The 56,049-nt window shown below is 58.2% G+C and carries 52 protein-coding genes, 5 tRNA genes and 1 pseudogene (1 of these 58 only partly in view); 31 read left to right on the top strand and 27 right to left on the bottom strand.

The genetic code is table 11. From position 1 onward, the window contains the following. Together paaA and pcaF are read right to left on the bottom strand one after the other, a co-directional pair. A protein-coding gene (gene paaA, locus Q0903_RS08335; RefSeq protein WP_299030796.1) for a 1,2-phenylacetyl-CoA epoxidase subunit PaaA crosses the window boundary here: on the bottom strand, positions 1 to 861 show its 5' portion. It extends 132 nt beyond the left edge of the window; only the first 861 of its 993 coding nucleotides appear in the window; the start codon lies at positions 859 to 861; its stop codon lies beyond the left edge, outside the window. A 34-nt stretch (positions 862 to 895) separates the two neighbouring features. Next, the gene (pcaF, locus tag Q0903_RS08330) at positions 896 to 2,101 is read right to left on the bottom strand and encodes a 3-oxoadipyl-CoA thiolase (RefSeq protein WP_299414574.1); all 1,206 of its coding nucleotides are present in this window, start codon (positions 2,099 to 2,101) and stop codon (positions 896 to 898) included. A gap of 330 nt (positions 2,102 to 2,431) precedes the next feature. Between pcaF and lon the strand changes: the two genes are divergently transcribed. Continuing rightward, positions 2,432 to 4,843 carry an endopeptidase La gene (gene lon / locus Q0903_RS08325; RefSeq protein ID WP_299414572.1) on the top strand — a complete coding sequence of 804 codons (2,412 nt, stop codon included), beginning with the start codon at positions 2,432 to 2,434 and terminating at the stop codon, positions 4,841 to 4,843. An 89-nt stretch (positions 4,844 to 4,932) separates the two neighbouring features. Here lon and Q0903_RS08320 read toward each other — a convergent pair whose 3' ends face one another. Then, positions 4,933 to 5,115, bottom strand: coding sequence for a hypothetical protein (locus tag Q0903_RS08320; protein WP_299030799.1), 183 nt, complete (start codon positions 5,113 to 5,115; stop codon positions 4,933 to 4,935). A 132-nt stretch (positions 5,116 to 5,247) separates the two neighbouring features. On the opposite strand from Q0903_RS08320, the gene Q0903_RS08315 reads away from it, so the two are divergent. The 7 genes from Q0903_RS08315 (at position 5,248) to Q0903_RS08285 (ending at position 8,193) form a co-directional block, all read left to right on the top strand. After that, positions 5,248 to 5,691 (top strand): HU family DNA-binding protein, encoded by a 444-nt coding sequence (locus Q0903_RS08315; RefSeq protein ID WP_299414570.1) that lies wholly within the window; start codon positions 5,248 to 5,250, stop codon positions 5,689 to 5,691. 66 nt (positions 5,692 to 5,757) lie between these two features. Beyond that, positions 5,758 to 5,832: transfer RNA gene (locus Q0903_RS08310), tRNA-Val, on the top strand. Between the two features lie 71 nt (positions 5,833 to 5,903). After that, positions 5,904 to 6,479 carry a histidine phosphatase family protein gene (locus Q0903_RS08305; protein ID WP_299414569.1) on the top strand — a complete coding sequence of 192 codons (576 nt, stop codon included), beginning with the start codon at positions 5,904 to 5,906 and terminating at the stop codon, positions 6,477 to 6,479. A gap of 42 nt (positions 6,480 to 6,521) precedes the next feature. Next, positions 6,522 to 6,597, top strand: a tRNA-Val gene (locus Q0903_RS08300). A 29-nt stretch (positions 6,598 to 6,626) separates the two neighbouring features. Further along, positions 6,627 to 6,703: transfer RNA gene (locus Q0903_RS08295), tRNA-Asp, on the top strand. A 383-nt stretch (positions 6,704 to 7,086) separates the two neighbouring features. Continuing rightward, positions 7,087 to 7,704, top strand: a complete 618-nt coding sequence (locus tag Q0903_RS08290) for an isoprenylcysteine carboxylmethyltransferase family protein (protein ID WP_299414567.1) — start codon at positions 7,087 to 7,089, stop codon at positions 7,702 to 7,704. 412 nt (positions 7,705 to 8,116) lie between these two features. Then, positions 8,117 to 8,193, top strand: a tRNA-Asp gene (locus tag Q0903_RS08285). A gap of 54 nt (positions 8,194 to 8,247) precedes the next feature. Here Q0903_RS08285 and Q0903_RS08280 read toward each other — a convergent pair. After that, positions 8,248 to 9,060 carry a hypothetical protein gene (locus Q0903_RS08280; protein WP_299414566.1) on the bottom strand — a complete coding sequence of 271 codons (813 nt, stop codon included), beginning with the start codon at positions 9,058 to 9,060 and terminating at the stop codon, positions 8,248 to 8,250. Positions 9,061 to 9,137: 77 nt separating this feature from the next. Between Q0903_RS08280 and Q0903_RS08275 the strand changes: the two genes are divergently transcribed. Next, the gene (locus tag Q0903_RS08275) at positions 9,138 to 10,010 is read left to right on the top strand and encodes a glycosyltransferase family 2 protein (protein WP_299414564.1); all 873 of its coding nucleotides are present in this window, start codon (positions 9,138 to 9,140) and stop codon (positions 10,008 to 10,010) included. Here the strand turns inward: Q0903_RS08275 and Q0903_RS08270 are convergent. Both Q0903_RS08270 and Q0903_RS08265 read right to left on the bottom strand, forming a co-directional pair. After that, positions 10,007 to 10,750 (bottom strand): DsbA family protein, encoded by a 744-nt coding sequence (locus Q0903_RS08270; protein WP_299414563.1) that lies wholly within the window; start codon positions 10,748 to 10,750, stop codon positions 10,007 to 10,009. The two genes, Q0903_RS08275 and Q0903_RS08270, sit on opposite strands and share 4 nt — an antisense overlap. Before the next feature lie 7 nt (positions 10,751 to 10,757). Beyond that, positions 10,758 to 12,044: a M48 family metalloprotease gene (locus Q0903_RS08265; protein WP_299414561.1), complete on the bottom strand. Its 1,287-nt coding sequence runs from the start codon at positions 12,042 to 12,044 to the stop codon at positions 10,758 to 10,760. Between the two features lie 67 nt (positions 12,045 to 12,111). Between Q0903_RS08265 and Q0903_RS08260 the strand changes: the two genes are divergently transcribed. The 8 genes from Q0903_RS08260 to Q0903_RS08225 all read left to right on the top strand — a co-directional run bounded on the left by Q0903_RS08260 (position 12,112) and on the right by Q0903_RS08225 (position 21,423). After that, the gene (locus Q0903_RS08260) at positions 12,112 to 13,254 is read left to right on the top strand and encodes an aminotransferase class I/II-fold pyridoxal phosphate-dependent enzyme (protein ID WP_299414560.1); all 1,143 of its coding nucleotides are present in this window, start codon (positions 12,112 to 12,114) and stop codon (positions 13,252 to 13,254) included. A 76-nt stretch (positions 13,255 to 13,330) separates the two neighbouring features. Beyond that, the gene (locus Q0903_RS08255) at positions 13,331 to 14,545 is read left to right on the top strand and encodes an N-acetylmuramoyl-L-alanine amidase (RefSeq protein WP_299414558.1); all 1,215 of its coding nucleotides are present in this window, start codon (positions 13,331 to 13,333) and stop codon (positions 14,543 to 14,545) included. A gap of 201 nt (positions 14,546 to 14,746) precedes the next feature. Beyond that, positions 14,747 to 17,290 (top strand): PBP1A family penicillin-binding protein, encoded by a 2,544-nt coding sequence (locus Q0903_RS08250; RefSeq protein WP_299030809.1) that lies wholly within the window; start codon positions 14,747 to 14,749, stop codon positions 17,288 to 17,290. 118 nt (positions 17,291 to 17,408) lie between these two features. After that, a complete protein-coding gene (prfB, locus tag Q0903_RS08245; protein ID WP_299030810.1) occupies positions 17,409 to 18,533 on the top strand; it encodes a peptide chain release factor 2 in 1,125 nt (374 codons plus the stop codon). Between the two features lie 148 nt (positions 18,534 to 18,681). After that, positions 18,682 to 19,017 (top strand): nuclear transport factor 2 family protein, encoded by a 336-nt coding sequence (locus Q0903_RS08240; RefSeq protein WP_299414557.1) that lies wholly within the window; start codon positions 18,682 to 18,684, stop codon positions 19,015 to 19,017. A gap of 104 nt (positions 19,018 to 19,121) precedes the next feature. Next, positions 19,122 to 19,244, top strand: a complete 123-nt coding sequence (locus tag Q0903_RS08235) for a hypothetical protein (RefSeq protein WP_299414555.1) — start codon at positions 19,122 to 19,124, stop codon at positions 19,242 to 19,244. A 2-nt stretch (positions 19,245 to 19,246) separates the two neighbouring features. Then, entirely contained in the window at positions 19,247 to 20,647 is a 1,401-nt protein-coding gene (locus Q0903_RS08230) for an amidase (RefSeq protein WP_299414553.1), read from the top strand. After that, positions 20,644 to 21,423: a DUF2189 domain-containing protein gene (locus Q0903_RS08225; RefSeq protein ID WP_299414552.1), complete on the top strand. Its 780-nt coding sequence runs from the start codon at positions 20,644 to 20,646 to the stop codon at positions 21,421 to 21,423. Before Q0903_RS08230 ends, Q0903_RS08225 begins: the two co-directional genes overlap by 4 nt. A gap of 2 nt (positions 21,424 to 21,425) precedes the next feature. Here Q0903_RS08225 and Q0903_RS08220 read toward each other — a convergent pair whose 3' ends face one another. The 7 genes from Q0903_RS08220 to Q0903_RS08190 form a co-directional block, all read right to left on the bottom strand. After that, on the bottom strand, positions 21,426 to 21,644 hold the full coding sequence (locus Q0903_RS08220; protein WP_299414550.1) for a hypothetical protein: 219 nt from the start codon (positions 21,642 to 21,644) through the stop codon (positions 21,426 to 21,428). After that, entirely contained in the window at positions 21,641 to 22,795 is a 1,155-nt protein-coding gene (locus Q0903_RS08215; RefSeq protein WP_299414549.1) for an aromatic ring-hydroxylating dioxygenase subunit alpha, read from the bottom strand. Before Q0903_RS08215 ends, Q0903_RS08220 begins: the two co-directional genes overlap by 4 nt. Before the next feature lie 147 nt (positions 22,796 to 22,942). Next, positions 22,943 to 23,506 carry an acetolactate synthase small subunit gene (ilvN, locus tag Q0903_RS08210; protein ID WP_299414547.1) on the bottom strand — a complete coding sequence of 188 codons (564 nt, stop codon included), beginning with the start codon at positions 23,504 to 23,506 and terminating at the stop codon, positions 22,943 to 22,945. Next, positions 23,506 to 23,793, bottom strand: coding sequence for a hypothetical protein (locus Q0903_RS08205; protein ID WP_299414546.1), 288 nt, complete (start codon positions 23,791 to 23,793; stop codon positions 23,506 to 23,508). Before Q0903_RS08205 ends, ilvN begins: the two co-directional genes overlap by 1 nt. Before the next feature lie 3 nt (positions 23,794 to 23,796). Next, positions 23,797 to 25,548 carry an acetolactate synthase 3 large subunit gene (locus Q0903_RS08200; RefSeq protein ID WP_299030819.1) on the bottom strand — a complete coding sequence of 584 codons (1,752 nt, stop codon included), beginning with the start codon at positions 25,546 to 25,548 and terminating at the stop codon, positions 23,797 to 23,799. Between the two features lie 400 nt (positions 25,549 to 25,948). Next, entirely contained in the window at positions 25,949 to 26,593 is a 645-nt protein-coding gene (locus Q0903_RS08195) for a response regulator transcription factor (RefSeq protein ID WP_299030820.1), read from the bottom strand. Continuing rightward, complete coding sequence (locus Q0903_RS08190; protein WP_299414544.1) at positions 26,590 to 28,023, bottom strand: cache domain-containing protein; 1,434 nt, start codon at positions 28,021 to 28,023, stop codon at positions 26,590 to 26,592. The genes Q0903_RS08195 and Q0903_RS08190 overlap by 4 nt, the downstream gene beginning before the upstream one ends. Before the next feature lie 266 nt (positions 28,024 to 28,289). Between Q0903_RS08190 and Q0903_RS08185 the strand changes: the two genes are divergently transcribed. The 4 genes from Q0903_RS08185 (at position 28,290) to Q0903_RS08170 (ending at position 33,244) form a co-directional block, all read left to right on the top strand. After that, positions 28,290 to 29,378, top strand: a complete 1,089-nt coding sequence (locus tag Q0903_RS08185) for a twin-arginine translocation signal domain-containing protein (protein WP_299030822.1) — start codon at positions 28,290 to 28,292, stop codon at positions 29,376 to 29,378. A gap of 156 nt (positions 29,379 to 29,534) precedes the next feature. After that, entirely contained in the window at positions 29,535 to 30,503 is a 969-nt protein-coding gene (locus Q0903_RS08180; RefSeq protein ID WP_299414542.1) for a C4-dicarboxylate ABC transporter permease, read from the top strand. Then, entirely contained in the window at positions 30,503 to 32,854 is a 2,352-nt protein-coding gene (locus Q0903_RS08175; RefSeq protein ID WP_299414540.1) for a TRAP transporter large permease subunit, read from the top strand. Before Q0903_RS08180 ends, Q0903_RS08175 begins: the two co-directional genes overlap by 1 nt. A gap of 171 nt (positions 32,855 to 33,025) precedes the next feature. Then, on the top strand, positions 33,026 to 33,244 hold the full coding sequence (locus tag Q0903_RS08170) for a DUF6500 family protein (protein ID WP_299414539.1): 219 nt from the start codon (positions 33,026 to 33,028) through the stop codon (positions 33,242 to 33,244). Positions 33,245 to 33,255: 11 nt separating this feature from the next. Here the strand turns inward: Q0903_RS08170 and Q0903_RS08165 are convergent, their stop codons facing one another. The 3 genes from Q0903_RS08165 to Q0903_RS08155 form a co-directional block, all read right to left on the bottom strand. Then, positions 33,256 to 34,077, bottom strand: coding sequence for an arginyltransferase (locus tag Q0903_RS08165; RefSeq protein ID WP_299414537.1), 822 nt, complete (start codon positions 34,075 to 34,077; stop codon positions 33,256 to 33,258). Between the two features lie 105 nt (positions 34,078 to 34,182). Continuing rightward, the gene (locus tag Q0903_RS08160; protein WP_299414535.1) at positions 34,183 to 34,608 is read right to left on the bottom strand and encodes an RDD family protein; all 426 of its coding nucleotides are present in this window, start codon (positions 34,606 to 34,608) and stop codon (positions 34,183 to 34,185) included. A gap of 81 nt (positions 34,609 to 34,689) precedes the next feature. After that, the gene (locus Q0903_RS08155) at positions 34,690 to 35,115 is read right to left on the bottom strand and encodes a DUF2852 domain-containing protein (protein ID WP_299030827.1); all 426 of its coding nucleotides are present in this window, start codon (positions 35,113 to 35,115) and stop codon (positions 34,690 to 34,692) included. Positions 35,116 to 35,356: 241 nt separating this feature from the next. Between Q0903_RS08155 and Q0903_RS08150 the strand changes: the two genes are divergently transcribed. The 5 genes from Q0903_RS08150 to Q0903_RS08130 all read left to right on the top strand — a co-directional run bounded on the left by Q0903_RS08150 (position 35,357) and on the right by Q0903_RS08130 (position 41,138). Further along, positions 35,357 to 38,170: a glutamine-synthetase adenylyltransferase gene (locus tag Q0903_RS08150; protein WP_299414533.1), complete on the top strand. Its 2,814-nt coding sequence runs from the start codon at positions 35,357 to 35,359 to the stop codon at positions 38,168 to 38,170. Beyond that, positions 38,163 to 38,432 (top strand): hypothetical protein, encoded by a 270-nt coding sequence (locus tag Q0903_RS08145; protein WP_299414532.1) that lies wholly within the window; start codon positions 38,163 to 38,165, stop codon positions 38,430 to 38,432. Before Q0903_RS08150 ends, Q0903_RS08145 begins: the two co-directional genes overlap by 8 nt. Positions 38,433 to 38,599: 167 nt before the next feature. Beyond that, entirely contained in the window at positions 38,600 to 39,337 is a 738-nt protein-coding gene (locus tag Q0903_RS08140) for a DUF6778 family protein (RefSeq protein ID WP_299030830.1), read from the top strand. Between the two features lie 39 nt (positions 39,338 to 39,376). Then, complete coding sequence (locus tag Q0903_RS08135; protein WP_299414530.1) at positions 39,377 to 40,588, top strand: RSP_2647 family RNA methyltransferase; 1,212 nt, start codon at positions 39,377 to 39,379, stop codon at positions 40,586 to 40,588. Between the two features lie 4 nt (positions 40,589 to 40,592). After that, complete coding sequence (locus Q0903_RS08130) at positions 40,593 to 41,138, top strand: RSP_2648 family PIN domain-containing protein (protein ID WP_299414528.1); 546 nt, start codon at positions 40,593 to 40,595, stop codon at positions 41,136 to 41,138. Positions 41,139 to 41,173: 35 nt separating this feature from the next. Here Q0903_RS08130 and Q0903_RS08125 read toward each other — a convergent pair whose 3' ends face one another. The 7 genes from Q0903_RS08125 to Q0903_RS08095 form a co-directional block, all read right to left on the bottom strand. Then, the gene (locus tag Q0903_RS08125) at positions 41,174 to 41,857 is read right to left on the bottom strand and encodes a M48 family metallopeptidase (RefSeq protein WP_299414527.1); all 684 of its coding nucleotides are present in this window, start codon (positions 41,855 to 41,857) and stop codon (positions 41,174 to 41,176) included. Between the two features lie 40 nt (positions 41,858 to 41,897). Continuing rightward, a complete protein-coding gene (locus tag Q0903_RS08120; RefSeq protein ID WP_299414525.1) occupies positions 41,898 to 43,058 on the bottom strand; it encodes a cytochrome P450 in 1,161 nt (386 codons plus the stop codon). Between the two features lie 32 nt (positions 43,059 to 43,090). Beyond that, positions 43,091 to 44,278: a VWA domain-containing protein gene (locus Q0903_RS08115; RefSeq protein WP_299030835.1), complete on the bottom strand. Its 1,188-nt coding sequence runs from the start codon at positions 44,276 to 44,278 to the stop codon at positions 43,091 to 43,093. Beyond that, a complete protein-coding gene (locus Q0903_RS08110) occupies positions 44,278 to 44,445 on the bottom strand; it encodes an apolipoprotein acyltransferase (RefSeq protein WP_299030836.1) in 168 nt (55 codons plus the stop codon). The genes Q0903_RS08115 and Q0903_RS08110 overlap by 1 nt, the downstream gene beginning before the upstream one ends. 25 nt (positions 44,446 to 44,470) lie before the next feature. Then, positions 44,471 to 45,829 carry a DUF2927 domain-containing protein gene (locus Q0903_RS08105; protein ID WP_299030837.1) on the bottom strand — a complete coding sequence of 453 codons (1,359 nt, stop codon included), beginning with the start codon at positions 45,827 to 45,829 and terminating at the stop codon, positions 44,471 to 44,473. 257 nt (positions 45,830 to 46,086) lie between these two features. Beyond that, positions 46,087 to 46,461: a hypothetical protein gene (locus Q0903_RS08100; protein WP_299414523.1), complete on the bottom strand. Its 375-nt coding sequence runs from the start codon at positions 46,459 to 46,461 to the stop codon at positions 46,087 to 46,089. Between the two features lie 4 nt (positions 46,462 to 46,465). Further along, complete coding sequence (locus tag Q0903_RS08095; protein ID WP_299030839.1) at positions 46,466 to 47,305, bottom strand: MoxR family ATPase; 840 nt, start codon at positions 47,303 to 47,305, stop codon at positions 46,466 to 46,468. A 171-nt stretch (positions 47,306 to 47,476) separates the two neighbouring features. On the opposite strand from Q0903_RS08095, the gene dksA reads away from it, so the two are divergent. Next, positions 47,477 to 47,899 (top strand): RNA polymerase-binding protein DksA, encoded by a 423-nt coding sequence (gene dksA, locus Q0903_RS08090; RefSeq protein WP_299030840.1) that lies wholly within the window; start codon positions 47,477 to 47,479, stop codon positions 47,897 to 47,899. Between the two features lie 126 nt (positions 47,900 to 48,025). Further along, entirely contained in the window at positions 48,026 to 49,201 is a 1,176-nt protein-coding gene (locus Q0903_RS08085; protein WP_299414521.1) for an FAD-dependent monooxygenase, read from the top strand. 19 nt (positions 49,202 to 49,220) lie between these two features. Here Q0903_RS08085 and Q0903_RS08080 read toward each other — a convergent pair whose 3' ends face one another. Together Q0903_RS08080 and rocF are read right to left on the bottom strand one after the other, a co-directional pair. After that, positions 49,221 to 50,264 carry an ornithine cyclodeaminase gene (locus Q0903_RS08080; protein WP_299414520.1) on the bottom strand — a complete coding sequence of 348 codons (1,044 nt, stop codon included), beginning with the start codon at positions 50,262 to 50,264 and terminating at the stop codon, positions 49,221 to 49,223. 17 nt (positions 50,265 to 50,281) lie between these two features. Then, a complete protein-coding gene (gene rocF / locus Q0903_RS08075) occupies positions 50,282 to 51,202 on the bottom strand; it encodes an arginase (RefSeq protein ID WP_299414518.1) in 921 nt (306 codons plus the stop codon). 107 nt (positions 51,203 to 51,309) lie between these two features. Here rocF and Q0903_RS08070 point away from each other — a divergent pair, with 107 nt between their 5' ends. Further along, positions 51,310 to 51,735 (top strand): Lrp/AsnC family transcriptional regulator, encoded by a 426-nt coding sequence (locus tag Q0903_RS08070; protein WP_299030852.1) that lies wholly within the window; start codon positions 51,310 to 51,312, stop codon positions 51,733 to 51,735. On the opposite strand, the gene Q0903_RS08065 is transcribed toward Q0903_RS08070, so the two are convergent. Both Q0903_RS08065 and Q0903_RS08060 read right to left on the bottom strand, forming a co-directional pair. Continuing rightward, the gene (locus Q0903_RS08065) at positions 51,732 to 52,184 is read right to left on the bottom strand and encodes a disulfide bond formation protein B (protein WP_299414517.1); all 453 of its coding nucleotides are present in this window, start codon (positions 52,182 to 52,184) and stop codon (positions 51,732 to 51,734) included. The two genes, Q0903_RS08070 and Q0903_RS08065, sit on opposite strands and share 4 nt — an antisense overlap. Then, a complete protein-coding gene (locus Q0903_RS08060; protein ID WP_299030845.1) occupies positions 52,181 to 52,759 on the bottom strand; it encodes a VTT domain-containing protein in 579 nt (192 codons plus the stop codon). Before Q0903_RS08060 ends, Q0903_RS08065 begins: the two co-directional genes overlap by 4 nt. A 177-nt stretch (positions 52,760 to 52,936) precedes the next feature. On the opposite strand from Q0903_RS08060, the gene Q0903_RS08055 reads away from it, so the two are divergent. Continuing rightward, positions 52,937 to 53,020 (top strand) — tRNA-Leu (locus Q0903_RS08055). A 1,191-nt stretch (positions 53,021 to 54,211) separates the two neighbouring features. Then, positions 54,212 to 56,049, top strand: a pseudogene (locus tag Q0903_RS08050) (hypothetical protein); the annotation flags it as partial.

The following is a 56,049-nucleotide window of genomic DNA, read 5'->3' as shown; positions in this document are numbered from 1 at the left end:
CAGCACGTCAAAGAATTCGTTCCAGTCAGGCTCGGCAAAGTCGTATCCGCCTTTTTCCTCGTTCCACGCCAGCGTGTCATCGGGGACGGTGAGGCCAAGATACTCGGCCTGTGGCACCGTCTGGTCCACGAACTTCTGGCGCAACTCGTCATTGGTGTTCATCTTGATCTTCCACGCCATCGACTGTTCGGAATGGACACTGTCCTTGTCGGATGGCCCGAACATCATCAGAGAGGGGAACCACATACGGTTCAGCGCATCCTGCGCCATGCGTTTTTGTGCGTCGGTGCCGTTACACATCTTCATCATGATGTCGAAACCCTGACGCTGGTGGAACGATTCCTCCTTGCAAATCCGCACCATCGCGCGGGCATATGGCCCGTATGATGTACGCTGCAACGGCACCTGGTTCATGATCGCCGCACCGTCGACCAGCCAGCCCACGGCGCCCATATCGGCCCATGTCAGCGTGGGGTAGTTGAAGATGCTGGAGTATTTCATGCGCCCTTCATGCAGCGCCTCGAACATTTCGTCGCGCGTAATGCCCAGCGTTTCAGCCGCGCAATAGAGGTACAGGCCATGGCCTGCCTCATCTTGTACCTTTGCCAGCAGGATCGCTTTGCGCTCCAGCGTGGGCGCGCGGGTGATCCAGTTGCCCTCGGGCAGCTGGCCCACGATTTCGGAGTGGGCGTGCTGGCCGATCTGGCGGATCAGGTTCTTGCGGTAGCCGTCCGGCATCCAGTCTTTCGCCTCGATCTTGCCGCCCGCGTCAATCCGCTCTTGAAAGGCGCGCTCGACGGGGTCCATTTCATCAAGGGTTTTAACGCCTTTACCCGTGGATTTGATCATCTGTGCATACATCAGTTCAGGTCCTTTTCAGAATTTCGGTTCGCGCTCACACGCGCTCTAGTATCAGGGCAACACCCTGGCCTACACCTACGCACATTGTGCAGAGCGCATAGCGGCCTTGGGTTCGTTGCAGTTGGTAAGCGGCAGTCAGCACAAGACGTGCGCCGGACATGCCAAGCGGGTGTCCGATGGCGATGGCACCGCCATTGGCATTTACATGGGGGGCATCATCGGCAACACCCAAAGCGCGCAGAGTGGCGATACCTTGGGAAGCAAACGCCTCGTTCAGCTCGATCACATCCATCTGGTCTATTGTCAGGCCCGCGCGCGCGAGAACCTTTTCAGCGGCGGGAATAGGGCCAATGCCCATCACACGCGGCGCCACACCTGCGGCGGACATGGCCACGACCCGTGCCATGGGTTTCAATCCGTGCTGGTTCGCTGCAACCTCGGACGCGATCAGCATTGCGGCTGCACCGTCGTTCACGCCAGAGGCGTTGCCTGCCGTCACGGTTTTGTCGGCCCCGTTGATGCCCCGCAGCTTGGCTAGACCTTCTGCGTTGGTCTGGGGGCGGGGGTGCTCGTCACGGTCAACGACCAGCGGGTCGCCTTTGCGCTGGGGAATCGTAACGGGGGTGATCTCCTCGGCAAAAACGCCGGCTTCGTCCGCAGCAGCCCACCGCGCCTGTGAACGGAGGGCGAAGGCATCCTGATCCTCGCGGCTGACACCATGGTCATCGGCTACATTGTCGGCGGTTTCGGGCATGGAATCGACACCATAGGCATCTTTCATCTTGCGGTTCACAAAGCGCCAACCGATCGTCGTATCATAGACTGCGTTCGCGCGGCCAAACGCTGTCTCCGCTTTGGGCATGACAAATGGCGCGCGGCTCATGCTTTCCACACCGCCCGCAATCGCCAGATCCATATCACCTGCGCGAATGGCGCGGGCTGCTTGACCCACCGCATCAAGACCAGAGGCGCACAAACGGTTGAGTGTGATACCCGGCACGTCCACGGGCAGACCGGCCAGTAGGGTAGCCATACGCGCCACATTGCGGTTATCCTCGCCTGCCTGATTGGCGCAGCCCATCACAACATCATCAACGCGGGTCCAATCCACATTGCTGTTGCGCGCCATGAGCGCCGCCAGTGGTGCTGCCGCCAGATCATCCGTGCGAATGGATGACAACGCACCACCATACCGCCCGATAGGTGTGCGCACCGCGTCGCAGATGAATGCGTCAGCCATGTTTGGAGTCTCCCGTTGGTTCCTGATTCAAAGATAGCGTGTAAGCCTGAGTCGTTCAAGATTTATGTTACACTCGCCAGATCGAGATTTCGCATATGGTAACATTATGGGGTTTTGCAGTGCTGTAAGGCAAATTTCCATCAAACACACGCCAATCGGCAGTTGCCGAGCATGGGGGTTCGCGCCATGTTAGAGAAAACGCCCGTACAAAATGCGGGCACCCATTGAAACAGGCGGGCAGGGTGCACAGGTAACCTACCCATAAGGAAGCGGCCCAAACGTTGCCTCGAAGAGGGACTAAAGCCGTTTTGCCAAAGTAAGGAATAGAGCATGCAAGAGCCTCTGAACGCGAGCTATCCGGTATTGCCTTTGCGCGATATTGTAGTTTTCCCCCATATGATTGTGCCCCTTTTTGTAGGCCGCGACAAATCTGTACGCGCCCTCGAAGAAGTCATGGCCGATGACAAACAGATTTTGCTTTCCAGTCAGGTTGACCCTGGCATTGACGATCCTGACAGCGACGGCATCTTCAAAGCGGGTGTATTGGCCAATGTGCTGCAATTGCTGAAATTGCCCGATGGCACCGTTAAAGTGCTGGTCGAAGGTCAGGCGCGTGTGCGCATCACCGAGTACCTCGAGAACGACAACTTCTTTGAAGCCCGCGCCGAGTATCTGACCGAAATGCCGGGCGACGCGGCGACCACCGAGGCGCTGTTGCGTTCTGTCGGTGACGAATTTGCCCGTTACGCCAAGGTGAAAAAGAACGTTCCCGAAGAGGCACTGACAGCTGTCGGCGACGCCTCTGATCCTGCACGCCTCGCCGATCTGGTAGCGGGCCATTTGGGCATCGAGGTAGAGCAAAAGCAGGATTTGCTGGAAACGCTGAGCGTGTCCGACCGTCTTGAGAAAGTCTATGGCTTGATGCAGGGCGAGCTGTCGGTGTTGCAGGTCGAGAAAAAAATCAAGACCCGCGTAAAGACGCAGATGGAGAAGACCCAGCGCGAATACTATCTGAACGAGCAGATGAAAGCCATCCAGAACGAATTGGGTGACGGCGAGGACGGCAAGAACGAAGTCGCCGAGCTAGAAGAACGTGTGGCCGCGACCAAGCTGAGCAAAGAAGCCCGTGAAAAAGCGGACGCCGAGATCAAAAAGCTCAAGAACATGTCACCGATGAGTGCCGAAGCTACGGTTGTGCGCAACTACCTTGATTGGATGCTCTCCATTCCGTGGGGCGTAAAATCGCGCGTGAAGAAGGACTTGGGCAAAGCCGAAGCTGTTCTTGACGCAGATCACTACGGCTTGGACAAGGTAAAAGAGCGCATTGTCGAATATCTTGCGGTGCAGCAGCGCAGTCAAAAGCTCAAAGGCCCGATCATGTGCCTTGTTGGCCCTCCCGGTGTGGGTAAAACCTCGCTTGGTAAATCCGTTGCCAAGGCGACCGGCCGTGAGTTCATCCGCATCTCGCTTGGCGGCGTGCGCGACGAATCCGAGATCCGTGGTCACCGCCGCACCTACATCGGCTCGATGCCCGGCAAGATCATTCAGGCGTTGAAGAAGGCGAAAACCACGAACCCGCTCATCCTGCTCGACGAGATCGACAAGATGGGGCAGGACTTCCGCGGTGATCCAGCCTCTGCGATGCTTGAAGTGCTTGATCCAGAACAGAACTCCACATTTGTGGATCACTACCTTGAGGTCGAATATGACCTTAGCAACGTGATGTTCCTGACCACGTCGAACAGCTATAATATGCCTGGACCGCTTTTGGACCGCATGGAGATTATTCCGCTGTCGGGCTATACCGAGGACGAAAAGCGCGAGATCGCCAAGCAGCACCTTGTGGCCAAGCAGATCAAGAATCACGGCCTGAAGGCGAAAGAGTTCTCGATTGAAGACAGTGCTTTGACGGGCATGATCCGCTATTACACCCGCGAAGCGGGCGTGCGGAACCTTGAGCGCGAGATCGCAAAGGTCGCGCGGAAGTCACTGACAAAGATCGTGCGCAAAGAGGTCGAGAGCGTCACGGTAACGGGCGATAATCTGGATGAGTTCCTTGGCGTGCAAAAACACCGCTATGGTCTGGCCGAGAAAGAAGATCAGATCGGCGTTGTCACAGGGCTTGCCTATACCTCGGTCGGAGGCGAATTGCTGCACATCGAGGCGCTGCGCCTGCCAGGCAAAGGCCGTATGAAAACAACAGGTAAGCTGGGCGATGTGATGAAAGAGTCCATCGACGCAGCAAGCTCCTATGTGCGCTCCATTAGCCCGCAAATCGGGGTAAAGCCGCCAGTGTTTGATACGATCGATATCCACGTGCACGTGCCGGATGGGGCGACGCCCAAGGACGGTCCGAGTGCGGGTCTGGCGATGGTGACTTCCATCGTGTCCGTCCTGACGAAAATTCCTGTGCGCAAGGATATTGCGATGACGGGCGAAGTGTCGCTGCGCGGTAATGCAATGCCAATCGGTGGCTTGAAGGAAAAGCTGCTGGCGGCGCTGCGTGGGGGCATCAAGACGGTTTTGATCCCGCAGGAAAACGAAAAAGACATGGCGGACATCCCTGACAACGTCAAAGAGGGGCTGACCATCATTCCGGTAAGCCATGTATCCGAAGTTCTGGAACATGCTTTGGTGCGCAAGCCCGAAGCCGTTGATTGGGACGAGGCCGCTGAAGAGGCGGCTGCGGCTGCGGCTCTTGCAGCCAGATCAGGTGCCGGGGATAGTGCCATCGCACACTAACCGTTGGTACTGCAAAAATAAAAAAACGCCCCGCAAGAAATTGCGGGGCGTTTTTCATTGCGATAGAGGCGGTGACAGCCGCCGCAGGATCAGTCGGTCAGGACTGGCAGAGCCAGAAGCAATGCAAGCAAAGCGACGGTTACGGTGCCGCTGCTAGAGCTGGATGCTTCTTCAATAATGATCGGTGCTTCGATAATCGGGTCGCTCAGCGATCCTGCCTGTGCAGATGTCGCCAATGCTGCAAATGCAAGCGCGGATAGTGTGTACTTCATGGTGTCCCCCAGGTTGTGTTACAACGCATATGTCACGCTAAATGTTGTTATGGTCAAGGGTATCTAGCATGTTTCGCCTTGTTCTTATAAGCTGGATCAAAATCAATAATGAGTGAAAGAGCAGGAACACCTATGACAACGACTTCGAAATCATCCGCAAAGCGCGGTTTGCCGAAAACAACCAAGTCCGCAACCAAGAGCACTGCACATGTCGCCGAGCCGGTGACCGAGATTGACACATCCACAACACCTGCGGGCATCACTGCCGAACCTTCGGTGGTTGAGACGCTCTCTCCCGTTGTTGTTAGCAACGAGCTGGGCAAGAAAGAGCTGTTCGAGCTGGTGGTCGCACGCTCTGGCATGAAAAAGAAAGACGTGAAACCAGTGGTCGAAGCGATGCTGGCCGTCTTGGGCGATGCATTCGCCGAGCAGCGCGAAATGAACCTCCAACCCCTTGGAAAGATGAAGGTTCAACGCGGAAAAGAGCTGCCCGACGGGCGTGCGCTGGTGCTGAAGCTACGGCAGAAATCTGCCCGTTTGAATGCGGCACCAAATGTGCCAACTGCAGCGGAATAACCGCTGCTGTACGTTAGGCCTACCCCGCTTGCATGGGGTGGGCGATGGCGATATTCACGTGCCCGAGGGTGATTATCTCAGTGGTAGAGCGCTTCGTTCACATCGAAGATGTCAGGAGTTCAAATCTCTTATCACCCACCATCTCTCTGACCAAAACCAGCTGGTCTATATGGTAGTCTCATGTGCTTGATCGGAATCAGGTGGGGGTAACTATGGCGTCCTTTCCCGAGATTTACGTTTTGCGCCACGGCGAGACAGAGTGGAACGCGCAAGACCGTTTGCAAGGGGTGCTGAATGCGCCGCTGACACCGCTGGGCCGCGCTCAGGCTCAGCGTCAGGCGGTGATCTTGCAGCAGGTCGATCTGAGCGGGCTTAGGGTGCTGTGCAGCCCCCAAGGGCGCGCGGTTGAGACAGCGGCGATTGCCGTGGCGGGGCAGGTGCCGCAGATACATACCGATGTGGGATTGCGTGAGATAGGGGTCGGTGACTGGGCAGGGGCTTACCGCCAAGACCTTATTGATTCTAAAAAGATTTCAGAGGCCGAAGCGCGGAACCTGATGCTCTATGACCGGGCGCCGAACGGCGAAGGCCTGATGGCATTGGAGCGTCGGTGCCGCTGTTTTCTGGAGACATTGCAAGGGCCTGCGATCCTGATCACACATGGCATCACGTCGCGGATGATCCGCGCAATCGCGACCGGACAGGGCCGTGACGCGGCTGGTGAAATCGGCGGTGGGCAGGGCGTTGTGTATCATGTGAAAAATAGCGTGCAAAAACGTCTCGAATGAGGCTTGCCATGGCGCAAATCTTTGTCTAAACCCGCCGCTATCGGGTCGTTAGCTCAGTTGGTAGAGCGCTTCGTTTACACCGAAGATGTCGGGAGTTCGAGCCTCTCACGACCCACCATATTTGCCCGCACCAAGGGGCAGCACTGCGCGGTTGTAGCTCAGCTGGTTAGAGTACCGGCCTGTCACGCCGGGGGTCGCGGGTTCGAGCCCCGTCAACCGCGCCACTTACTTCATCTTAAGAATTGATACCTGTCACGCAACAGTCTTTAGTGCGCATTTCTGGGTTGAAATGCCACTTGGTTAATGACTTGATTTCAGGGGTTTAGGTAGGGTGTTTTACGTACGCTTTGCGTACACTTCCCGTACACCCCCTTGTGCACTGAAACCTGCTTTAACGCTGCGGGCGCCAAAGTAAGTGATCCGTAATCTGATCCCATGCAAGGTCCACTTGGTGTGGAGCGTGGCAGTGTTTTGAGCGCGAAGCGGTTCTCTGTTCGATCTCTGCTGCATCGGTTGCCGATTCCCGTGCGCTCTGAGGATCTGGGGAATAAGTCTTGCCGTGGTTCTGAAACAGGCGTAGCTCAATCATATATTAGGGAGCTTTACCATGAACGACACAATCGTGCAGCCGGCAAACCAGAAACGCCGTATCAACACGCTTCGCGCAGTCATGTTGGTGATGATACCACTGATTTTGTTCACCAGACCCGGTCTTTCATTGAACGGTGCTCTGATGGAGGCGATCGAGAGTGTTGGGATACTTCTTGTGATCGGAGGCGTTTTGGGGCGATTTTGGTCAATTCTCTATATTGGCAGTCGAAAGAACGCATTGATCATGCAGGACGGGCCGTATTCGATTTGTCGCCATCCGCTATACCTGTTTTCGACCCTGTCGGCTTTTGGCTTCGGATTGATGTTGGGATCACTACTTCTTACTACGACGATGACCCTGCTGGTGTTTTATATTCTTAATGACATCGCAGGAAAGGAAGAGCAGTTTTTACGTTCTGAATTCGGACCGTCCTATGCCGCATATGCGGCAACCACCCCTCGTATCATACCCAAGCTCAGCCTGTTTTCTTCGCCAGCCACAGTGTCATTTGACACAGGAACATTGCGCCGTAACTTCTTTGATGCGTTGGTTTTTCTAAGCTTGATCCCTATTGGGGAAATCACAGAGCATTTCAAAGACAATGGGGCGCTGCCGACGTTCCCGTTGTTCTAGCCCGTGCGTTTTGCTGAGGCACCTCAGAAGAAAAGTTTTTTGCCGAGGGGCTGGGTGTACTGATCGGAAATTTTGCCTATTTCCAGATCACGGCATCGACAGCATTTTGAACTTGCGTGTAAAGACGCCCGTCGTGGACCGGTACGAGACAGAATGCGCGGTTGCAAATCGTTTGGGTATTCCGCACATCGATTTTGGTATCTCTGCTCTAGAAAAGCTGACGGGCGACCTGAGGGCAGGAATTGACAGTTGTGATGCGCAAATGCTCCGGCTGTGTTTAGAAATTTCAGCTGCGCAGGCATGATGCGACCAAAGAAATCCAACAAGCCGCAGATAAGTGCTTGACCCGTCTGTAGGCTTGGCATATCCCGCACAAACACTCCGAGGCGCAGGCTGAGGAGTTGCGAGATGCGCGGTTGTAGCTCAGCTGGTTAGAGTACCGGCCTGTCACGCCGGGGGTCGCGGGTTCGAGCCCCGTCAACCGCGCCACTTGCCTCACAAAGGTCTCCTTCGGGAGGCCTTTTTGCGTTTCACCCGCGCGGTTCAGTCAGGCTGTGGTGGAAAGCCGAGGGCGGTTTCGATCTGCGGATCAAGCTGGCTGTTCATCCATGCGATATCGGCGGGCGGCCACGGGCGCGGGGCAGGCGGGCGGTCGGGGATTTCGGGGGTCCAGCGGTTGCCCATGCGGCGTTTGACGGGGTTGTAGCCTTCTTCGCTATGGGCGAGGCCGAATGTATCGGCCAGATCGCGCAGGAACGCTTGCGGGTCGGCGTTGAACGCATCAAGCGAGACATAGACCACCGAGGCGCCGCGTTCGGGCATGGACAGCAGCGCGCGGTGTTTGAGGTTACGCATGGCGAACACGGTGTCATAGCGTGCGCCTGTGATGGGGTGGCGGTCCCATTGCAGCTCTTCTCCCATGGGGTGCAGGTGCGGCGGCGTGCCCTCGAAATGGTCCTCGCGGTCGACGCGGGCGTGCCAAGGGGTGCGGATGAAGGTCGAGAAATCAAGGGCTTGGATATGGGGTGCCGCATGCCACGGGCGGCGGTAGAGCGATGTTGTCCATGCGCGCGGGCCGCGCAGGGCGCAGATGACCAGAAAGGATGGCGGAATGGCGATCATGGATGGGACGCCGTGTTTCCACCCCAAGGCCTCGGTCCGGCGGATAACGAGGGCGTCTTGCACCGTTTTGCGGATGATGTTGGTGCCGCAGCCGCGTTCGCCCAAAACCTGAAAGCGGTCAAAGGGACCATCGGCTGCTTTGTGGAAATGCCAGCCTGTTTGGGCCATATCTGCCGCAAGACGTGCGTTAAATTCGGCGAAACCGGCAGGTTCGGGGGCGTTGGGCATTGTCATTTTGTGTCTCTCGCGGCTTAGTACGCTCGGGGCCGCACTGTGCGATTTTGGGCGGCAAAAGAAAAGAAGGAACGGGCATGCAAACGGCAGCGGCAGTCACCATGGTGCGCGATGATGCGTTTTTTCTGGCCGCTTGGCTGCGTCATTATGGCGATGTGCTGGGGCGGCAGAATTGCTATGTCATCAACCACGGCTATGGCGAAGAAGTGGCAGAGTTGGCGAAAGGGTGCAATATCATCGGCATTCCCGGTGATCCGCACAAGAATTTTGACGTAAAACGCTGGGGGTTGTTGAACAATCTGGTGGGCGGGCTGCGCAAGTATTACCGCCACGTGATTGTGGGCGATGTGGACGAGCTGGTGGTGGTTGATCCACAGCGTGGGCTGAACCTGCTGGAGTTTCTGGAGCAAGCGCCCGAAAAGCGTGTGTTGACCCCGCTGGGACTGGAAGTGATCCACCGGATCGAGCTGGAGTCGGAAGTGGTGGAGGACCATATCATCGGGCCGCGGCGCTATGTGCGCCCCGCGCCCCATTACTCCAAACCCTGCGTTGTCTCAGCTGCGGCCAAACTATCGCGGGGTGGGCATTTTTCGCAGTATCCCAAACTGCACACGCCTGATGATCTTTATCTGTTCCATCTGAAATTCTGCGATTTTGCGCAATACACTGGCGCAATGGACCGGCGCAATGCGGTGACGCAGGAAATGGGCGATGACATCAAAGGCACGTCAATCGGGCGGCACTGGTTCGGGGCCGTGCGAGGAGAGGACCGTGCGATATTCGAGGGATTTGCAGACCTGCAGTTGGAGGACGGCTTTGACCTGAGCTTTTTGCGCAAACGAATGCAGCGCAGTTTCAAGCCGCGCGGTGAGACAGGGTTTTATGAGTTCAACCGCCCGGACCATGACCGCCAATACAAGCTGCCCGAGCGGTTTGTCGGTGTTATCTAGCCCCGCTTGTCCGCAACAATCGCCTGCATCTGATCCAAGGGCAGATAGCCGCGCAGCAGTTCATCGTGCATGACAAATGTGGGCGTGCCCGAGATTGCCAGCGTGCCGGCCAGCGCGCGGGTGGACGCGATTTCGGCGGTGACTTCATCGCTGTTCATGCGGGCTTCAACGGCATCCATGTCCAGCCCGAAGGTGCTGCCCAAGCGGCGCAGGGACGGCATGGTGATCTCGCCCTGAAAGCTCATCAATGCGTCGCCCACTGCCTTGTAGCTGTCGCCGCCTGCGACCTGTTTGACCGCCACAGCAAAGCGCGAAGCCAGTACAGAGGCATCGCCCAGAATTGGCAATTCCTTGACGATCAGTTTGATATTGCCGTCACTTTCGAGCAGTTGGGCCACTTCGCCGTGGGCGCGTTTGCAATAGCCGCAGCGGTAATCAAGGAATTCGACCAGCACGATGTCACCATCGGGATTGCCGCCAACCCATGAATAGCCGTCGTTGAAAATTGCGTCTGCGTTCTGGGCAACAAGATCGAAGTCGGCCTGTGCCTGACTTTCGGCTTCGCGGTTTTGCAGAATTTCGACGGCCTGCATGATGACTTCGGGGTTCTCGAACAGATAGGCGCGGACCTCGGCGCGGAAGAGCGCGCGTTCTTCATCTGTCATCTCTTTGAGATCGGCGGCGAAAGCGCCAGTGGCGAGGGTGCCCAGGAGGGCGGCGGAAGCAAGAAGGCGTTTCATCAGTGGGTCACTTTCGTTTTGCAGCACGTTGGGAAGCAATCAACACATCTTGGGCCCGCTGCCAAGGGCCGGAGCCTTGTCCAAGCAGGCCAGAGGCGCGTTTTGCGTGGATACCGGCATCTTTCAGCCGCCCGCGCAGGGCGTAACGCTCGGCGGTGATGAGGCTGGCCATGCCTGTCTGGCCAGTCTTGGCATAGGCCGTGGCCAGATCACGCAGCATGGAGCCATCGCGGAAATCCTGTCTGCGCGACTTTTCCAACACATTCAGCGCCGATTTCACCTGACCCGAGGCGAACAGGGCGCGGCCATAGCCGGACAACACCAGCGGATCGTTGGGCGCGCGTTTGACGGCGGCGGCATAGGTTTGCGCTGCGGCGTTGAAATTGCGCGTCTCCAGCAGGATCAGGCCCTTTTGGGCGCGAAAGAATGGATCCTTAGGGCGGGCTGCAATGGCACGGTCAATGGCTGCCAGCGCCCGTTTGGTGCGCGAATTGCGGTGTTCGGCCAGTGCTTCGCGCAGGGCGCGGATATCGGTGTAGGGCTCGGATTTGAGGCGGCGCAGTGTCCAGCTGGGTGCGCGGGTCTGGGCGGTGATTTTGCCTTGCAGGCGGGCAAACCAGTATTCGGCGGTTGGATCAGCAGGCAGGGTGCCGTAGCTGGCGACATATCCCGCCACAGCGCGCATCCTGTCACGACTAAGCGGGTGCGAGCGCATGTAGGGGTCTTGGCGGCCCACGCTGAGGGTTTCCTGCCCCGCAAAAATCTCCAACGCGTCCTGTAACCCTTTGGGGGAGGCGCCGGCAGATTTCATATAGCGGATGCCTGATTGATCGGCCGAGGCTTCTTCGGCGCGTGTATGGCCCAGAAAGGCGCGTTTGGCGGAGCTGGCTGTGCCGATTGCGATGCCGCCCGCTGCGCGCCCGTTGCCAGACGCGGCGGCGGCTGCTGCCAGTGCGATACCCAGTCCTGTGATGGTGCGCGCGTTGGACAGGTTGCCCAGCCGCCGTGCGATATGACCGTTGGCGATATGGGCGGCCTCATGCGCGATGATGCCTTGCAGCATGGCGGCGGATTTCATTTTGTTGATAAGGCCGTAGTGCACAAAGATCGCGTCATTGCTGACCACAAACGCGTTGAGCGTAGAGTCGTTGACCACCAGCACTTTGACACGGTTGGGGTTCAGACCTGCGGCGCGCAGAATAGGGGCCGCGATCTGTTTCAGCGCGTGTTCCATATCCGCATCGCGCAGGAGACTGGCCGCATGTGCGGGCAGGGCCAGCAGCGCGAGCAGCAACAGGGCTGCTATTGACGAGGTGAGGCGTATCAGGTGAAAGCGCATGAGATAGTTTAGGAGTGTGGCCGTGCGGAATTCAAGCAGATCAAAGGTTGATCCCTTTATTGTGATGGACGTGATGCAAGCGGCATCAGCCGCCGAAGCGGCAGGCCGGCACATCATTCATATGGAGGTGGGACAGCCTGGCACCGGTGCGCCAAAGGGCGCAGCGCAGGCTTTGACCGATGCGATGGCGGCGGGGCCATTGGGCTATACGGTTGCGCTGGGGCTGCCCGCCCTGCGTCGGCGTGTCGCACAGATGTACGGTGAATGGTACAACGTCGACCTCGATCCGGAGCGCGTGGTAATCACGTCCGGCTCCTCGGCGGCGTTTTTGCTGGCGTTTACCGCGCTGTTTGACAGCGGCGATCGTGTCGGCATCGGCGCGCCGGGCTATCCCAGCTATCGGCAGATATTGCGCGCGCTGGGGATGGTGCCCGTTGATTTGCCCACCGCGGCCGAAAACCGTTTTCAGCCTGTGCCTGCCGATTTTGCTGGCATGGACTTGCGCGGTCTTATGGTTGCCTCGCCTGCCAACCCGACAGGCACGATGCTGGACCATGCGGCCATGTCCGCCCTTATCGGGGCGTGTCATGACACAGGCGCTTCGTTCATCTCGGACGAGATTTACCACGGGGTCGAGTATGAGAAAAAGGCTGTAACCGCGCTGGAAGTGACGGACGAATGCTATGTTATCAACAGCTTTTCCAAATATTTCAGCATGACGGGTTGGCGCGTGGGCTGGATGGTGGTGCCGCAAGATCAGGTGCGCGTGGTCGAGCGGATTGCCCAGAATATGTTTATCTGCGCGCCCCATGCCTCGCAGGTCGCGGCACTGGCTGCGATGGAGTGCGAGGATGAGTTACAAGCGAATATGGATGTATACCGCGCCAACCGCGCGTTGATGCTGGAGGGGTTGCCGCTCGCGGGGTTTGATCGCATCGCGCCGCCTGACGGGGCCTTTTATGTCTATGCAGATGTGAGCGGGATCACCGATGACAGCCGCGCGCTGGCTGCCGAAATTCTGGACAAGGCAGGCGTGGCGGTCACGCCGGGGCTTGATTTTGATCCGGAGAGGGGGGCCACGACCTTGCGCTTCTCCTATGCGCGCAGCACAGAGGATATTCGCGAGGGGCTGGCGCGACTGGCGGCGTATATGCAGGCCCGCTGAACCGCTGGACCGCTGCGCCCCAAGAGTGATAGGATTGCGCCAAAGCGCCCATGATAAACAGCGGGCCGGAGCGGTAATGAAGCGACTTTTAGTGAACCTTATCTGTGCCTTGGCGCTGTCATCTCAGGTGATGGCTCAAGACCTGAGCGCGCTTGCGCGGGTCGATGCGACCGCCAGCAATGTCGCTGACGGTTGGTGGGGGCGCACGGATTTTACGCTGGCATTGAGCCAGGGCGTGCCGTTCCGTGTCTTTACGCTGGATGATCCTGCGCGGCTGGTTGTGGACTTTCGCGAGGTCGATTTTAGCGGTGTGCAAGCCAGGGATATTCTGGACGATACGGGGCGGATCACGGCGCTGCGGTTCGGCGCGTTCCAGCCTGGTTGGTCGAGGCTGGTTGCTGATCTGGAAGGGCCGATGCTGCCGCGCGAGATCGGGATGCCGGTGGACCCCAATTCTGGTCGCGCGACATTGCAGATCAGGTTGGAAGAAGTGGACGCCGAGGAGTTTGCCGCGCAGTCAGGCGCGCCTGACGATCCGAACTGGGCGCCCGCCTTTCTGGCACCCGACGTGCCTGCGCGCGCGGAAGAGGACCAATTCATTGTTGTGCTTGACCCCGGTCACGGCGGCGTCGATCCCGGTGCCGAGCGGGGCGGCGTGAACGAAAAAGAGCTGATGCTGAGCTTTGCGCGCACTCTGGCGGATGCGTTGCGGCGGCGCGGTGTTGATGTTTTGCTGACGCGGCAAGAGGATGTCTTTCTGGCGCTGGAGAGCCGCGTTGCCATGGCCCATCAGGCGGATGCGGATCTGTTTATCTCGTTGCACGCCGATATCCTGAGCCAAGGCGGTGCCAAGGGCGCGACCGTCTATACACTGAGTGAAGACGCGGGAGATGCCGCAACGGCGCAACTGGTGGCGCGGCATGACCGATCAGACATTATCGCTGGCATTGATTTGACAGGATCGGATGATCAGGTGGCGCAAATTCTGCTGGATTATGCGCGGCTGGAGACGGGGCCACGCTCGGCCGCGCTGGCCAAAACACTGGCAGACGGGATGGCGGCAGCAGGCGGCCCGATGAACCGGCGCCCACTGCGCGAGGCGGGTTTTTCGGTGCTGAAATCGGCTGACATCCCGTCGGTTTTGATCGAGATCGGTTTCTTGAGCTCGGAGCGTGATCTGGCCAATTTGCGCGATCCTGTATGGCGGCAGGGGATGGCTGAAGGCATCGCCAACGGCGTTCTGGTCTGGCGCGATGAAGATGCGGCGCGCGCGGCGCTGGTGCGCCAGTAGCGCGCGCGCAGCATTTGCGGTAATTGCCTCCACCGAATCTGCCCGATGCGGCACCGTGTTAAGAACCCTGCATTAAACTGCAAGAAACGTATGTTTTTAGGCGGTGTTTCGCCCTTTTTCCCCGCGCTTGCCTTTTGACCATCGGGGCGATTGACGGTATAGGTTTCGCAATTCAAGCAGCCATTTAAGGAGCTGTCGCGCGTGTTTCGGATGATCCTGTCGTTCTTAGGTGGTATTTTCACCACTCTAACCATGTCCGTGGGCATGGTTGCGCTCACTATCGGGGCGATTTTCTGGATGTATGGGCGTGATTTGCCCAGTCACGAATCCCTTGCCTCGTACACGCCACCGACGATTAGCCGGATTTATTCGGGCCAAGGCCGTTTGATTGATGAATTCGCCCAAGAGCGGCGTTTGTTCGCACCTGCCGATACGATCCCTGATCTGGTCAAGCAGGCGTTTATCTCGGCCGAAGACAAGAATTTCTACGAACATGATGGCTATGACCTGCGCGGCATTGGTGCGGCGGCGGTAGATGCTGTGCGCACGCGGGGACGCGATGTGCGTGGTGCCTCGACCATTACACAGCAGGTCATGAAGAACTTTCTGCTGTCAGGCGACCGCCGCGCGGAACGCAAGATCAAAGAGATCATTCTTGCGGCGCGCGTAGAAGAGGCGCTGGATAAAGAGAAAATCCTTGAGTTGTATCTGAATGAGATTTTTCTGGGCCAGAACAGCTATGGTGTGGCTGCTGCCAGCCAGACCTATTTCAATAAAACCCTGAGCGAGCTTGCGCCCCACGAGGCGGCAACGCTTGCCAGCCTGCCCAAAGCGCCGTCGGATTATCACCCTGTACGCCGCAAGGACCGTTTGGTCGCGCGCCGGAACTTTGTTCTGCGCGAGATGAAAGAGAATGGGTACATCACAGAAGCGGCATACCAGCAGGAGCGTGAATTGCCGCTTTTGTCGGTGCAAAATGGCGATTTCGAGAGCTTTAAGGCAGATTTGCCGCCGCGCGACTACTTCACCGATGAAATCCGCCGCCAGTTGTCCGAAGACTTTGGCGAGGGGGAGTTCTTTACCGGCGGTTTGAGTGTGCGGGCCACCATCGACAACGAGATGCAACCGATCGCGGCTGACGCGCTGCGCCGCCAGTTGGAGCAGTTTGACCGTGGTACAGGTGTTTGGCGTGGCACGGAACAGACACTGCCAGCCGAAGCTTTGGTTGACGAGGTAACGTGGCGTGCCGCGCTGGCCGATCTGCGTGTCCCGCGTGACATTTTTCTGGAAACGCAGTGGTTCCCCGCGGTTGTGCTGGAAGTGGGCGGCAAGGGCGCGCGTCTGGGTATTGAGAGCGTCGAAACCGCAGAAGGCGGCAATTGGGTGCCACCCAAGGATATGCAGTGGGCGCGCAAACGGTTGGAGAATGGCCGCCTCGGCGCACGCGGCGATATTGTCGAAGTCGGTGATGTGGTGCTGGTGCGCCGGATGGTGACGGATGCCGATGGCAGCTTTATCCGCTGGACGTTGCGGCAGGTGCCAGAAGTGCAGGGCGGCTTTGTGGCGATGGACGTCAACACGGGCCGCGTGATCGCCATGCAGGGTGGTTTCAGTTATCAAGCCAGCGTGTTCAACCGCGCCACACAGGCCAAACGCCAGCCGGGCTCCAGCTTCAAGCCATTTGTTTTCGCTGCGGCGTTGGACAGTGGATATACCCCTGCGACCATCGTTGTGGACGCGCCTATTGAGATCAACACACCGCAGGGTGTGTGGCGTCCGCAAAACTCCTCCAACCGTTACTACGGGCCGACGCCCCTGCGCACCGGGATCGAGCAGTCGCGCAACCTGATGACGATCCGTCTGGCGCAAGAGGTGGGTATGAATGTGGTCGGCGACTATGCCGAGCGTTTCGGCGTCTACGAGAATCTCTCGCCAGTGCTGGCCAACGCGCTTGGATCGCAGGAAACCACGCTGTACCAGATGGTTGCGGCCTATGCGATGTTTGCCAACGGCGGCGAGCGGGTGGAGCCTACGCTGGTTGACAGGGTGCAGGACCGCTACGGGCGGACCGTTTACAAACACGACAAGCGGATATGCGACGATTGCAACCAGATTACCCTTGCCGCGGGGCAAAGCCCGCGCGTGACCTCCAACCGCGAGCGGGTAATGGACCCTGTGACTGCGTATCAGTTGACCTCTATGATGAAGGGCGTGGTGGACCGTGGTACGGCACGCAAGACAGTAAATCTGCGGGTGCCAGCAGCGGGCAAGACAGGCACGACGAACGACGCCAAGGATGTGTGGTTTGTGGGCTTTACCTCCAACATCGTGGCGGGATGTTACATCGGGTATGACCAGCCGCGCAGTCTGGGGCGCAGTGCCTCGGGTGGTGGTATGTGCGGGCCTGTATTCCAGCGGTTTATGTCAAAGGCGGTGGCGAAATACGGGGGTGGTAAGTTCAGGGCACCCGATGGCTGCGAGTTTATCAAGATCGACCGTTTCAGCGGTGCGCGCCTCAGCTCGAATGCCTCGGGCGGCAATGTCGTGTCCGAGTGCTTCCGCGATGGAGAGTTCATCAACTTTGGTGTGACCTTTGATGGAGGCTTTGCCATGGGGGCCGATTTGCCACTGGTAGAAGAAGTGGGCGGCGCCAAGGCCAAGGAAGTGACAACATCGACGGGCAAGAAAGCCATCGTCGGGCCAAAGGCGGGCTTTGGCACGCTAAGCTCGGGTGGTTTGTACTAGGCGCGTCCTGTTGCCATGCTGTTTCTAGCGGGCGTGGCTTGTCGCCACGCGGGTGCTGGTCTATCACATGGGCGGTCGGTGCGGTGGCACGGGCCGCCCTTTTATTTCAGGACAGATCATGCGCGCAGAAATCCAGAGCACCGTTGATAAAATACAAAAATCGCTGGACCTCTTGGCACAGCGTTTGAACGTCGAGACAGCGCCATACCGGCTGGAGGAGTTCAACGCGCGGGTCGAGGACCCGACCCTGTGGGACGATCCGGCTGCAGCCCAGAAGCTGATGCGCGACCGTCAGGGGCTGGTCGATGCGATGGCCACCTATGACGGCATCAAGACCGAATTGCAGGATAACGTCGATCTCATCGAGTTGGGCGAGATGGAGGACGACGCCGAAGTCGTGGGCGAGGCAGAGGCCGCGCTGACAAAGCTGGCTGTAAAGGCTGCGCAAAAAGAGCTGGAGGCGCTGCTGGACGGTGAGGCGGATGCCAATGACACCTTCCTCGAGATCAATTCAGGCGCGGGCGGCACCGAGTCGTGTGACTGGGCCTCTATGCTGGCGCGCATGTATGTCCGCTGGGCCGAGAAGAAGGGGTATAGCGTCGAGTTGCAGTCCGAGAGTGCAGGCGAAGAGGCGGGAATCAAATCTGCCGCCTATAAGATCAGCGGGCATAACGCCTACGGCTGGCTAAAATCCGAAAGCGGTGTGCACCGTCTGGTGCGTATTTCGCCCTTTGATTCAGCGGCCAAGCGGCACACGTCTTTTACCTCTGTCAAAGTCTATCCCGTTGTTGATGACAACATCGAGATCGAGGTGAACCCCTCGGACATCCGTATTGATACCTACCGCAGTTCCGGTGCGGGAGGGCAGCACGTGAACACCACGGATTCTGCCGTGCGGATTACCCACCATCCCACAGGGATCGTGGTCACAAGTTCGGAAAAATCACAGCACCAGAACCGCGATATCGCAATGAAGGCACTGAAAAGCCGTCTGTACCAGATGGAGTTGGACAAGCGCAGTGCGCTGGTCAACGAAGTGCATGAGAACGCGGGCGATGCTGGTTGGGGCAACCAGATCCGCAGTTACGTCTTGCAGCCCTACCAGATGGTCAAGGACCTGCGCACGCAATACGAGACCTCGGATACCAAAGGCGTGCTGGACGGTGATCTGGACGGGCTGATGGGGGCGACACTGGCGTTGGCTGTGTCCGGCAAGAGCCGTGCGGAAGCACAAGGGGAGTAGGCTGCGCTTGCGGATGGCAGCAATGCGGGACGGAGCTGCCGTTCGACCTTCGGCTTGATATGTCTGCTTTCATCTGGAACTATTGCGTTCCCAACTTTCGGGATTGTGGGGACCAGTGATTTTTACAACAGAAGATAGAGACGCTCTGATGGCGTTGGAAGAAACACTCTGGTTGGCAGAAACACGTTTTGATCCAGCCTTAATGGAACAAACGTTTTCTCCAGACTTTGTAGAGTTTGGCAGGTCGGGGCGAAGATATGAGCGAGCGGAGATGCTCTTCGACCCCAACCCAAAGGCTAAAATCAACGCTTTGCTGCCTCTGCCCGACTACTCAGTGGCGCTGGTCGCTCCGAATGTGGCCCTCGCAACTTACAAGAGCGAGGTTAGGTATGGCGATAAAATCGAAATGGGACGCCGCTCTTCGCTTTGGGTGAAAAACGGCGGGCGCTGGCAACTCCGGTTTCATCAAGGAACACCTTGCTAACGGGTAGTCGTGGTACATTGCTCAATCATGAAAGCGATCCTTCGCTCAGGTTGAAGCATCCGTCAAAATGGGCTCGTAGCTGCCGTTCAGGACAAACGCGAATAATGAAATTCACCAGCACGGCGCGTGTCTCGCGTGGCCAGATCGGCGTGGTGTTGGCCGAGCGGGGTCCATTGCACTTGCACCTTGCACGGATGCGCGGCCATATTGTCGCATGGATATATTGAACATGGATGCGCGTGCTCAGTCGCGCGCGATGGAGCAGGGCGAGATTTCAGCGGTTGAGTTGATGACGGCCACGCTGGCACGGATCGCGGAGGTGAACCCGAAGGTCAATGCGATTGTAAGCCTTGGTGACGAGGATCGTCTTTTGGCACAGGCGCGGGCCGCGGATAATGCGCCGCGCAGCGGTTGGATGCATGGTCTGCCCATTGCGATCAAGGATCTCGCCAATGCAGCGGGCTTTCCGACCTCGCGTGGATCGCCTCTGTTTGCGGACGATGGGCCTGCCGAGGCGGATGATACGATGGTGGCGCGCCTGCGGGCGGCGGGTGCGATTGTTATTGGCAAGACCAACACGCCCGAGTTCGGGCTGGGCAGCCATACATTCAACCCTGTGCACGGCGCTACCTGTAACCCCTATGACCTGACCCGATCGGCAGGTGGGTCTTCAGGCGGGGCGGCGGCGGCACTGGCGACAGGGATGCTAAGCATCGCGGACGGCTCTGACATGATGGGCAGCCTGCGCAACCCCGCAGGTTGGAACAACGTCTACGGAATGCGCCCCACGTGGGGGACGGTGCCGTCGGATCCGGTGGGCGATATGTTCATGCATCAACTGGCTACATCCGGGCCAATGGCGCGTAGCCCTGCCGATTTGGCCGCTTTGCTGGATGTGATGGTGGGCGCAGACCCGCGCCAACCGCTGAGCACTGACAGCCCTGCCACGCTTGCGGGGATTGACCGCGCGCCTGATACGCTGCGGATTGGCTGGCTGGGCGATTGGGACGGGGCCTTTCCCTATGCCGAAGGGATTGCCGAGATTTCCAATGCGGCCCTGACGCAGATGGGCGATATGGGGCACCGTATCGAGGGGTTGCCAGCGCCGTTTGACGCGGATGCCATGTGGCAATCGTGGATTGATCTGCGCTCCTTTGCAGTGGCAGGGGGCCTGACGCTGGATTACGAAGACGCAGATCGGCGGCCCTATCTGAAGCCTGCCGCCCTGTGGGAGATAGAGCGCGGACTGGCGATGAGCGGGCGTGATGTCCAACGCGCGAGCACCACACGCTCGGACTGGTTCCGCCGCACGACGCGCCTGTTCGAGAGTATGGATGTGTTGGTGTTGCCTTCGGCGCAGCTATGGCCGTTTGACGTGACATGGACCTACCCTGAAGAAATCGCAGGCCGCAGCATGGATACCTATCACCGCTGGATGCAGGTTGTGGTGCCAGCAGGGCTGATCGGACTGCCCGTGGTCAATATTCCTGTGGGGTTTGGCAAAGATGGTCTGCCCGCAGGCCTGCAACTGATCGGGCCGCGCGGTAGTGATGGTTTGCTGTTACGCTTGGCCCAGCAATGGCACAGCGCCACCAACTGGCCCGCGCATCGGCCCAAGGTGCTTTCATGAGCGGCGCAGCCTTGGAGCGTTTGCATGGCGCGCCCGCGCTGAACCCGCCAACGCTTGTGCATTTGCGTGCCGCTCTGGCAGCAGGGTGGCTTGACTTTGTGGCGGCCCCTGCGTTCGGGCTTTTGGCTGCTGCATTGTCGCTGCTGGCAGGTTGGGCGATGACGGCCCTCACGATCTGGGCGGGGCATACGTTCTGGCTTGTTTTAGGGGTTTTCGGATTTCCGCTGGTTGCCCCGATCACAGCACTGGGCACTTACGAAGTCTCGCGCCTGCGCGGTCTGGGAGAGACACCCACCGTGGGACGTGTTTTGCAGACACTTTGGGCAGAGCGCACCCGTCAGTTGCCCCCTTTGGCTGCGCTGATGATGTTCATGCTGCTGTTCTGGTTTTTTCTGGGGCACATGATCTTTGCCCTGTTCCTGGGGCTCAAACCGATGACCAATATCATGTCCTCGGCGGATGTTTTTCTGAGTTTTGATGGCCTGATGATGCTGGCACTTGGATCACTTGTAGGGGGGCTGTTTGCGCTGCTGCTTTATGCAATTTGCGTGATGGGTCTGCCGATGCTGCTGGACCGCGAGGTGGATTATGTGACCGCCTTGCTGACCAGCATCGGGGTGGTGCGGGCGAACGTCGGCGTGATGCTGGCATGGGCGGTGTTTATTGCTGTGCTGTTGTTGCTGGCGATGCTGCCTGCGTTCTTGGGGCTGTTGGTTGTGTTACCGTGGCTTGGTCATACCTCGTGGCATGTCTATGCAGGGCTGCGGGTGGATTAAAACTATTCTGATGTTTCGCGGCCATGGCTGACCAGTTGCGCCCGCAAGGTTTGGGCGCGTGGATCGCCCGCCTCAAGCGCGAAAACATGGGCATGGGTCAGAAAAAAGCACGCCTGATCCACATCCGATGCCTGATCTGCTGCCTGCGTATAAAGACCGATCAATGCATCCACGTCACCCGTCGCATGGGCGGCGAGCATCTGCGCGTGCAGGTCGCTCATTCAGCAGCAAGGGGCGCGCGGTGGCGCTCTAGCTGGGCGGCGACCCAATCGTGAAACAGATGCGTCGGCCCGTCCATTGCAGGGGAAAAGCGCCCGCCATCAAAACCTGCGGCGTGGCGGCCGCGCTGCATCCCTTCGACCACAGAAATGTCCTCTTCGAACACTTCTTTCCATTGCGCCGTATTACGGGCGCGCAGGCCTGCATCGGTCTGTCCATCGGGATAGTAGAGGTGGATATGCTCTACTGTGCGTTCAGGGCCCTGGGGGACAAGGATGATGGCAAAGGCATGATCGCGGTGAACGCCCAGCAGCACATTGGGGTAGGCGGTTATGTATTCGGCGGCGGTATCCCACTTCTCGCTCAGACCGTCAAAGTCGGGGAACGTGCCGCCCGCCTCATCGGTTAGCTGGCGGTAGACCCATGTACCTTGGCCGGAAAAACGGCCCTCGGCCTCGATGTGATAGTGATCTTCCAGACGTGAATAGCTGTTGAGGCCGGGATGGACCCAAGGCAGGTGATAGCTTTCGCAGTAATTCTCGACCGCCAGCTTCCAGTTGCAATTTACCGCCAGCTCAAACCTGCTGTCGGCGCCGCCGTGGTGCAGTGGCTTGCCCTCAAACTCGGCCCAGCGGGCAATCAGGTCGGCGTTGGCTTCTTCAAACGCGGCGGCGGTGCCTGAAATGTTGATCCAGACGATATCGCGCCAGATGTGGCTGCGTACTTCGATCAACCCCAACAGGGATTTGTCGATGCCTGCGTGCGTGTTCTGACCGGGACCGCCAACATGGGGCGTGCTGACCAGCCGCCCTTCGGTGCTGTAGCACCATGAGTGGTAGGGGCAGCGGATAGCACCTTCGATCTTGCGCGGCTCTTCCACCAGTATCATGCCGCGGTGGCGGCAGATGTTCTGGAACACGCGCACGGTGCCTGTGCGGTCACGGACCATCAGCAGCGGCATCCCGAGGAAGGTAAGAGGGACGGCATCGCCGACCTCTGGCACATCTGCGCCGACACCCAGACCCGACCAATTGTCGAACAGGACCGCCTGACGCTCCTCATCAAACACCTGAGGGTCGATATAATGGGCATTGGGCAGACCGTTTGCTTGGTCCAGCGGTTTGCGTACGGTGCTAAGGTCTGAACGGTGCATAAATATCTCCCCTTGTTGGAGAGCATTCTAGCAAGAACAGGCAGTGGGCTGACGGCTGGTAGCGACCCCGTTTGCCAAAGGGCGACATGAACAGACGCGGGGAGGCAGGCGGGACAGAAGGCCCCGCCTAGTCATCGTGGTTTTTGGTTAGTCGGAGCCGCGTGAGAGGGCTGCAACGCCTGTGCGCGCCACATCAACCAGACCCAAGGGGCGCATCAAATCAGCGAACGCGTCGATCTTCTCGGGCGCGCCTGTGATCTCGAAAACAAAGCTCTCCAAGGTGCTGTCGACTACATTGGCGCGGAAGATATCCGCGAGGCGCAACGCCTCGACCCGCTTCTCGCCAGCGCCTGCAACCTTGAACATCGCCAATTCCCGCTCGACGCTGGCACCCTCAACCGTCAGGTCATGCACGTTGCGCACCGAGATAATGCGGCCCACCTGTGCCTTGATCTGCTCGATCACTTGCGGGGTGCCGCGGGTGACGATTGTGATGCGGCTCAGGTGGCCGACGTGGTCCACTTCAGCGACGGTCAGGCTGTCGATATTATAGCCGCGCCCTGCAAACAGACCGATCACGCGGGCCAGTACACCGGGCTCATTCTCGACCAGCAGGGCAAGGGTGTGGCGTTCTTCCACGTCCGAGAAATTGGGGCGCAGGTTATAGGCGGAGTGCGAGTTCGCGCCCTTTTTGATTTTTAGCGGTGACATTATTGCTTATCTCCAAGTTGCGCCTGAGCCTCTTCTATATCGTTCAGGCGTTCTATTTCGTTGGCTGTGGTCACGTATTCGGTGAACGCGATGACCTTAACGAGGACGAATTGCACCAAGACCACGCCCGCAAACCACATCAGCGCAGTCAGCAGATCGGCATCGCCCTGCACATAAAGCACGACAGGGACGAGCCAGAGCAGATAGGCCGCGTAGAGCAGCGTGGTGGTTGCCACCCGCCACCATTTCGGCATCAGGCTGGCAGGTGCAATCCGGTGTTCTGACATGGCCTAGACCAACAGCTTTCCTGCGGCGTCGATTGCGGTTGAGGTATCTACCTCGCCCATGATCATCTCGTTGTGCGCCTTGCCCGACGGGATCATCGGGAAGCAGTTTTCGTGCTTGGTTACGGCGCAATCAAACAGGACAGGGCCTTTGTGGTTGATCATTTCCATGATCGCCTCGTCCAGATCGGCAGGATCGGTACACAAGATGCCCTTTGCGCCAAATGCTTCGGCGAGTTTCACAAAGTCAGGCAGGCTCTCGGACCAGCTGGAGGAATACCGCTCGCCGTGCAGCAGTTCTTGCCACTGGCGCACCATGCCGAGGCGTTCATTGTTGAGAATGAACTGTTTGACGGGCAGGGCGTATTGCATCGCTGTACCCAGCTCTTGCATGTTCATCAGCCAGCTTGCTTCGCCCGCTACGTTGATGACCAGCGCGTCGGGGTGGGCCATTTGCACGCCGATAGAGGCGGGAAAGCCATAGCCCATAGTGCCGAGGCCACCAGAGGTCATCCAGCGGTTGGGATCCTCGAAGTCAAGGTACTGCGCGGCCCACATCTGGTGCTGGCCTACTTCGGTGCAAATGTAGCGGTCATGCTTTTTGGTCAAAGCCTCAAGACGCTGAAGCGCGTATTGTGGTTTGATTACAGGGCCTTTTTGCTCGTACTTCAAGCAATCTACTGCGCGCCATTCCTCGATTTGCTTCCACCATTTCGCAACGGCTTCGGAGTTGGTTTTACGGCCGCGTGATTTCCAGACTTTCAGCAGGTCCTCAAGGACGTGCCCTACATCGCCCATGATCGGGATATCAACGCGGATGACCTTGTTGATCGAGGAGGGGTCGATGTCGATATGGGCTTTCTTGGAATTGGGGCTGAACTTGTCGACAACGCCTGTGATGCGGTCGTCAAAGCGCGCGCCGATGTTGATCATCAGATCACAGCCGTGCATCGCCATGTTGGCTTCATACAATCCGTGCATCCCCAGCATGCCGAGCCATTTGTCGCCCGACGCAGGATAGCAGCCGAGGCCCATCAGCGTGGAGGTGATCGGGAAGCCTGTCGCCTCAACCAGTTCGCGCAAAAGCTGGCTGGCTGCGGGGCCGGAATTGATCACGCCGCCGCCGGTGTAGAAAACCGGCTTTTTGGCCTTCTCCATTGCCTCGACCAGTTCCACAATTGCGTCCATGTCGCCCTTGAGCTGGGGCTGGTAGTGGGATTTGGTGGGGGCTTTGGGTGTGTAGTTGCCTGTCGCGAACTGTACGTCCTTGGGAATATCCACCAGAACGGGACCCGGACGGCCCGAGGTAGCGATGTGGAATGCCTCATGGATCACGGATGACAGCTTGTCTGTTTCTTTGACCAGCCAGTTATGTTTGGTGCAGGGGCGGGTGATGCCAACGGTGTCAGCCTCCTGAAACGCGTCCGAGCCGATCATGAAAGTGGGAACCTGACCTGTCAGAACGATGATCGGGATGCTGTCCATCAATGCGTCCGTCAGGCCCGTCACGGCGTTTGTGGCACCGGGGCCAGACGTGACAAGTGCAACACCCGGCTTACCGGTGGAGCGTGCATAGCCTTCGGCGGCATGCACGGCGCCTTGTTCGTGGCGCACCAGCACGTGTTTGATGCTGTTTTGCTGGAATACCTCGTCATAGATCGGCAGGACAGCGCCGCCGGGATACCCGAATACGGTATCAACACCCTGATCAATCAGGGCTTGAACGATCATTTTCGCTCCGGTCATCTGGCGTGTCATCAGTGTGGTCCTTTTATCTGGCGTCTGCTTTGGCCCATTTGGGGCGCTCGGTTGGTGGCGGTTTCAGTGCCTGTCGTGTCTTATGGTCCCTGCAACACGGCCCGTGGGCGATGCGCATAAAAAAACCCCCGATTTTGACGGGGGCGCATGGGGAAAACTCTGGTCTACCGTTACCGGCCCATGCGCGTTCGATCCACAATGACGACTAGGTGCAACATGCACTGATACTCCGTTCGAATGTGCAGGGACATTATGACCGCAAAAAGGGGGCGTCAACAGCCAATCTGCAGAATAAATGTCTCAAAAGGTGATTTTCTTGATATATTATTTCACCACAGCCCATCTCTGCGACACTTTGGCAAATTGGGCCGCTGTTTTGCGCGTTCGAGGTCGAAGCGCGCTAGAGGTCTGCACCTGTGCCTTGCAGCACTCCATGCTCAAGCGCGTAGCGCGTCAGGCCAGCGGTAGAGGAGATGCCCAGCTTGCGTTTGATGTTTTTGCGATGGGTCTCGACCGTGCGCACGGAGATATCGAGGGTGAGGGCGACTTCCTTGTTGGATTGGCCTTGGGCCAGTTGCAAAAGGATCGTTTGTTCGCGCCCCGTCAGTGTTTCACGCACGCCGCCGCCCTTTGGGGTCAGCGAGCCTTGCGCGCCAGTGCATAGATACCGTTCGCCGCGCATCACCGTGTCAATGGCCAGCTTGATCTCGTCTGTCGGCACATCCTTGAGTAGATAGCCCATCGCCCCGTGGTTAAGTGCGGATGAGATATATTCGGGGCTGTCGTGCATCGACAGGATCACGATGCGGGTGCCAGGGCGCTGTTCGAGCACTTGTTCGGTGGCAGACAGGCCGCCCATTTCCGGCATGTTCAGATCCATAAGGATCACATCGGGGTTCAGGCTGTGCAGGTTTTCGATCACGGCGCGCCCGCCTGTCAGAGTGCCGACAACCTGCACATCGTCATAACTCTCCAATATGCTCTGGATGCCTTCGGCAACCATGGGGTGATCATCGACAATAACGATACGCAAGGATTGGGTCATGCGGCGGCTTTCTTTGGGTCGGGTTTTTGGGGGTCGCTGTTGGCACTGTCAGGTTGCAGCATATGGGTGAGCGGGGCCACGGCCTCGATCTCGACGCCTTTGCCGGGGGCAGGGCGCATGTACAGGCGTCCGCCCAACTGGTCCATACGTTCTTGCATATTGCGCAGGCCCAGTCCGGCAGAGCGTAACGTGTCGGGCGAAAATCCACAGCCGTTGTCGGTGATGCGCAGGGTCGCGCCGCGCCTGTGGCCGCGCAGATCAATGCTGACGTGGGTTGCGCCTGCGTGCCGTTCGATATTGGTCAACGCCTCTTGGGCGATGCGGTAGAGTGCAATTTTCGCATCGTTGTCCAGGCGGTTGCGGAACACGACAGTGGTATAGTCCACCTCGATGCCGGTGCGGGTGCCGAATTCTTCGGCCAAGGTGCGCAGGGCGGGGCCGAGGCCGAGATCATCCAGAACACCGGGACGCAGATCGCGGCTGATCCGGCGGACCTCTGATATTGCCTCGCCCAGCGTTTCGATGCCCTTGGCCAAGGGCGCGTGGGCAGTGCCATCGCCACGGTCCAGCCTGCGGCGGGCGTTATCCAGCGCATAGCGCACACCGACCAAAATCTGGCTGATGCCGTCGTGTAATTCGCGGGCGACGCGTCCGCGCTCTTCCTCTTGGGCATCGAACACACGCTGCGTCAGTTTTTTCAGTTTTGCATCGGCAAGACGGCGTTCGCGCAGGTTGAGACCCATGCCTGTGGCAAAGACCACCAGCAGCGCCACCAGTGCGATCACACCGATATAGAGGAATGTCCGCTGCACCCGCGCCTCTACATCGGCGCGCGACGAGGCCACGGTGGCCAGAACATCGTCAATAAACACACCCGTGCCGACCGCCCATTGCCACGAGGGAAAAGACGTCACATAGGCGATCTTCTGGGCCGGCTCGCCGGTGGAGGGTTTGGGCCATGTATAGGTGTGATACCCCGCGCCACTGCGGGCAATCTCGATCAGGCGGTCCACGACGGGCGTGCCTGTGCCGTCCGCCTCGCCGCGAAAGTTGCCACCGATGCGCGCTGTCTCGCGCGGGGAGACGATTGCGGTGCCGTCATAGTCGTATACAAAGAACTGCCCTTCTTCGCCGTAAATCATGGCAGAGAGGATTTGTGCTACACGCTCTTTCGCTTCAATATCATCAGGGGCGGCATTGCCGTAGATGAAATAAAATCCGTTCCGCGCTTGGGTGACATAGTTGCGCAATTCGGCCTTTTTGGCCTCGATCAGCTGGGTCTCAAGCGCGTTGATCTCGCGTTCGGCCAGCGCGCGCGACTGGGCTGCCACCACAAGTGCAATCGCGGCGACAGCCACGATCAGCGGGACCGACGCGAGCAGCGTCAGCTTTTGCCCGTAAGGGATATGGAAGACAAAACGGCGTTTCATTGTGATTCGATACGATGAATCGTCCCCATGGGCAAAGGGTAAGCGTATGGCACGATGAAAGCTGTTTCGGTGCGGAGCGCAGTCAACGGCCCGCATAACAAGACATTTGGCCAAAATTATAGCATCCATTTTCGCAGTTTAGGCATTTCTACGCAGTACTAGGTATTTCCAATTCGTGAACGCCCGCTAGTGTTAGGCCACTTGAAACGACCCGCGCGGATTCTGTTTTGTCGTGCGGGCGCAAAAAATCCCGGGAGGATACCTACATGGATCGTCGTTCATTTTTGAAGACATCTGCCCTTGGTGGTACAGCGGCCGCAGCATCCACGCTTGCAGCACCAGTTTACGCCCAAGGCAAAAAGACACTGACAATGGTTACATCATGGCCACGCGGTTTTGCCGTGCTGGACGATGCGGCAAGCTATCTGAACACAATGGTCAACGAAATGTCTGACGGCACGCTGACAATCGACAAAAAAGCTCCCGGTGAGCTGGTCGGCGCGTTCGAAGTATTCGACGCCGTATCTTCCGGTCAGGCCGACATGTACCACTCGGCTGACTATTATTTCATCGGTCAGCACCCTGCGTACGCCTATTACACCGCCGTACCATTTGGCGGCACAGCACAAGAGCTGACAAACTGGTACCACCACGGTGGCGGCCATGAGCTGCACAACGAGCTGGGCGAAATCTTCAACCTCAAGTCCTTCCTCGCGGGTAACTCCGGCTCGCAGTCGGGCGGTTGGTTCCGCAATGAAATCGGCTCTGCTGCCGACTTCAACGGTCTGAAGTTCCGTATGCCGGGCCTTGGTGGCAAGGTACTGGGTAAACTGGGCGCGTCCGTTCAGAACATCCCCGGTGGCGAGCTGTATCAGGCGCTGTCGTCCGGTGCTTTGGACGGTCTGGAGTGGGTTGGTCCGTTCGCGGATGAGCGCGCCGGCTTCCAGGAAGTGGCAAAAGTCTACTACACAGCGGGCTTCCACGAGCCAGGTTCCGGCCTTGCAGCGGCGGTTAACCTTGATGTCTTCAACGAGCTGTCCACAGCGCACCAGAAGATCATCGAGTACGCAGCGATGGCGACAACGCACACCCAGCTGGCCGAGACACTGGCCAACAACGGTGCCGCACTGGGCCGCTTGCAGCAGCAGGGCGTGAAAACCATGCAGTTCTCGGACGATGTCTGGGATGCATTCGGTAAAGCATCTGCCGAAGTCATGGACGAAAACATGGGCGACGAGCTGTTTGCAAAAACACGCGCCAGCTTTGAAGCTTCGCTTACGGCATCTGCCGAGTGGCTGTCCAAGTCCGACGCATTCTACGTCGAGCAGCGTGAGCGCGTCCGCTCCTCCATGTAAGAACGATACCAACAGGACAAGGGCCGCGCCGGTTTGCGCGGCCCTTGATCCATATCAAAGAAGTGGCAGAGCAGCTGCCGCACAAGCGTAGAAGACGCAAGCGCCAGACCGGCGCACGAGATACGCGCAACAATGCGCGACCTGGGGAGGGGATACATGGCAGACGATATTGTATGTTCGGGATTTTTCCGCGCAGCTGAGGGCGCAAAGCTCAGCTGTCTTGATAAATTCCAAGACAGTGGGATGGTCCAGTTTATCACCGGTAATGTGCTGGAGGCTTTCTACAACTTTTTCGCCGCCATCCTGAACCCCGGAATGTGGCTCAACTGGGCCGATCCACAGGCCATGATGCGCTTTATCTATTATGGTGGCTCGGTCGAGCTGTTCTTTGTGCTGGCGACATCCTTGGTCGTGCTGACCATTGTGGGCATTCGCAAGCGCGAATTCATGTGGGCCATGGTGCGAGGGCTTGAGGGTTTCGGCAATACGATGGGGCGGCTGTTCGCATGGGCGGGCCTTATCATGGTGATCCAGCAGATCATCATCGTTTTCATGCAGCGTATTTTCACACGGCCCGACATCTCCATCGGGTTTGGTATTCCGCTACAATTCGACATCAGCTGGTTTGCCGAAGAACTGAAGCTGTTCAACGCTTTGGTCGTGTGTCTTTGTGTAAGTTACACCTTTGTACAGGGCGGTCACGTAAGGGTTGATCTGTTCTACGCGGGTGCAAAATTCCGTACCAAAAAGATCGTCGATATGTTTGGCGCAGTCTTCTTCATGATGCCTTTTGCATTGGTCACATGGATGTACGGCTGGTACTTTCTCTGGCGCCATCTGGTGACGCCGAACCCGTCGGCCTCGGACAGCCTTGAGTTGTTGTTGCGCAAAGCGCGGGTGCTGAAGTGGAACGTAGAGACCATCGGTTTCTCGCCCAACGGCTTTAACGGCTATTTCCTGTTCAAAGTCCTGCTGTGCATGTTCTGCGCGCTGGTGATGCTGCAGGCGATTGCACTCTTCTACCGCTCATGGTGCGAACTGCGCGAGGGCGAGGAGAGCGAAGGTAAATATCTCGACAAGGATACACTTGGCGAGGGTGAAGAAGCCTATGAGGGAACACACTGATGTTTTTTGGTCTAGACGGGGTCGAGGTCGGCCTGATCATCGTATTCATTTGTCTCTTCGGCGGCATTTTGTCGGGCTTTCCGGTGGCCTTTGCCATCGGTGGCGCGGGTATGATTTCATTTGCGATCATCGCGGCAATGGACAGCGCGGGTTTGCTGATCCACCAAGCGATTGATACCTCTTCGGAGGCGTATCGCGCCTTGGTCAACTCCGGCATCAAGGAAGACACGATATCGGTCTTCCGATACCCCGAACTTGCCCGTATCGCCGAGCCTGTCTTCCCATCTGGTTGGGAAGTTGCACTGGACCGGAACGTATCATTCGTTGTGAACCGCATGAACGAGCGTGTTCTGGCGGGCCAGTCCATCGAGACGCTGTTGGCTGTTTTGATGTTCGTTCTGATGGGCATCACGCTGGAGCGCTCCAAGATCGCCAATGATTTGTTGACGTCGATGGCCAAAGTATTTGGCCCGTTGCCTGGCGGTCTGGCAGTGTCTGTTGTGGTTGTGGGGGCATTCCTTGCGGCCTCCACCGGTATTGTGGGTGCAACCGTCGTGACCATGGGTCTGCTGGCGCTGCCCACGATGTTGCGCAACAACTATTCGCCTGAACTGGCAACAGGGGTCATCGCGGCCTCTGGCACTTTGGGGCAGATCATTCCGCCCTCTATCGTGATTGTTTTGTTGGGTACGCTGGCGGGGGATTTGTACTCCTCGGCGCAAGAGGCGCGGGCATCCTCGCTGGGCTGTACGGATGCTTTGACCTATTTGGGCGAGCCTGCTGTTGTATCCGTTGGTACCTTGTTTCAGGCGGCCTTGTTGCCCGGTATCATGCTGGCGCTGCTCTATGCGCTTTATGCCTTTGGCTACGCGATGGTGAACCCCAGCAAAGCACCGGCGGTTGAGCTTGGCTCTACCAACTCCGAGCCTGTGACGCGGAATGAAGCGTTCACGTGGTTTGTCGGCGCGCCCGTGCTTATCATTGTCGGCACGATCTTTCTGGGTAATCTGGGAATGGTTGGCAGTCAGGACACCCGCATTTCCAGTTTCTCGGACATTGGTGAAAGCGCCACGCTGCGTACCAATGTAGGTGACGAGTGTAAGGCGGCGATGATCGAACTGCACGGCCAAGAGCGCTGGGACCTTGCATTGCAGCAACAGCAGGTAATCGAAGACGCAGGCGGCCTTGCTGCGAGTGAAAAGCTGTCGGATGAAGATTTTGCTGCGGCTCAGCAGGCGAAGATCGACGGTGCTGCCCCGATCGGGACGGGCGTTGCGATCATGATGATCCTGCTGGCGCTGATCATGACAACTGCGCGCGGTGTATCGCCGTCATCAGATACCAAGCCTTTGCTTATTGGTGGTATTGGTGTGGTGCTGCTGCTGCTGGTTGATATCCTTCTGGTAGGGCCAACAACTTCGCCTGGCACGATGGTTGTGCTGATGGCACTGCCCTTTGTCGCGGTCATGTACGGTGTGGTCTACGGCGTGAAACTATGCGCCAAGAACGAGCTGATCCGAGTGGTGTTCCCACCGCTGGTTCTGATCGTTGCTGTGTTGGGCTCCATCCTTGGTGGTATTACCAACCCGACACCCGCTGCGGCACTAGGGGCGGGGGGCGCGATCATGCTGGCGGCTTATCGCAAGCTCAAGGATCTGGACCGTTCGCCGAAGGTGATTATCTGGTCCACGCTGGCAATCATCATCTGTATCCTCGTGGGCGTGAATTTCGATCTGCGCATCAATCAGGATGATGTGGGTTTCGAAAACTGGGTGGCCTTCTTCGTCGCTTATGGTGCCTACCTCTATGCGGTGTTTGGCCTGCTGTTCAGCTGCTGGATCTTGTTCACCAACGGTGTTCTGACGCCTGTTGTGCGCGAGACGGCCAAAGTGACGTCGATGGTGTTTACGATCCTCATCGGCTCACAGTTGCTGAACCTTGTGGTCATCAGCTTTGGCGGCGAGCATTACATCCAGCAGTTCCTGAAGTCCTTTGACAACGAGATGAAGGTCTTCCTGATCGTCATGCTGGTGTTGTTTGTCCTTGGCTTTGTTCTGGATTTCCTCGAGATCATCTACATCGTCGTGCCAATCGTGGGTCCGGTGATTTATGGCGGTTCGTTTGACCCCAAGTGGGTGACAATCATGATCGCGGTGAACTTGCAGACGTCCTTCCTGACGCCGCCGTTCGGCTTTGCGCTGTTCTATCTGCGCGGGGTCGCTCCGCCGAGTGTGACGACGCAGCATATCTACCGCGGGATCATACCGTTTGTTTTGATCCAGGTGGCGGGATTGGCAATCTTGTGGTTCTTCCCTGCGATTGTGACGATCATTCCTGATCTGATCCCGTAAGCTGCGTGAAATAGAAATGTGAAAGGGCGTTCGGTGGCGGGCGCCCTTTTTCGTTTGCTACCGGTGGCGCGGGCGGTGAGTGCGGGATTGAGTTTAGGGGAAAAATAAAGAAGCGGATTAGTGAGCGTGGCTATCTGCCCCGTGGGCTGTGAAGGCAGGGAGGGACAAGGAATGCGGGATAGTTTGAGAGCGAAAGCTATTGCTGTGTGCGATGCCAAAATCGCGCAAAAGGGGGAGGGTGTGGGACTGTCGTTCTATGCGTTTTTCAAAAACCACAATGATGATCCTGCAGTGCTGATGGAGGCTGCGCGCTGGTGGATCGAGACCCACGAGCTGGATCACTTCGAGAAGGCTGTGAAAATCCGTGGTTTGATTGCCTCGGGCAAGTAGCCTGCCGAGGGTCAACTACGGTTGGGGGACATATCCGGAAGGGAGATGTTTGCAACCTGCTCGGCGATGGGATCATTGTTGAGGGGATGCGGGTCCATCTCGAATGCATCGGGGTCACGCATGGGGTGCCATTGGCCGCCCATAAAGACCTCAAGTCCGGAAAATTTGGCCTTGTAGCCCATCTTTTGGCTGCCGGGGACCCAATAGCCGAGATAGACGTACGGCAGGCCTGCGGCGCGGGCGATCTCGATATGATCCAGAATGATGTAGTTGCCCAAGCCGTCTTGTGGGCGGTCGGGGGTATAGAACGAGTAGACCATACTTACCCCGTCTGCGAGCACGTCCGTCAGGCACACGCCGATCAAATCCCCGTTTTCTCGGTCAGCATATTCAATCACGCGGCTGCGGATCGGTGTTTCTTCGATCATGGCGGCGAATTCGAAGACATCCATATCGGCCATGCCGCCGTCTGCATGGCGGGTGTCGAGATACCGGCGGAACAGGTCATATTGTGCTTCGGTTGCCCAAGGGGACGTAGCACGACGCCTGAGACCGTTGTTGCGGCGCACTGTGCGCCGCTGGCTCTTGCTCGGTTTGAATTTGGCCACGTCTATGCGCGCGGAGAGGCACGACGAGCAATCAGCACAGGATGGCCGGTACAGCACATTCTGGCTGCGGCGGAAGCCCTGAGCTGACAGGCTGTTGTTGAGCTTTTCCGCATTGTCGCCTTGCAGGGCTGTGAACAACTTCCGTTCCATCCGCCCGTCAAGATAGGGGCAGGGCTGGGGCGCTGTTACATAGAACTGCGGCGCAATGGGAAGCGAGTGACGCATGTAGAAATCCGGCTGTGTGTTTGCGCATCGTAACGTGGGCGCGCACAGGGTCAAACCCTAAAGTCACTTATGCGCAAAAGGTTAGATGTAAAACGCGCAGAAAGGTCAGGCGCGGCGGTTCAGTGCAACTGTACCCAGTACATGATCGCTAAGACCCTGACGCCGTTCTGTGCTGAGCATCAAAACGATTGAAATCAGCTGCAGCAGAGGCATCGCCAATGAGACCGTGTAACCTGCGGTGTGCAGAAAGGCGGTTGGCAGATCAAACCGGTTATCATCGCGGGTGCGCAGCTCAATCGCCATGAGCTGCATGCCCCATGTAGCCGAACTGCGCGAAAGGGTCACAGTGCGGTAGGCAAAGCCCAGCAAGAGATACAAAAGTGGCAAGAAGAAAAGGCCGATAAAGGCCGTAAACGGGATCACCACCAGCGTCAGGACAACTGTGACAAGAGTATCCACACCCCATGCCAGCAACCGCTTGGTCGGGACGCCGTCATAGAATTGTGGCTGGAGTTCGGGATCAGGGGTCATTGCAGTCTCTCGGTGGTTGGGATGGAAACGCCCTCCCGATGTGGGAGGGCGCAGGGCGGCTGTCAAGCGCGCACAGGTCGGTTATGCCTCTGCGGTGTCATCCTTGCGGGTGGCACGTTCGTCCATAAAGGCGTCGAACTCGGACTTGTCTTTGGCGGCGCGCAGACGCTCAAGGAATGTCTCGAAGCTGTCTTGCTCTTCTTCAAGGCGGCGCAGGGTGTCTGCCTTGTAGGCGTCAAACGCCGTGTTGCCTGTGGGGCGGGCCATTGCCATCTGGCGGCCCATTGAGCGGCCATTGCAGCGGGAAGATTTTGAAAACATGCGTTTGCTCCAGATCATATATGCAAGAAGTGCGAGACCAACGGGCCAGAAAAAGATGAAACCCAGAACCATCGCCGCGATCCATGCGCCTTTGCCGCGCGCATCGAGCCATTGCTCGGAGCGGACGAACCAGTTGTCGCGTGTTTCGGTTCGGGCGGTGTAGGCTGTGTCAGTTATTGTCGTCATTATCGTCCCCTCGGAATGGCGGTGTGCTGCCGCCGTAGGTGGGGCGCTTCACCGGAGAAAGGTTGGTAATGTAAATCCCTTTCACATCATACAATTTGGTGATGGCGGATAATTTTGCAAGGGTTTATGTGAATGATATTTACATTATTTTGATTAGATATTGGAAATCAGGGGGTTAGTTGCCTTAGTATTTCATACTGCAAGCGATTGACGCCGTCAGTTTGGCGCGCAACTGTGGTGTATGATCAATAAAACACTCGCGAACCGCCTCACACGATGTCCCCGCGCGCAACCTGCGGTGCAAGATGACGTGCCGCTGGACCGATTTGATGCAGCTTTGCGCCCCTTGCTGACGCGAACGGCGGCGCTGGCCCCCTATTTGGCAGGGCTGATCATCAAGGAAGCGGATTGGCTGGTGGAGGCCGTGGAAGACCCCGAGGCGGCAATGCTAGAGATACTTGCGGCCCCGCAGGCATTGGATGCAGCCACACTCAATGGCGGGTTGCGGCAGGGCAAGCGGCGGGTGGCGCTGCTGAGTGCTCTGGCAGATCTGGGCGGGGTCTGGTCGCTGGAGGAAGTTACTGGCGCGCTGACAAAGTATGCGGATGCCGCAGCGCAGGCAGCTTTGCGCGTAGGGTTGGCAGCACAGATCCGGCGCGGCAAGTTGCCCGGCATGAGCGAGGAAGACGCTGCCACAGGCGCGGGCATGACAGTGCTGGCGATGGGCAAGATGGGCGCAGGCGAGCTGAATTATTCCTCCGACATTGATCTGATCTGTTTATTCGACGAAAGCCGTTATGACGCGGAAGAATTCCACACTGCGCGCACAGGGCTGATCAAGGCGACCCGCGCAATGGCCGCAAGCCTGAGTGAAATCACGGCAGAGGGGTATGTCTTTCGCACCGATTTGCGGCTGCGGCCTGATCCTGCAGTGACACCTGTCTGCGTGGGGCTGTTGGCCGCAGAGCGATATTACGAAAGCCTTGGCCGTACATGGGAGCGGGCAGCTTATATCAAGGCGCGCCCCTGCGCGGGTGACATCGGGGTGGGGGATGCGTTTTTGCGCACACTGCGTCCGTTTGTCTGGCGCAGGCATCTGGATTTTGCCGCGATTCAGGATGCGCATGATATGCGCCTTGCCATCCGCGAACATAAGGGGCTGGGCGGGCCGATCACGCTGCCGGGTCATAATATGAAGCTGGGGCGCGGGGGCATCCGCGAGATCGAGTTCTTTACCCAGACACGGCAGTTGATTGCGGGTGGGCGCGACCCCGAACTGCGCCTGCGCGGCACCAAAGAGGGGCTTGCGGTACTGGCAAAGAAAGATTGGGTGCCGCAAGATGCGGCCGATACGTTAGCCGAGCACTATACTTTTCACCGCACGGTTGAGCATCGGTTGCAGATGGTGCGCGATGCGCAGACCCACAGTTTGCCGCAATCGCCCGAAGGTATGGAGCGCATAGCGGCCCTGATGGATATGGACGTGGCACAGCTTGAGACCGAATTAACGGATCGGCTGAGCGAAGTTCACGAGATTACCGAAGGTTTCTTTACCGAAGCGCGCGGGGCCGCACCGCTGCCCGATACCACCCACAGTTTTGATGACAATGTCATGGCTGCGTGGCCCTCTTATCCCGCGCTGCGCTCTGATCGGGGGGCGGCATTGTTCGAGCGGCTCAAGCCTGATCTGCTGGCGCGGCTGGGACAAGCGGATAAACCGGACGAGGCATTGTTGGCGTTTGACGGGTTTTTGTCGGGGCTGCCTGCGGGGGTTCAGCTGTTTTCGTTGCTCAAAGCCAATCCGCAACTGGCGGATTTATTGATTAACATTGTGTCCGTATCGCCGATGCTGGCCGCCCATCTGTCGCGCAATGCGGGTGTGCTGGATGCGGTGATCGGTGGTGACTTCTTTGCTGACTGGCCAGGGCAGGACGCGCTGTTCGCGGCGCTGTCGGCGCGGCTGGCTGCGCTGGATGACTACGAAATGCAGCTGGACAGCACCCGTATCTGGGCGCGTGAATGGCATTTCCGTATTGGTGTACATCATCTGCGTGGTCTGATTGATGGCGCGCAGGCTGGGGCGCAGTATAGCGATCTGGCCCGTGCAGTGCTGCGCGCCCTCTGGCCTGTTGTTATTGCTGAAATCTCGCGCAGGCATGGACCGCCACCGGGGAAGGGGGCCGTGATTGTCGGCATGGGGTCGCTTGGTGCGGGGCGGCTGACCGCGCAATCTGATCTTGATATGATCGTGATCTATAATGCTGACGGGGTTGATGCGTCTGTTGGGCCGCGCCCCTTGCAGGCGCGTCAATACTATGCCCGCCTGACCCAAGCGATGATCACCGCGATGAGCGCGCCCATGGCAGCCGGGCGGCTCTATGAGGTGGACATGCGGCTGCGGCCCTCCGGCAACAAGGGGCCAGTGGCCACCTCGCTGGAGAGTTTTGCCAATTACCAGCAGCATGAGGCATGGGTGTGGGAGCATCTGGCACTGACCCGCGCGCAGGTTGTTGCAGGTCCTAAGGAGCTGGCCGACGAGGTAGAGCAATTGCGCGCGCGTGTCGTGACAGGTGGCCATGACACTGTGCAGGTATGCACTGATACCAAAGATATGCGGGCGCGGATTGCTGCGGCGAAATCGCCTGATGGTGTTCTGGATGCCAAAATCGGAGCAGGCCGTTTACAGGATATCGAGCTTTTTGCCCAAGCGGGTGCCTTGATCGGTGGCATTGCCGCGCGTGATATTCCATCGGGATTGGCGGCGGCCTGTACGGCAGGTTTGCTGGACGCAGCTGACGAGCAAACCCTGCGTTCTGCCTATGCGCGGCTTTGGGCGCTACAATCGGCCACGCGGCTGCTGTCGTCGCGGCCGTTGCACGGGGATGTGCTGCGCAATGCGACACAAAGCTTTTTGATTGAAGCAGTTGCGACAGATGCCCAAAACGACACTGCGCAGGATCTGGAGACGCAACTGGAACAGACCTATATGCAAGCGGACCAGATCATAACCGCTGCGCTGAGCCGCTTTGCACAGGGAAAGACAGCAGATGGATAAATCAACACCTGATGATCCCAAGGGCCTGATTTATGAGGCTTACCGGATTGAAGACATTACGAAATCGGAGTGTCGCTCGATTTTTCTGGATTGGGCGTTGAGCCTGAGTGGTGACAAAGACACCCATGCGTCTATGCGTAACCTGTTGCAGATACATGGCCAGGACGCTGGCCACCCCATGTCCGAAGTTCTGGCCGAGGGATTGCACAGCATTGCCACACCGCGCAGGCGGGGGGGCTGGCGCAGCCGCCCGCGCGACTAATTTGCGATTAACGCCGGAATTACTGACGCAAGGGAAACCTGAAGAAACGGTTAATTCCATTAATTTGCACCAACTCTGGCGCGAATTTGTCTCAAACCTGCCTCAATCGGGGGGCAAACCATCACTTGTAACGAGTTCAAGGTCCGTCGACCTGAGGAGTACCTGTGATGAAGATGATCAAACTTGCATGTGCATTAAGCATTGGAGCGGCATTGAGCGCCTGTGGTGCTTCGGATGTCGTGACACGCGACGCCCCCTTTGAAGCGCCTGCGCCTATTTCATTCTCACAAAAAGATGTTGAAGCTGTCGCTCAGCCGGGTGCTACCCGCACCGTGCGCACCGTCTCGACCCAGCAGCAGCAGCCACGCACAATTCTGCCCGAAGCGATCCTGCGTCAGATCAACGTGGCCCAGATCAACGTGCGTGTTCCGACCTCGCTGCGCGTCTCCGAGGCCAACCGCTATTACCCGGGTGGTGATATTGTTTGGCGCGAGGACCCTATGGGCAACCGCCATGCGCAGGTATCCAAAATCATGCATGATGCGATGGCCGCAGGCACCTCGGGGTTTAATGGTCCCGTTCCTGTGATCCTCGATGTCGAAGTTGTTCGCTTCCACGCGCTCAGCGAAAAGGCGCGCTATACGGTTGGCGGCGTTCACCACATCGTTTTCAAGATGGTTCTGCGTGATGCCCGCACTGGTGAATTCCTGTCCGAGCCGCGCCGCATCGAAAGCGATCTGGAAGCATTCGGAGGCCAGCAGGCGATCAGCGCCGAGGCCCGTGGCCTAACCCAGAAGGTTCGTATCTCTGGCCACTTGGCCGAAGTGATCCGTCAGGAAATGACCGAGCCGGATGGATTTAAGAATGCATCTCTGGGCTTTTACCAACTGGTCAACAGACTCTGAGCTTTCCATCGCCAGATTAACAGATTAGGGAAGGGCGCTATGACAGCGCCCTTTCCCACATCCGCCCCGCTCCCCGTTGTACGCCTTATGCCAAAGGCCAACGCGCGCGCCATTCGTCATGGTGCGCCTTGGGTTTATGCAAACGAGCTGGTCACAGACCGCCGTACAAAAGGCCTTGCGCCCGGTGCGATAGCGGTGCTGGAAGACAGCCTGCGCCAGCCTCTGGGGGTGGTGACGGTAAACACCAACTCCAAGATCATCGCACGTATGATGGATCCCGATCCAGAGGCGACCATTGACGCTGCGTGGATGGCGGGGCATTTGCGCCGTGCGCTTGCGCTGCGCGAACGGATGTATGACGCGCCTTTTTACCGTCTTGTCCATGCCGAGGCGGACGGGCTACCTGGTGTAATCATCGACCGTTTTGGCGATACTTGTGTGATCCAGCCTAACGCAGCATGGTCCGACGCGCTGATCGCGCCGCTCACCCAAGCACTGATCGACGTGACAGGTGTGACGAATGTACTGAAGAACGCGGCAGGTCGCACGCGCAGCCTTGAAGGGCTGGACGACGTGAGCGGCGTTCTGGCGGGGGCCGCACCTGATGGCCCTGTGTCTGTTCAGATGAACGGTGCCACTTATATGGCCGATCTGACCGGCGGTCAGAAGACCGGTATTTTCTATGACCAGCGCCCGAACCAAGCCTTTGCTGCCAGCCTGTCGCGCGGTGCGCGCGTGCTGGATGTGTTTTCGCACGTTGGTGGCTTTGGTCTGGCGGCGGTTGCCGGTGGGGCGGCATCTGCGCTTTGCGTCGACGGCTCTGGTCCTGCGCTGGCATTGGCCGAGCAGGGGGCCGCGGCCATGGGGGTGTCGGACCGTGTCAGCATCCGCCAAGGCGATGCTTTTGACGTGCTCACCGCGTTGCGGGCCGAGGGTGCGGAATTTGATGTGGTCATTTGCGACCCGCCGGCATTTGCCCCTGCAAAGCCCGCATTGGAGGCAGGTTTGCGCGCTTATGAGCGGATTGCACGGCTGGCGGCACCATTGGTGGCGCAGGGTGGTGTTCTCGGGCTTTGTTCATGCTCCCATGCGGCGGACCTGATGGCGTTTCGGGTTGCATCGGTGCGTGGCATCGGGCGGGCAGGTCGGCGGCCCTCGCTGATCCATACCGGATTTGCCGGGGCGGACCATCCGCAACTGCCGCAGCTTGCAGAAACCGGCTATCTGAAATCTCTGTTTTTCCACCTGTAGCGCGATGAAAGCACTGCTTGACGCCTGTGTGATCTACCCCACCGTGATGCGGGAGATGTTGCTGGGCGTGGCGCGTGCGGGTTTATATACGCCCCTGTGGTCGGATCGCATCCTTGAGGAATGGGCGCTGGCGGCACGCAAGCTGGGACCGCAAGGCGAGACAATTGCGCGCGGTGAAGTGGCGATGGCGCAAGCCGCGTTTCCAAATGCGAGTGTGTCACGCCATCTGGGGCTGGAGACACGGCTGTGGCTGCCTGACGAGAATGACATTCACGTATTGGCCGCTGCGGTGTCGGGCAATGCAGATGTGATCGTTACGATGAACGCCAAAGATTTCCCGCGTAATATTCTGGCGGAAGAAGGCCTGACGCGCCTCGATCCTGACCTGTTTCTGCTGGAGTATTTCCGATCCGATCCGCAAATCGTCGGCGGCGTAGGAGAGGCGGTTGTGCGCGAGGCGCGCAGGCTGTCCGGAGAAGACTGGAACCTGCGGTCTTTGATGAAAAAAGCGCGGCTTCCCCGATTGGGCAAGGCGATGAGCCAGAGTTAAGGCGTTACTTTACCAAGATCTCGTAACCCATTGAATTAGCTGTTCCAACGTGCCTGCATCTTGTTAAGGGCGGAAATGCGATCTTCGGTCTTGGGATGGCTCATCAGCCATGCGGGTGCGCGACCTCCGCTGGACTTGGTCAGCGCGTCCAGCTTTTCAAACAGGGTGATCTGCGGGCCAATTCCGATCCCTGCTTTGGTCAACAGCGCGGCGGCATAGGCGTCTGCCTCGTATTCATCCACACGGCTTAGTTTCGCGGCCAGCAGGCTGGTGAGCGCATTAGCGATCCAGACCCCAACGCCGGGGATAAAACGGCTAAGCACCATGCCCAAGGCTGCGCGCATGGCGTTCTGGCCCGAAAAGTCTATCATGCGGCGGCGCGAATGGCCCAAGGCGACGTGGCCCAATTCATGTGCGATGACGGATGCCAGCTCTTGCGCGGTCACTTCGCCTGCGCGGAATTTGTTGTAAAAGCCGCGGGTAATAAAGATGCGACCGTCTGGAGCGGCGAGACCATTCACAGGCTCGATTTCGTAAATATGGACATTGATGCGGGGCAAATCGAGGGCCTTGGCCATCTGTTTGCTCATCTCGACCAGTTTGGGATCGGCCAAAACGGTTGACTGCTCGTCCAGCTCCCGCCCTGTGCGCCAAACGGAGAAGCGGTACATGACAAGACCGTAAAGCACGGCAAGCAGAATGGGGAGGACTTTGAACATAAGCCTAATATGGTTGGAATTCAGCCCACGGCAAGGGGGCTTAGCCCCATGCGACAGGAACGCGCAACGGGCCGCGGAAGGCCCAGCCGTGTGACGTGACGGGCCCATCGAGACGCAGGCCTTTCAAGCGGTCAAACAATGCGGGGGCTGCAACCTGCGCCACCAAAGCACGCGAGGCGGCAGCCCCTGCACAGAAATGCGGCCCCGCGCCAAAAGGGATGGCTTGGGAGGTGTCGCGGGTGATGTCGAACTGGTCGGAGCGTTCGAACACGTCCTCGTCACGGCAGGCCGAGCTGTACATTAGAAAAACGCGGTCGCCTTGTTCAAAGGTCACGCCATCGACGGTATCGGTGCGCGCGATCATGCGCGGGGTCATTTGGATCGGCGCCTCGAGGCGCGTATATTCACGAAAAGCATCGGTGTAGCTGCGCGCGCCTGATGTGATCTGCGCGTGTTGCTCAGGGTGGGCCAGCAGGGCTGCTACCATGCCTGCCAGTGCATCGCGTGGCTCATTCTGGCCACCACCGATGATGACTTTGACATTCGCCCCTATGGAGGGTCGCTGCATACCTGCGCGCGATAAGACCGATAGGATCGACGGATCGGGCGCATCGCGCAATTGCTCTAGCCGCGCATCGATAAAGACATCTACTTCGGCGCTGCGGGCAAAGCCGTCTTTGTCGATCTGCGGATCGGCGATGTAGTTTGCGACAGCATCCAGCATCTGCTGGCTGGCGCGGTCCATTTCGTGCGGGGTCATATTGGTAAGGCCCGTCATCGCACACAAGGCGGACCCACAGACAGGCATGGCAAAGTCGCGCACCAGATCACACGCGCCCAGCGGAGCGATCTCATCCAGCTTGGCGGCGACGATTTGCTCAAAGATCGGGGTCCAGTGATCGACCACTGTGCGCGGGCTGAGGGCGGGGAAAAGCATCTTGCGCTCTTCCATATGGGGCGCACCATCACGGCGCATCATGTTGAGGCCCATGATCTTTTCCATCAGTCCACCGGGTTGGACGGAAGAAAACGTCGCAATGCGCTTTTCCTCGCGGTGGATTGTGTCGCGCTTGGTCAGCAGGGTTGCGCCCAGTTCGGGCACGTAGGCGATAGGCGCTGTAGCGCGCATACGGGCAAGCACGGGATAAGGGTCTGCAGCGAATGCGGCAGGATCAACGGAAATATGGGGCGCGTCTGACATGCCAACACGTTAGGGCAGGGTCGCGTCTGCGTCTAGCGGGTGAGTGTTTTCATTCCGCGTGACAGCCCTTCGAGGGTCATGGGCACCATTGCGTCTTGGCCAAAAATTTCCTGAATCATGGTAATCGACTGGGTGTAGGACCAGTATTTTTCGGGGATCGGGTTGATCCAGAGGTTTGATTTCCACTGCTCGCGCGCACGGTTGAGCCAGACAGAGCCTGCTTCGGGGTTCCAATGCTCGTTCGCACCACCGGGATATGCGATCTCGTAGGGCGACATGCTTGCATCACCGACAAAGATACAGCGGTAATCGGGGCCATAGGTGCGCAGGATTTCATGTGTGGGTGTCTGGGCATCCCAGCGGCGGCGATTGTCGCGCCATACGCCTTCGTATAGGCAGTTATGGAAGTAAAAGTACTCCATGTGCTTGAATTCGGAGCGCGCGGCAGAAAACAGCTCTTCCACCACTTTGATATGCGGGTCCATGGAGCCGCCCACGTCGAGAAACAGCAGCACTTTCACAGCATTGCGCCGCTCGGGACGGGTTTTTACATCCAGATAGCCCTGCTCGGCGGTGGAGCGGATCGTGCCGTTCAGGTCCAGCTCTTCATTCGCGCCGTCGCGCGCCCAGCGGCGCAAACGCTTGAGCGCCACTTTGATGTTACGGGTGCCCAGCTCGACGCTGTCGTCGAGATTGCGGAATTCGCGCTTGTCCCAGACTTTGACGGCCTTGCCGTGGCGGCCTTCTTTCTGGCCGATGCGCACGCCTTCGGGGTTGTAGCCATAAGCACCAAAGGGTGAGGTGCCACCTGTGCCGACCCATTTATTGCCGCCCTCATGGCGCTTTTCTTGTTCCTTGAGCCGCTCTTTGAGCGTCTCCATCAGCTTCTCGAAACCGCCCATGGCCTCGATCTCGGCTTTTTCTTCGGCGCTTAGGTGCTTTTCGGACATTTTGCGCAGCCATTCCTCGGGAATGTCCACGGCCTCCAGCACCTGTTCCATCGTGATTGCCTCAAGCCCTGAAAAGGCGGCAGCGAAGGCCTGGTCGAATTTGTCGATGTTCCGCTCGTCCTTCACCATGCTGACGCGGGCGAGGTAGTAGAAGGCATCGACATCGTAGGTGGCCAGCCCTGCGGACATCCCATCAAGAAAAGCGAGGAATTCGCGCATTGAAACAGGGACTTTGTGTGCGCGGAGCTGTTCGAAAAACGGCAGAAACATCAGCTGGTCAGCCTGTCGATGATGACAGTCGCAAACATGCCGACGATCAGAAAGGCCATGCCGTAGCCCGCAGCGTATTGCGCGATATCCTTGCGGTTGCCGCGCCGTTTGCGGGCGGTCATGCCGCCGATGATAATACCCAGTATCGCCGCGCCGATTACGATCATGTGTCTGCCCTTTTGCGTGTGCGGGCTATCCTTTAAGCGGGTTGAGCGACGCGATTTCACGCAGCTTGGCCCGAACAGCCCAATCAGAGCCAAATCCGTAGCGCGCCCAGCCCAAACTGTCCATACGGACGGCCTGTGCTTCGGAGGGGCGGTTCTCCAGATCCAGCGCCTCTGCACGTAGCAGCAGGAGCGTCGAAAGCAATGCCGCGTTTTCGTTCATCTTGGCGGTTTCCACATGCGGTGCGATCAGACGCAGGGCATCGGCACCCTGACCCTGACTGACGGCAAAAGCCGACAGCTGGGTGGCCACGTAGGCTTGGTGTAGACGTGTGCCGGGGGTGGCTGTGTAGAACTTTTTCGCGGCGGAGTAGTGTTTGTGCGCCTCTTTCGGGTTCTCGCGCTGGATCACACGGCCCATAGCATAGTGGGCAAATGCGCGGCGTTGATCCTGCCAACCCATCGCTTTTGCAATTCGCAGCGCCTCGTTTGCGCCTTTCAGGCGTTCGGGACGCGAGGATGCGGGACCAAGAGCGGATTCGACTGCGCGTTTCCACTGGATTGGCGTCCGCGTCGCGAAGTTGGCGGCGGCGTTTTCGCCACGCGGATTAATTTCGCGTAGAATATGGGGCAGGGTGGCTGCCACCTGTCCACGGCTCATGCCGTTGTGCAGTTTGGGCGAATAGTAGGCCCGCAACATTAGCATATCAAAGCCTGTGAGAACCGTATGGACGTTGTCGTCATTAAAGACGCTGTCGGGCAAACGGTAGAGGTCATTCAGCGGTCCCAGCGATTGGGCCAGTTCTTCGTGCAGGCAATCGCGCACTTCTTGCGGGCTGACGTCATTGGGCAGGAAGATGGCAAGCTGGGTGCGTTTGCGCAGCTGAGACCAATTGGTTTTGCTGCTTTTGCGTGCTTTGCGATATTCGTCGAGTGTGCTGACATTGGGGGCCACGAAACAGGCAGCCTGCGGCAGCATCTTGCGGATTTCCTTGCGCGGCACCGCATTGATGGTGATGTTGGCACGCGGGGCGTTGATCTGGCTGATGTCGATACGCGCTTCGGTGCGCAGCCGCTTTAGAAGACGTGTGAGATCATGTTGCAGCGATGGGGGCTGTTTTCCGACCACTGTGACGGTAACGGGTCCTTCGAAACGCGTAAAGACAGGCAGATCACGGCCACTCTCCAGTTTGAAAGACAACTCGATAAAATCAAGCGCCAGATCGTTGTTTGCACGAATGGGGCCAGCATGGCGTCCCTGCGCAAAGACCTTGACCGGCGGTAGCGTGCTGTCAGCGATGGGAAGGGCACGGGTGACGTGTCCCCCTGTCGAGGGGGTACATGCGTTCAGTGCCATCGCCAGCACAAGGGCAACGCGGGCCTTCATGTACGGCCACCGTTGATGGAACGGAGTGCGAAAGATGTTGAAAAGCGCACGAAAGATGCGCGCACAAACTGTGCGTGTCGGATACTCATACTCTGCCTGCCTGCCCTTTTGAGCTTCAATTGGAGATCTTTTCGCCTCTCAACCCGACCTCGGTAGGGAGCAATTAAGGCAAAATAGTGGCAATTTTTACAGATTAAGGCAGACCTGTGGTTGTGGCGCGAAAAAGCCACAGTTTGAATGAGATAGTAGGGAAGTTGTTAGCCGCGCAAATGCTTGCGAATGAGCCAGATGTGCAAACACATTAGCGCTACAAGGTTCAACGCGGTCGCTTCGGCTGGTGTGGTATAGCCCATTGCCGTGGCCGCGATCACGGCTGCTGCTATCAACAGGGCGGCAGCAATCACCAATACTCTGAGGTGTAGCAGGCTGTAGGCGGGATCAAGCAGGCCCAAACGTCGCAATAGCGCGGGCACAGCCCAATACAGAAGGGTGCAGAACACCGGCACAGCCACGGCAAGCTGCACCAGAATATCAGGCGGTAGCAGCAATGCGGCGGGCACTGCTGCCAAAACCGATGCTAGGTGGTGAAGCGGCCCGATCACAATCACGTAGATCAGAGCAGGCCACCGCACGAAATTACCGCCCGCCGCGCGCCATGAAGGCCAGACGCTCGAACAAATGCACATCCTGCTCGTTCTTGAGCAGCGCGCCGTGCAGTTTGGGCAAGGCAGAGGTGCCGTCCTTTTTCAGATCGGCTGCATCCATATCTTCGGCCAGCAGTAGCTTAAGCCAGTCGATCACTTCGGAAGTCGACGGCTTTTTCTTGAGGCCCTGCTGATCGCGGATCTCGTAGAATTGAGTGAGGGCCGTTGTCAGAAGCTCTGGCTTGATGCCTGCATGGTGGACCTCGACGATCTTCTTGAGGGTCTCCATGTCGGGAAACTGGATATAGTGGAAGAAACAGCGGCGCAGAAAGGCGTCGGGCAGTTCCTTTTCGTTGTTGGAAGTGATGATGACGATCGGGCGGACCTTCGCCTTGATCGTCTCGCCTGTCTCGTAGACAAAGAACTCCATCTTATCAAGTTCTTGCAAGAGGTCGTTGGGGAATTCGATGTCGGCTTTGTCGATCTCGTCAATCAGTAGAACGACCTTTTCACCCGCCTCGAAAGCCTCCCACAGCTTGCCCTTGCGGATATAGTTGGACACATCGTGGACTTTTTCTTCACCCAGCTGGCTGTCACGCAGGCGGCTGACGGCGTCATATTCATAGAGGCCCTGCTGCGCACGGGTGGTGGATTTTACGTTCCATTCGATCATGCGCAGCCCCAGCGCCGCAGAGACCTGACGCGCCAGTTCTGTCTTGCCTGTGCCGGGTTCGCCCTTGACCAGCAAGGGACGCTCCAGCTGGACCGCCGCGTTCACCGCAATTTTCAGATCATCAGTTGCGACATAGTCGGCGGTGCCTTGGAATTTCATAAGTAACGGTTCTCTCTGGTTCGATAAAATGTTGCGCTATTGCCCTATATAATAGCGCATCATTGTGTAGTGACAATCGCTCATCCCTCCTATAGACCCCGCGCAAAAGGGGTATGACGTGAGGGAGTATTCCAAATGACAGTGTTAAATTCAGCTAAGGGTGTGGAGAAAATGAAACAGGAATCATTTTTGCCAGATGACTATCGTCCAGCCGAGGACGAGCCTTTTATGAACGACCGACAGCTTGAGTACTTTCGCCGCAAGCTGCTGACGTGGAAGGCGGAACTGCTGGAAGGCAGCCGCGACACAATCGAGACATTGCAAGACGGGACGCGCAATATCCCTGATGTGAATGACCGCGCTTCGGAAGAGACCGACCGCGCGCTGGAGTTGCGCACGCGCGACCGCGCACGCAAGCTGGTAGGTAAGATCGACGCCGCGCTGCGCCGCATCGACGAGGACGAGTATGGCTATTGTTCGGTGACGGGCGATCCTATCTCGCTCAAGCGGCTGGACGCGCGCCCGATCGCGACGATGAGCCTGGAAGCGCAAGAAAAGCACGAGCGCCGCGAGAAGGTTCACCGCGACGACTGAGACGCCGGTGGCATTGGTGTAGATCTGTCCAACGCGGTCTACACGGTGACAAATCCGGATGAATGTGAGAACTATCAAAGCGCTGCAGTGGAAACTGCGGCGCTTTTTGTTTGAAAGGATGCTGTGATGGGGCCGAGCAATGCAATTGTGATTGGCGCGGGCATTGGCGGATTGGCTGTAGCGGTCGCTCTGGCGAGAAACGGAATCGCCGTGACGGTGCTGGAACAGGCAGAGAGCATTCGCGAAGTGGGCGCAGGCCTGCAGGTAAGCCCTAATGGTTTGGCTGTGCTGCGCGCGCTTGGGTTGGAAAAGCGGCTGCTGGGGCGCGGGGCCGTGCGCGGCAAGGCTGTGGTCATGCGCGCGCATGATGCCGAGGCCGATGTAGCGCGGCTGGACCTGACGCAACTGCCAGCGCAGCAGGCCTATTACTTTATGCACCGTGCCGATCTGGTGGATGTGCTGGCGCAAGCGGCGCGAGAAAACAACGTGAGCTTTGAAATGGGCGCACAGGTGGTGTCGGTCAATTCCGACGAGATGCCGCAGCTGACACTGGCTGATCGCAGCACCCGCAAGACTGAATTGCTGATCGGAGCGGACGGTATCCACTCGCGTGCGCGGGTGGCACTGAACGGCGCCGATGACGCTTTTTTCACAGGGCAGGTTGCGTGGCGGGCGACCGTGCCCAACACGGTGGGACATCCCGATGTGGCCATGGTCACGATGGGGCCTGCACGCCATTTGGTCAGCTATCCGCTGCGCGGCGGCGACATGGTCAATCTCGTCGCGGTAGAAGAGCGGAAAGAGTGGGCAGAAGAGGGGTGGAACCACCTCGATGACCCTGCAAATCTATGCGCGGCCTTTGAAGGGTTCGGCGGCATGGCAAGACAAATGATTGCGGCTGCCGAGGTACCGACGCTCTGGGGGCTGCACCGTCACCCTGTAGCACCTGTTTGGCAAAAGGGTGGTCTCGCCTTGCTGGGGGACGCTGCCCATCCGACTCTGCCGTTTTTGGCACAGGGGGCGAACATGGCACTGGAAGACGCTTGGGTATTGGCTGATCTTGTGTCGCGCAAGGGAATGGCGGGGCTTGAACAATATGAAAAGCTGCGCAAACCGCGTGTGCGCCGTGTGATCAAAGCGGCGGAGGGCAACGCATGGCGCTATCATTTGCACCCCGGGCCTGTGCGCATGGCAGCCCACACTGTCCTGCGCTTGGGCAGCCGCTATGCGCCCAAGCGGATGTTGGGCGCATTTGACTGGCTTTATGGTCACGATGTGACCGCACCGCAGGCTCCTCGCTAGCCCTTCGGGCGCTCCTCGCTTATTGCGCGCGTGCTACCATGCCGAACAGATCGCGCGGATCATCGGGATCGGCCAGCATGTCGAGCGGGGTGAAGAAATCAGTCCCGTCAATCGCATCGCGGACGTAGCACAGCGCCGAGAAATCCTCGATCGCAAAGCCTACACTGTCAAACAGGGTGATCTGCCGCGCGTCTTTACGGCCTGTGGCTGCGCCGGTCAGAACTTCCCAGAATTCGGTGACCGGATGATCGGCGTCCAACTGCTGTATTTCGCCCTCGATCCGCGTCTGCTCGGGGTATTCCACAAAGATATCAGCGCGGTGCAGAATGGCTGCGGCCAACTCGGTTTTACCGGGGCAATCGCCGCCGATGGCATTGATGTGCACACCGCTGCCTATCATATTGTCGGTCAGGATCGTGGCATATTGCTTATCGGCTGTGCAGGTGGTGATGATTTGCGCGCCTAGTATTGCTTCCTCGGCGGTGGTGCAGGACACCACGCGCAGGCCGGATGCTGCCAGATTTGCTGCGCATTTCGCAGTGGCGGCAGGATCGATATCGTACAGACGCACTTCTTCTATACCGACTATGGCCTGCATCGCGAGGCTCTGGAATTCGGATTGCGCTCCGTTGCCGATCATCGCCATCACCCGAGAGCCTTCGGGGGCCAGCACACGCGCAGCCAGCGCGGAGGTCGCAGCCGTGCGCAGGGCGGTAAGGATCGTCATTTCCGAGAACAACACAGGATATCCTGTGGCGACATCGGACAGCAGGCCAAAAGCCGTGACCGTTTGCAGCCCGTCGCGCGTATTTGCGGGATGACCGTTAACGTATTTGAAACCGTAGACATCACCATCCGAGGTGGGCATCAGCTCAATCACGCCGACATCGGAATGCGACGCGACGCGCGGGGTTTTGTCAAACAGAGGCCAGCGGCGAAAATCTGCCTCGATCCGGTCGGAGATGCCCTGCAACATGGGTGCGAGGCCTACGTGATGGATCAGCTGCATCATGTGATCGACGCTGACAAAGGGAACAAGTGCTTTGGCTGAGGGAGTTGTCATTATTGGATCCTTCTTGATCAGTAAGCACGTGTGGGGCGGTCAAACACGTTGCGGCCCAATGCCGAGGCGGCCAGATCGACCATCAGCCGCGCGGTGCGGCCACGCTCGTCCAGAAACGGGTTCAGCTCGACCAGATCGAGGGAGGTCATCAGGCCGCTGTCATTGACCATCTCCATCACCAGATGGCCTTCTCGCACCGTGGCCCCCCCTGGCACAGTTGTGCCAACCGCGGGGGCAGCAGCGGGGTCAAGGAAATCCACGTCGAGCGAGACATGCAGCATGCCGCCTGCCTCGGCGACACGCTCCAGAAACACGGCGAGGGGGCGGGCGATGCCGCTTTCGTCAATTTCACGCATGTCAACGCGGGTGATGGCGGTGTCCTGTAGCGCCTCGCGTTCGGCGGGATCAACAGAACGCAGGCCAATCATTGCAATGTTTTCATACGGCAAGGGTGCCGGCAGGGCTGGCCAGTCCGGAAAGTCGCTGCGCCCCGTGAGATACCCCATAGGTGTGCCATGCAGATTGCCGCTGTCTGTGCTCTCTAGCGTGTGGAAATCGCTGTGCGCATCGAGCCAGAGGACGAACAGCGGACGGTCTTGTTTTGCGGCGTGGCGCATCGCGCCCAGCACTGTGCCAGCGGCCAATGCGTGATCGCCGCCCATGGTAATGGGTAGACCTTCGGTAAAGGCGGCCTCGGTCGCGTTGGCCAGCGCGTGGGTCCACGCGATTGTTTCGGAGAGGCGGTGGAGTTTTGGATGGGGCGTGTCGGTAAAGGGGCCTGGTGTGATGTTGCCGATGTCGGTGACGGTATGCCCCAGACTATTCAGCGCCTCGGCCAGTCCTGCTGTACGGTAGGCGTCGGGGCCCATAACGCAGCCACGGCGGATTTTGCCGCAATCCAGTGGAGCGCCTTGAAGAATGCAGTGCCGAGGGGTCATACCAGTATCCTTTGTTGATTTTGCACAGGTATAAATGGCATAAACGGGTAGATTGAAGCGGCCTAATTGGCCGATATGGGTCAAGACTAGCCAAAGTGGATAGTATTATGGACGAAATGGATGATCGCCTGATCGCAGCATTGCGCCATGACGCACGCGCATCTCTGTCTGATCTGGCGGCGGGACTGGGTGTTTCACGCACGACCCTGCGTGCGCGTCTGGCACGGCTGCGCGAGCGGGGCGAGATTGTGGGCTTTTCTGTCATTACCCGTGCGGATGTGGCGCGTGATCCTGTACGTGGCATGATGATGATCGGGATAGAGGGGCGCGGCGCGGCGCGGATCAAACGGCAGCTGGCCGCGATGTCAGGGCTGCGCGCAGTCCATTCCACGAACGGGCGCTGGGACCTTATTGTCGAAATCGGGACGGCCACGCTGGTGGAGTTTGATGATGTGCTGGACCGTATCCGAAGGCTGGAGGGGGTTGTCGCCTCTGAAACCAGCCTGCTGCTCAGTACGCAAAAGGCGGTTTAGGCCGTCCGCGCCGCTTTGATCCAGAGCGCGACAAGGACGAGCGACACAATGGCATTCCACCCCGCCATGCTGATGCCTGCCAGTTGCCACGCGATGTCATCACAGCGCACCAGCGGGGCGGCGAGAATCTGGTTCAGCAACTGCTCGGCGCTCAGGTTTTCGACACCGCCAGAGGTGCAACTGGTCGGACCTTCCCACCAGCCTTGCTCAACCCCAACATGGTACATGCCGATCAGTGCGGTGCTGAGCGCAGCAAGAGCGCCCAGCCATGCCAGCTTGACCTCACCGGTGAACAGGATGATTGCGCCTATAAAGATAGCAGTCGCATGGGGCCACCGCTGCCAGATGCACAGTTTGCAAGGCGCCATGCCGCCCAAATGCTGGAAGGCATACGCGCCGCCCAGAACAGCGACAGAACCAAGAGTGGCAAGTAAAACAAATCGCATCATAGCCAACGTATCGCCAGAAAGCCGCCGATCAGCAGGGCAACGGCGAGGGTGAACATTAGCGGCAACCGCCGCTCGATAAAGTCGCGCACAGGGGCACCGAACTTCCACAGCAGAAGGGCTACAAGGAAGAACCGCAGGCCGCGTGCCAGAATTGAGGTGATGATAAATGTGCCGAGCGGCATGGCTGTCCAACCCGACATGATCGTGATGACCTTGTAGGGGAAGGGGGTTACACCTGCTGTCAGCACCGCCCAGAAGCCCAGATCGTTGAAACGGGTTGCAAATTCGGCCATTGAGTCCGCTTTGCCCAAGGCGCGCAAAATAGGCTCGCCCAATGCCTCATAGGCCAGCGCGCCGATGGCATAGCCCAACAGACCACCCAACACCGAAGCCACAAGTGCCACGCCTGCAATCAGGAAAGCGCGGTTTGGCCGTGCGATGATCATCGGTATCATGATAATATCGGGCGGGATTGGAAACATCGAGCTTTCCAGAAAAGCAACAAGGGCCAACACCCAGAGGGCATGGCGATGCTCTGCAAGGCTAAGCGTCCAGTCATAGAGGCGTTGGATCATGCGCTGGCTCCCTCGTGTGTGACGCCTCAACACCACGGGACCGCGTGCAGGTCAAGGGAATGTCGCCGCGGGATCGGCCCAGCGTAACACACTGTTGCATGATTTTTTATTTTGACGCGGGGTGGCGATCAGTTTTGGCTTGCTCCGATGATCTGTGCGCGCTACATCCCGCAGCGTGCCCAAGTGGCGGAATGGTAGACGCAGGAGATTCAAAATCTCCCGCCGCGAGGCGTGCCGGTTCGAGTCCGGCCTTGGGTACCAGCCCTTTTCCAAGGGTTTCCGTTAAATACTTCCGAATTTTTACACCGGCTGCTTTGGCTTCAAAGCTGTGTCCCGTTACTCGGCGCATATTTTCTTGCGGTGGGCCAGTAGGGATTAACCAAAGCCTCGAGGCAATTCCGAGAAATCACAAAGCTGCTGGGTAAAGTCCGCGCACTCTGATTTCGTGCGAGGGAAATCCGCGCAGTTGCACCTATGTAACGGACCTGTCGGGTCGGTGCACAACCGGTTGTCGCGCGATGGTTTTGGTGAGCGTTTCCAAGTGCAGTTTTGCCCAGAACCTGTGGTGCTGTAGAGGGGTTGCGGCATCATGGCCGGACCTAAACGCGCCAGTGCATCTGCGATGCCCCCGCTGTGAATAGCGGGATGGTTGTAGACTTGGCGATTCGACAGAATGTGGCGGACGTAGCGTAAACAAAGCACTAATTTCGGGGTTTCCGCGCGATTGGTTCCAAGTCGAGAACAAGTGAAGAGGGCAATGTCTTGGATTGTGGCAGGGCCTGGATCAGCGGAATCGCAGGTGATTGTCGCTGATCTGGCAACAGTAGACTGGGCCTTTTCACAGGCTTGTCAGCGCGGGTGGATAAAATTTCCTGTTTTATATGACGTATCGGGCCAATCGCTATGTTTCCGTATGCGAGACAATGCGCAGGCTCGCGCCAGCAACGGCTGTGCGTTTGTTAACCGTACTCAGTGGTTTGCCCCTTTCTCTGACACTTTTCAAACATTTTTCCCTTTGTTCGCAAGGTGCCATTGGGTATCTATATGACAGCCCAACTGGGGGGCGACGACTAGATGGTCCGGGGGCGGCCGCACGTTAACTGCATCTTTCAGGTGCGGGAGAGGTGCAGTGCCGCATGTTTGCGACTGCTGCATATATGGCTGGGATGCATCTTTGATGTTCCCCAGTACGGCCACAATTCGGCCTGTCTCTCCCTCCATACTGGCGGTGCTGTCTGCGTGTTGCTTGCAGGCCAGCCACCACGCCCTTCGGGGTTTATGAGTTTGAACGGAGAAGACGATGAGACTGTCCTATCTAATGAGACCACGTTTTGCGGGGTGCCAGAAGGCGCCTCTAGAGGCCGTTCGGACGGCTCATAAACCCACACAACCTGAATTCTTTAATCCGGCCGCGTCGCGCGCCGCGCGCACCGCTGCATAGGAGCACTCGATATGATCAGAACTATTGATTTTAATAACCTTTCCACAGGTGAAACCGTAGAAAACCAGTATTCGGATATTGGCGTTCGTATCTTGGCATCCGAAACGGTCGGCGGTGAAAACCGCGCGATGATCTTTGACACCAACAACCCGACAGGGGGTGACGACGATCTGGCAACGGATAACCTCGACAATGTCCTGATCATCTCCGAGGACGGAAATGCGGCCAACCCCGACGATAATATGGGCGGCGGGACATTCACTTTCGAGTTCGACAATGCGGTCGACGTGAAATCGCTGACATTCCTTGATACAGAAGCGCCTGCGCGCATGGTGTTTTTCGGCGCTGATGGCGCTGTGCTGAGCGATCAGTTCGTTCCTCCGGCTGGTGACAATGGTCAGAGTGTTGTGCAGCTGTTTGTACCGGGCACTGTGCGTATGGAAGTCATCTTCCAAGGCTCGGGCGCTCTCGATAATCTTGTCTTCGAAGACAACAACGTCGTCCCGGTGGATGGCGATGGCATCGTATCGGGTGACGACACGGGCAACGTGATCGACCTTGGCTATGAAGGCGATCCCGAGGGTGACCGCATTGATGCTGGCGACGCGTTGATCGCGGGCGAAGCGCCCGATGATGATATTGTCGATGCACTGGGTGGTGATGACAGTGTCACCGCGCTGGAAGGTGATGATGACGTTTACGCAGGCGCTGGCGATGATACCGTTTCCGGTGGCGAAGGCGATGACCTTATTTTTGGCGACCGTACCCTTGCGGATGGCGATGTCGTCACAGGTGGTGGCAGCGGCGAGCGTGAGAGCTTCAACTGGAGCGAAGCAGGTTTCGCACCAGGCGAGACCGTAACCAGCTTCACGCAGGACACAGGTTCCGTCAATGTGACGTTCAACACACTGTCTGCGACCCCCAAAACCACAACAGCCTATTCCGAAGAAGTGCAGCGCACCGACGGGATTGACGGCGCCGGCGAAACTGTCAGCGCGACCAGCTCGCTGTCCAGCGAAACCCGTCTGGAAGGTCAGGAAGACATCTATGAGCTGAGCTTTGACACGCCTGTTTCAAATGTTGATTTCAACATCAACGACATTGACGGCGACAGCGTTGTGCGCGTTCAGGCGTTTGACGCCGATGGCAACCCTCTTGAGGTAACTCTGGTAGGCGGCTCGGGCCTTGCGTTGACAGATACAGACGGTGTCGCAGGGAATGACACCGCAGATGCGGATGGTGGCTATGCCAGCGCCGATAATGCGATCTACTCGCTGCAGGTAGACATTGCTGGCCCTGTGTCGCGTATCGAAATTTTGCATGGTCAGAATGGCGCGGGTAACACCAGCGTAAACATTACAGACGTCTTCTTTGATGCCGATGAAGGTGTCGTTGTTAACCCTGGCGAAGACGGTAATGATGTACTTTCGGGCGATGCGGGTAACGACACGATCTTTGGTGAGGGTGGCGATGATGTCATCACAGGTGGCATTGGCGCTGATAGCCTTTCCGGTGGCGACGACGCCGACCTGTTTGTCGGTGGTGATGCAGGCGATGTGGTCGATGGCGGTGCAGGGGGCAATGATGACGACACGCTCGATCTGACCGATAGCGGCCCGCTGCGTGTTGTCGATGAAACTGTTGACGCAGATGGCAACTCTACATCCGGTACAGTGGAATTCCTCGATGATGCAGGCGGTGTCACTGGCACCATGAGCTTTGCCGAGATCGAAAACCTTGTCGGTGTGCCAACAGACCCACAAGGCCCGACAGCGGTCGATGACGCGGCGACGACGCTGGAAGACACGGCTGTTGTGGTTGATCTGCGCGGCAATGACACGGACCCTGA

This window comes from uncultured Sulfitobacter sp., from assembly GCF_947502895.1.
Taxonomy (GTDB): domain Bacteria; phylum Pseudomonadota; class Alphaproteobacteria; order Rhodobacterales; family Rhodobacteraceae; genus Sulfitobacter.
This window is presented reverse-complemented; position numbering and strand designations above follow the sequence as displayed.

Excerpts from the sequence above, each read along its gene's own strand:
- lon (WP_299414572.1), top strand. The coding sequence starts at position 2,432 with ATGCAAGAGCCTCTGAACGCGAGCTATCCGGTATTGCCTTTGCGCGAT.
- Q0903_RS08150 (WP_299414533.1), top strand. The coding sequence starts at position 35,357 with ATGATCAATAAAACACTCGCGAACCGCCTCACACGATGTCCCCGCGCG.
- Q0903_RS08180 (WP_299414542.1), top strand. The coding sequence starts at position 29,535 with ATGGCAGACGATATTGTATGTTCGGGATTTTTCCGCGCAGCTGAGGGC.
- Q0903_RS08095 (WP_299030839.1), bottom strand. The coding sequence starts at position 47,305 with ATGAAATTCCAAGGCACCGCCGACTATGTCGCAACTGATGATCTGAAA.
- Q0903_RS08120 (WP_299414525.1), bottom strand. The coding sequence starts at position 43,058 with ATGTCAGACGCGCCCCATATTTCCGTTGATCCTGCCGCATTCGCTGCA.
- ilvN (WP_299414547.1), bottom strand. The coding sequence starts at position 23,506 with ATGTCACCGCTAAAAATCAAAAAGGGCGCGAACTCGCACTCCGCCTAT.
- Q0903_RS08105 (WP_299030837.1), bottom strand. The coding sequence starts at position 45,829 with ATGAAGGCCCGCGTTGCCCTTGTGCTGGCGATGGCACTGAACGCATGT.
- Q0903_RS08320 (WP_299030799.1), bottom strand. The coding sequence starts at position 5,115 with ATGAAGTACACACTATCCGCGCTTGCATTTGCAGCATTGGCGACATCT.
- prfB (WP_299030810.1), top strand. The coding sequence starts at position 17,409 with ATGCGCGCAGAAATCCAGAGCACCGTTGATAAAATACAAAAATCGCTG.
- Q0903_RS08195 (WP_299030820.1), bottom strand. The coding sequence starts at position 26,593 with ATGACCCAATCCTTGCGTATCGTTATTGTCGATGATCACCCCATGGTT.
- Q0903_RS08290 (WP_299414567.1), top strand. The coding sequence starts at position 7,087 with ATGAACGACACAATCGTGCAGCCGGCAAACCAGAAACGCCGTATCAAC.
- Q0903_RS08080 (WP_299414520.1), bottom strand. The coding sequence starts at position 50,264 with ATGACAACTCCCTCAGCCAAAGCACTTGTTCCCTTTGTCAGCGTCGAT.
- Q0903_RS08070 (WP_299030852.1), top strand. The coding sequence starts at position 51,310 with ATGGACGAAATGGATGATCGCCTGATCGCAGCATTGCGCCATGACGCA.
- Q0903_RS08175 (WP_299414540.1), top strand. The coding sequence starts at position 30,503 with ATGTTTTTTGGTCTAGACGGGGTCGAGGTCGGCCTGATCATCGTATTC.
- Q0903_RS08145 (WP_299414532.1), top strand. The coding sequence starts at position 38,163 with ATGGATAAATCAACACCTGATGATCCCAAGGGCCTGATTTATGAGGCT.
- Q0903_RS08060 (WP_299030845.1), bottom strand. The coding sequence starts at position 52,759 with ATGATCCAACGCCTCTATGACTGGACGCTTAGCCTTGCAGAGCATCGC.
- Q0903_RS08240 (WP_299414557.1), top strand. The coding sequence starts at position 18,682 with ATGGCGTTGGAAGAAACACTCTGGTTGGCAGAAACACGTTTTGATCCA.
- Q0903_RS08215 (WP_299414549.1), bottom strand. The coding sequence starts at position 22,795 with ATGCACCGTTCAGACCTTAGCACCGTACGCAAACCGCTGGACCAAGCA.
- Q0903_RS08135 (WP_299414530.1), top strand. The coding sequence starts at position 39,377 with ATGACAGCGCCCTTTCCCACATCCGCCCCGCTCCCCGTTGTACGCCTT.
- Q0903_RS08275 (WP_299414564.1), top strand. The coding sequence starts at position 9,138 with ATGCAAACGGCAGCGGCAGTCACCATGGTGCGCGATGATGCGTTTTTT.
- Q0903_RS08190 (WP_299414544.1), bottom strand. The coding sequence starts at position 28,023 with ATGAAACGCCGTTTTGTCTTCCATATCCCTTACGGGCAAAAGCTGACG.
- Q0903_RS08165 (WP_299414537.1), bottom strand. The coding sequence starts at position 34,077 with ATGCGTCACTCGCTTCCCATTGCGCCGCAGTTCTATGTAACAGCGCCC.
- Q0903_RS08110 (WP_299030836.1), bottom strand. The coding sequence starts at position 44,445 with ATGATCGTAATCGGCGCGGCGATACTGGGTATTATCATCGGCGGCATG.
- Q0903_RS08305 (WP_299414569.1), top strand. The coding sequence starts at position 5,904 with ATGGCGTCCTTTCCCGAGATTTACGTTTTGCGCCACGGCGAGACAGAG.
- Q0903_RS08270 (WP_299414563.1), bottom strand. The coding sequence starts at position 10,750 with ATGAAACGCCTTCTTGCTTCCGCCGCCCTCCTGGGCACCCTCGCCACT.
- Q0903_RS08130 (WP_299414528.1), top strand. The coding sequence starts at position 40,593 with ATGAAAGCACTGCTTGACGCCTGTGTGATCTACCCCACCGTGATGCGG.
- dksA (WP_299030840.1), top strand. The coding sequence starts at position 47,477 with ATGAAACAGGAATCATTTTTGCCAGATGACTATCGTCCAGCCGAGGAC.
- Q0903_RS08200 (WP_299030819.1), bottom strand. The coding sequence starts at position 25,548 with ATGACACGCCAGATGACCGGAGCGAAAATGATCGTTCAAGCCCTGATT.
- Q0903_RS08125 (WP_299414527.1), bottom strand. The coding sequence starts at position 41,857 with ATGTTCAAAGTCCTCCCCATTCTGCTTGCCGTGCTTTACGGTCTTGTC.
- Q0903_RS08230 (WP_299414553.1), top strand. The coding sequence starts at position 19,247 with ATGGATGCGCGTGCTCAGTCGCGCGCGATGGAGCAGGGCGAGATTTCA.
- Q0903_RS08280 (WP_299414566.1), bottom strand. The coding sequence starts at position 9,060 with ATGACAATGCCCAACGCCCCCGAACCTGCCGGTTTCGCCGAATTTAAC.
- Q0903_RS08220 (WP_299414550.1), bottom strand. The coding sequence starts at position 21,644 with ATGAGCGACCTGCACGCGCAGATGCTCGCCGCCCATGCGACGGGTGAC.
- Q0903_RS08225 (WP_299414552.1), top strand. The coding sequence starts at position 20,644 with ATGAGCGGCGCAGCCTTGGAGCGTTTGCATGGCGCGCCCGCGCTGAAC.
- Q0903_RS08155 (WP_299030827.1), bottom strand. The coding sequence starts at position 35,115 with ATGACGACAATAACTGACACAGCCTACACCGCCCGAACCGAAACACGC.
- Q0903_RS08140 (WP_299030830.1), top strand. The coding sequence starts at position 38,600 with ATGAAGATGATCAAACTTGCATGTGCATTAAGCATTGGAGCGGCATTG.
- rocF (WP_299414518.1), bottom strand. The coding sequence starts at position 51,202 with ATGACCCCTCGGCACTGCATTCTTCAAGGCGCTCCACTGGATTGCGGC.
- Q0903_RS08065 (WP_299414517.1), bottom strand. The coding sequence starts at position 52,184 with ATGATGCGATTTGTTTTACTTGCCACTCTTGGTTCTGTCGCTGTTCTG.
- pcaF (WP_299414574.1), bottom strand. The coding sequence starts at position 2,101 with ATGGCTGACGCATTCATCTGCGACGCGGTGCGCACACCTATCGGGCGG.
- Q0903_RS08315 (WP_299414570.1), top strand. The coding sequence starts at position 5,248 with ATGACAACGACTTCGAAATCATCCGCAAAGCGCGGTTTGCCGAAAACA.
- Q0903_RS08185 (WP_299030822.1), top strand. The coding sequence starts at position 28,290 with ATGGATCGTCGTTCATTTTTGAAGACATCTGCCCTTGGTGGTACAGCG.
- Q0903_RS08115 (WP_299030835.1), bottom strand. The coding sequence starts at position 44,278 with ATGTTTCTGCCGTTTTTCGAACAGCTCCGCGCACACAAAGTCCCTGTT.
- Q0903_RS08160 (WP_299414535.1), bottom strand. The coding sequence starts at position 34,608 with ATGACCCCTGATCCCGAACTCCAGCCACAATTCTATGACGGCGTCCCG.
- Q0903_RS08170 (WP_299414539.1), top strand. The coding sequence starts at position 33,026 with ATGCGGGATAGTTTGAGAGCGAAAGCTATTGCTGTGTGCGATGCCAAA.
- Q0903_RS08085 (WP_299414521.1), top strand. The coding sequence starts at position 48,026 with ATGGGGCCGAGCAATGCAATTGTGATTGGCGCGGGCATTGGCGGATTG.
- Q0903_RS08255 (WP_299414558.1), top strand. The coding sequence starts at position 13,331 with ATGAAGCGACTTTTAGTGAACCTTATCTGTGCCTTGGCGCTGTCATCT.
- Q0903_RS08235 (WP_299414555.1), top strand. The coding sequence starts at position 19,122 with ATGAAATTCACCAGCACGGCGCGTGTCTCGCGTGGCCAGATCGGCGTG.
- Q0903_RS08205 (WP_299414546.1), bottom strand. The coding sequence starts at position 23,793 with ATGTCAGAACACCGGATTGCACCTGCCAGCCTGATGCCGAAATGGTGG.